This is a genomic window from Allobosea sp. 05L423 (assembly GCF_056397745.1).
The window spans coordinates 109412-165237 of the sequence record NZ_JBFTOA010000008.1 but is presented as its reverse complement, the minus strand read 5'-3'; the positions used below and the strand labels follow the sequence as shown (position 1 = coordinate 165237).

The 55826-nt window shown below is 66.4% G+C and carries 55 protein-coding genes (2 of these 55 running past the window's edge); 22 read left to right on the top strand and 33 right to left on the bottom strand.

The features are described 5' to 3' along the window. Both ubiB and ubiE read right to left on the bottom strand, forming a co-directional pair. A protein-coding gene (gene ubiB / locus AC1DNE_RS18940; RefSeq protein WP_441471324.1) for a 2-polyprenylphenol 6-hydroxylase crosses the window boundary here: on the bottom strand, positions 1-1491 show its 5' portion. It extends 66 nt beyond the left edge of the window; the window shows 1491 of its 1557 coding nt (coding positions 1-1491); the start codon lies at positions 1489-1491; its stop codon lies beyond the left edge, outside the window. 106 nt (positions 1492-1597) lie between these two features. Next, positions 1598-2359: a bifunctional demethylmenaquinone methyltransferase/2-methoxy-6-polyprenyl-1,4-benzoquinol methylase UbiE gene (ubiE, locus tag AC1DNE_RS18935; RefSeq protein WP_441471323.1), complete on the bottom strand. Its 762-nt coding sequence runs from the start codon at positions 2357-2359 to the stop codon at positions 1598-1600. Between the two features lie 114 nt (positions 2360-2473). Here ubiE and mutM point away from each other — a divergent pair, with 114 nt between their 5' ends. From mutM to gyrB, 11 genes are all read left to right on the top strand, one after another. Continuing rightward, the gene (mutM, locus tag AC1DNE_RS18930; protein ID WP_441471322.1) at positions 2474-3364 is read left to right on the top strand and encodes a bifunctional DNA-formamidopyrimidine glycosylase/DNA-(apurinic or apyrimidinic site) lyase; all 891 of its coding nucleotides are present in this window, start codon (positions 2474-2476) and stop codon (positions 3362-3364) included. A gap of 197 nt (positions 3365-3561) precedes the next feature. Then, a complete protein-coding gene (locus AC1DNE_RS18925) occupies positions 3562-4335 on the top strand; it encodes an enoyl-CoA hydratase (RefSeq protein WP_441471321.1) in 774 nt (257 codons plus the stop codon). A 269-nt stretch (positions 4336-4604) separates the two neighbouring features. Further along, positions 4605-5606, top strand: coding sequence for a threo-3-hydroxy-L-aspartate ammonia-lyase (locus tag AC1DNE_RS18920; protein ID WP_441471320.1), 1002 nt, complete (start codon positions 4605-4607; stop codon positions 5604-5606). 179 nt (positions 5607-5785) lie between these two features. Continuing rightward, on the top strand, positions 5786-6052 hold the full coding sequence (gene rpsT, locus AC1DNE_RS18915) for a 30S ribosomal protein S20 (RefSeq protein WP_149131629.1): 267 nt from the start codon (positions 5786-5788) through the stop codon (positions 6050-6052). Positions 6053-6833: 781 nt separating this feature from the next. Beyond that, positions 6834-8354 carry a chromosomal replication initiator protein DnaA gene (gene dnaA / locus AC1DNE_RS18910; RefSeq protein ID WP_441471319.1) on the top strand — a complete coding sequence of 507 codons (1521 nt, stop codon included), beginning with the start codon at positions 6834-6836 and terminating at the stop codon, positions 8352-8354. A 156-nt stretch (positions 8355-8510) separates the two neighbouring features. Continuing rightward, positions 8511-9626: a DNA polymerase III subunit beta gene (gene dnaN / locus AC1DNE_RS18905; protein WP_441471318.1), complete on the top strand. Its 1116-nt coding sequence runs from the start codon at positions 8511-8513 to the stop codon at positions 9624-9626. Positions 9627-9747: 121 nt separating this feature from the next. Beyond that, positions 9748-10875, top strand: a complete 1128-nt coding sequence (recF, locus tag AC1DNE_RS18900) for a DNA replication/repair protein RecF (RefSeq protein WP_441471317.1) — start codon at positions 9748-9750, stop codon at positions 10873-10875. A 75-nt stretch (positions 10876-10950) separates the two neighbouring features. Beyond that, positions 10951-11565 (top strand): LysE family translocator, encoded by a 615-nt coding sequence (locus AC1DNE_RS18895; protein WP_441471316.1) that lies wholly within the window; start codon positions 10951-10953, stop codon positions 11563-11565. A 6-nt stretch (positions 11566-11571) separates the two neighbouring features. After that, positions 11572-11925 (top strand): hypothetical protein, encoded by a 354-nt coding sequence (locus AC1DNE_RS18890; protein ID WP_441471315.1) that lies wholly within the window; start codon positions 11572-11574, stop codon positions 11923-11925. Between the two features lie 59 nt (positions 11926-11984). Further along, positions 11985-13823 carry a DNA helicase RecQ gene (recQ, locus tag AC1DNE_RS18885; RefSeq protein ID WP_441471314.1) on the top strand — a complete coding sequence of 613 codons (1839 nt, stop codon included), beginning with the start codon at positions 11985-11987 and terminating at the stop codon, positions 13821-13823. A gap of 272 nt (positions 13824-14095) precedes the next feature. Then, complete coding sequence (gyrB, locus tag AC1DNE_RS18880; protein WP_441471313.1) at positions 14096-16534, top strand: DNA topoisomerase (ATP-hydrolyzing) subunit B; 2439 nt, start codon at positions 14096-14098, stop codon at positions 16532-16534. 69 nt (positions 16535-16603) lie between these two features. Here gyrB and AC1DNE_RS18875 read toward each other — a convergent pair whose 3' ends face one another. The 16 genes from AC1DNE_RS18875 to AC1DNE_RS18800 form a co-directional block, all read right to left on the bottom strand. After that, positions 16604-17005: a hypothetical protein gene (locus tag AC1DNE_RS18875; RefSeq protein ID WP_441471238.1), complete on the bottom strand. Its 402-nt coding sequence runs from the start codon at positions 17003-17005 to the stop codon at positions 16604-16606. Between the two features lie 60 nt (positions 17006-17065). After that, on the bottom strand, positions 17066-18007 hold the full coding sequence (locus AC1DNE_RS18870; RefSeq protein WP_441471237.1) for an HlyD family secretion protein: 942 nt from the start codon (positions 18005-18007) through the stop codon (positions 17066-17068). After that, positions 18004-18264, bottom strand: a complete 261-nt coding sequence (locus AC1DNE_RS18865; protein ID WP_476766732.1) for a DUF3302 domain-containing protein — start codon at positions 18262-18264, stop codon at positions 18004-18006. The genes AC1DNE_RS18870 and AC1DNE_RS18865 overlap by 4 nt, the downstream gene beginning before the upstream one ends. Before the next feature lie 15 nt (positions 18265-18279). Further along, a complete protein-coding gene (locus AC1DNE_RS18860) occupies positions 18280-19560 on the bottom strand; it encodes a BatD family protein (protein ID WP_441471235.1) in 1281 nt (426 codons plus the stop codon). Next, a complete protein-coding gene (locus tag AC1DNE_RS18855) occupies positions 19557-20198 on the bottom strand; it encodes a tetratricopeptide repeat protein (protein WP_441471234.1) in 642 nt (213 codons plus the stop codon). The genes AC1DNE_RS18860 and AC1DNE_RS18855 overlap by 4 nt, the downstream gene beginning before the upstream one ends. Continuing rightward, on the bottom strand, positions 20195-21112 hold the full coding sequence (locus tag AC1DNE_RS18850) for a VWA domain-containing protein (protein ID WP_441471233.1): 918 nt from the start codon (positions 21110-21112) through the stop codon (positions 20195-20197). Before AC1DNE_RS18850 ends, AC1DNE_RS18855 begins: the two co-directional genes overlap by 4 nt. Next, a complete protein-coding gene (locus AC1DNE_RS18845) occupies positions 21109-22125 on the bottom strand; it encodes a VWA domain-containing protein (RefSeq protein ID WP_476841150.1) in 1017 nt (338 codons plus the stop codon). The genes AC1DNE_RS18850 and AC1DNE_RS18845 overlap by 4 nt, the downstream gene beginning before the upstream one ends. 2 nt (positions 22126-22127) lie before the next feature. After that, positions 22128-22610: a DUF4381 domain-containing protein gene (locus tag AC1DNE_RS18840; RefSeq protein WP_476766730.1), complete on the bottom strand. Its 483-nt coding sequence runs from the start codon at positions 22608-22610 to the stop codon at positions 22128-22130. Next, positions 22607-23608, bottom strand: a complete 1002-nt coding sequence (locus AC1DNE_RS18835) for a DUF58 domain-containing protein (RefSeq protein ID WP_476766729.1) — start codon at positions 23606-23608, stop codon at positions 22607-22609. The genes AC1DNE_RS18840 and AC1DNE_RS18835 overlap by 4 nt, the downstream gene beginning before the upstream one ends. Positions 23609-23619: 11 nt before the next feature. Beyond that, positions 23620-24603: an AAA family ATPase gene (locus AC1DNE_RS18830; RefSeq protein WP_476810532.1), complete on the bottom strand. Its 984-nt coding sequence runs from the start codon at positions 24601-24603 to the stop codon at positions 23620-23622. A gap of 202 nt (positions 24604-24805) precedes the next feature. Next, the gene (locus tag AC1DNE_RS18825; protein ID WP_441471227.1) at positions 24806-25072 is read right to left on the bottom strand and encodes a hypothetical protein; all 267 of its coding nucleotides are present in this window, start codon (positions 25070-25072) and stop codon (positions 24806-24808) included. Positions 25073-25131: 59 nt separating this feature from the next. Then, a complete protein-coding gene (locus tag AC1DNE_RS18820) occupies positions 25132-26091 on the bottom strand; it encodes a formylglycine-generating enzyme family protein (RefSeq protein ID WP_476766727.1) in 960 nt (319 codons plus the stop codon). Then, positions 26084-27001, bottom strand: a complete 918-nt coding sequence (locus AC1DNE_RS18815; protein ID WP_476766726.1) for a PPK2 family polyphosphate kinase — start codon at positions 26999-27001, stop codon at positions 26084-26086. Before AC1DNE_RS18815 ends, AC1DNE_RS18820 begins: the two co-directional genes overlap by 8 nt. 171 nt (positions 27002-27172) lie before the next feature. Next, a complete protein-coding gene (locus AC1DNE_RS18810) occupies positions 27173-28768 on the bottom strand; it encodes an arylsulfatase (protein WP_441471224.1) in 1596 nt (531 codons plus the stop codon). A gap of 112 nt (positions 28769-28880) precedes the next feature. Beyond that, positions 28881-29651 (bottom strand): hypothetical protein, encoded by a 771-nt coding sequence (locus AC1DNE_RS18805; RefSeq protein ID WP_476766725.1) that lies wholly within the window; start codon positions 29649-29651, stop codon positions 28881-28883. Positions 29652-29839: 188 nt separating this feature from the next. Further along, entirely contained in the window at positions 29840-30151 is a 312-nt protein-coding gene (locus tag AC1DNE_RS18800) for a hypothetical protein (RefSeq protein ID WP_476766724.1), read from the bottom strand. Positions 30152-30261: 110 nt separating this feature from the next. Between AC1DNE_RS18800 and AC1DNE_RS18795 the strand changes: the two genes are divergently transcribed. The 3 genes from AC1DNE_RS18795 to AC1DNE_RS18785 all read left to right on the top strand — a co-directional run bounded on the left by AC1DNE_RS18795 (position 30262) and on the right by AC1DNE_RS18785 (position 33602). Beyond that, entirely contained in the window at positions 30262-31284 is a 1023-nt protein-coding gene (locus tag AC1DNE_RS18795; RefSeq protein ID WP_476766723.1) for a SphA family protein, read from the top strand. A gap of 141 nt (positions 31285-31425) precedes the next feature. Continuing rightward, positions 31426-31899 carry a Cys-tRNA(Pro) deacylase gene (gene ybaK, locus AC1DNE_RS18790; protein ID WP_476766722.1) on the top strand — a complete coding sequence of 158 codons (474 nt, stop codon included), beginning with the start codon at positions 31426-31428 and terminating at the stop codon, positions 31897-31899. Positions 31900-31979: 80 nt separating this feature from the next. Next, positions 31980-33602: an ABC-F family ATP-binding cassette domain-containing protein gene (locus AC1DNE_RS18785; protein WP_476841149.1), complete on the top strand. Its 1623-nt coding sequence runs from the start codon at positions 31980-31982 to the stop codon at positions 33600-33602. A 128-nt stretch (positions 33603-33730) separates the two neighbouring features. Here AC1DNE_RS18785 and AC1DNE_RS18780 read toward each other — a convergent pair whose 3' ends face one another. The 4 genes from AC1DNE_RS18780 to AC1DNE_RS18765 all read right to left on the bottom strand — a co-directional run bounded on the left by AC1DNE_RS18780 (position 33731) and on the right by AC1DNE_RS18765 (position 37744). Further along, on the bottom strand, positions 33731-34660 hold the full coding sequence (locus tag AC1DNE_RS18780; RefSeq protein ID WP_476766720.1) for a glutaminase: 930 nt from the start codon (positions 34658-34660) through the stop codon (positions 33731-33733). A gap of 81 nt (positions 34661-34741) precedes the next feature. Beyond that, on the bottom strand, positions 34742-35932 hold the full coding sequence (locus AC1DNE_RS18775; protein WP_441471218.1) for a GGDEF domain-containing protein: 1191 nt from the start codon (positions 35930-35932) through the stop codon (positions 34742-34744). Positions 35933-36076: 144 nt separating this feature from the next. Further along, a complete protein-coding gene (locus AC1DNE_RS18770) occupies positions 36077-36802 on the bottom strand; it encodes a class I SAM-dependent methyltransferase (RefSeq protein WP_441471217.1) in 726 nt (241 codons plus the stop codon). Between the two features lie 186 nt (positions 36803-36988). Continuing rightward, positions 36989-37744: a Crp/Fnr family transcriptional regulator gene (locus AC1DNE_RS18765; RefSeq protein WP_476766719.1), complete on the bottom strand. Its 756-nt coding sequence runs from the start codon at positions 37742-37744 to the stop codon at positions 36989-36991. Between the two features lie 163 nt (positions 37745-37907). On the opposite strand from AC1DNE_RS18765, the gene AC1DNE_RS18760 reads away from it, so the two are divergent. Together AC1DNE_RS18760 and AC1DNE_RS18755 are read left to right on the top strand one after the other, a co-directional pair. Then, positions 37908-38189, top strand: coding sequence for a hypothetical protein (locus AC1DNE_RS18760; RefSeq protein WP_441471215.1), 282 nt, complete (start codon positions 37908-37910; stop codon positions 38187-38189). Between the two features lie 114 nt (positions 38190-38303). Continuing rightward, a complete protein-coding gene (locus AC1DNE_RS18755) occupies positions 38304-39176 on the top strand; it encodes a transglutaminase family protein (RefSeq protein ID WP_441471214.1) in 873 nt (290 codons plus the stop codon). Positions 39177-39184: 8 nt separating this feature from the next. Here AC1DNE_RS18755 and AC1DNE_RS18750 read toward each other — a convergent pair whose 3' ends face one another. From AC1DNE_RS18750 to AC1DNE_RS18740, 3 genes are read right to left on the bottom strand one after another with little or no spacing between them, the layout of a single operon-like run. Then, positions 39185-40837, bottom strand: a complete 1653-nt coding sequence (locus AC1DNE_RS18750) for a histidine kinase dimerization/phosphoacceptor domain -containing protein (protein WP_476841148.1) — start codon at positions 40835-40837, stop codon at positions 39185-39187. Then, positions 40837-41427, bottom strand: a complete 591-nt coding sequence (locus AC1DNE_RS18745; RefSeq protein ID WP_441471212.1) for a sigma-70 family RNA polymerase sigma factor — start codon at positions 41425-41427, stop codon at positions 40837-40839. Before AC1DNE_RS18745 ends, AC1DNE_RS18750 begins: the two co-directional genes overlap by 1 nt. Next, complete coding sequence (locus AC1DNE_RS18740; protein WP_441471211.1) at positions 41414-41617, bottom strand: NepR family anti-sigma factor; 204 nt, start codon at positions 41615-41617, stop codon at positions 41414-41416. The genes AC1DNE_RS18745 and AC1DNE_RS18740 overlap by 14 nt, the downstream gene beginning before the upstream one ends. A gap of 233 nt (positions 41618-41850) precedes the next feature. Between AC1DNE_RS18740 and AC1DNE_RS18735 the strand changes: the two genes are divergently transcribed. The 3 genes from AC1DNE_RS18735 (at position 41851) to AC1DNE_RS18725 (ending at position 43762) form a co-directional block, all read left to right on the top strand. Beyond that, complete coding sequence (locus AC1DNE_RS18735) at positions 41851-42645, top strand: response regulator (protein ID WP_441471210.1); 795 nt, start codon at positions 41851-41853, stop codon at positions 42643-42645. Positions 42646-42779: 134 nt separating this feature from the next. Then, positions 42780-42944, top strand: coding sequence for a hypothetical protein (locus AC1DNE_RS18730; protein WP_441471351.1), 165 nt, complete (start codon positions 42780-42782; stop codon positions 42942-42944). Positions 42945-43069: 125 nt separating this feature from the next. After that, complete coding sequence (locus AC1DNE_RS18725) at positions 43070-43762, top strand: extensin-like domain-containing protein (RefSeq protein ID WP_441471348.1); 693 nt, start codon at positions 43070-43072, stop codon at positions 43760-43762. A 13-nt stretch (positions 43763-43775) separates the two neighbouring features. Here the strand turns inward: AC1DNE_RS18725 and AC1DNE_RS18720 are convergent, their stop codons facing one another. Then, entirely contained in the window at positions 43776-44015 is a 240-nt protein-coding gene (locus AC1DNE_RS18720; protein ID WP_441471209.1) for a hypothetical protein, read from the bottom strand. Between the two features lie 110 nt (positions 44016-44125). On the opposite strand from AC1DNE_RS18720, the gene AC1DNE_RS18715 reads away from it, so the two are divergent. Then, positions 44126-44617: a DUF992 domain-containing protein gene (locus AC1DNE_RS18715; RefSeq protein WP_441471208.1), complete on the top strand. Its 492-nt coding sequence runs from the start codon at positions 44126-44128 to the stop codon at positions 44615-44617. A gap of 203 nt (positions 44618-44820) precedes the next feature. Beyond that, the gene (locus AC1DNE_RS18710; RefSeq protein WP_441471207.1) at positions 44821-45198 is read left to right on the top strand and encodes a response regulator; all 378 of its coding nucleotides are present in this window, start codon (positions 44821-44823) and stop codon (positions 45196-45198) included. An 89-nt stretch (positions 45199-45287) separates the two neighbouring features. Here AC1DNE_RS18710 and AC1DNE_RS18705 read toward each other — a convergent pair whose 3' ends face one another. From AC1DNE_RS18705 to AC1DNE_RS18680, 6 genes are all read right to left on the bottom strand, one after another. Beyond that, positions 45288-46676, bottom strand: coding sequence for a sensor histidine kinase (locus tag AC1DNE_RS18705; RefSeq protein ID WP_476766716.1), 1389 nt, complete (start codon positions 46674-46676; stop codon positions 45288-45290). 90 nt (positions 46677-46766) lie between these two features. Beyond that, a complete protein-coding gene (locus AC1DNE_RS18700; protein WP_476766715.1) occupies positions 46767-47192 on the bottom strand; it encodes a hypothetical protein in 426 nt (141 codons plus the stop codon). A gap of 2 nt (positions 47193-47194) precedes the next feature. Next, the gene (locus AC1DNE_RS18695; RefSeq protein ID WP_441471204.1) at positions 47195-47554 is read right to left on the bottom strand and encodes a glycine zipper domain-containing protein; all 360 of its coding nucleotides are present in this window, start codon (positions 47552-47554) and stop codon (positions 47195-47197) included. Positions 47555-47679: 125 nt separating this feature from the next. Next, positions 47680-48813 carry an AI-2E family transporter gene (locus AC1DNE_RS18690; RefSeq protein WP_441471203.1) on the bottom strand — a complete coding sequence of 378 codons (1134 nt, stop codon included), beginning with the start codon at positions 48811-48813 and terminating at the stop codon, positions 47680-47682. Positions 48814-48887: 74 nt separating this feature from the next. Beyond that, positions 48888-51929, bottom strand: coding sequence for a DNA polymerase I (polA, locus tag AC1DNE_RS18685; RefSeq protein WP_441471202.1), 3042 nt, complete (start codon positions 51927-51929; stop codon positions 48888-48890). Between the two features lie 188 nt (positions 51930-52117). Beyond that, positions 52118-53056 (bottom strand): aldo/keto reductase, encoded by a 939-nt coding sequence (locus AC1DNE_RS18680; protein ID WP_476841147.1) that lies wholly within the window; start codon positions 53054-53056, stop codon positions 52118-52120. A gap of 200 nt (positions 53057-53256) precedes the next feature. Here AC1DNE_RS18680 and AC1DNE_RS18675 point away from each other — a divergent pair, with 200 nt between their 5' ends. Then, on the top strand, positions 53257-54096 hold the full coding sequence (locus AC1DNE_RS18675) for a universal stress protein (protein ID WP_441471200.1): 840 nt from the start codon (positions 53257-53259) through the stop codon (positions 54094-54096). A 54-nt stretch (positions 54097-54150) separates the two neighbouring features. On the opposite strand, the gene typA is transcribed toward AC1DNE_RS18675, so the two are convergent. Next, positions 54151-55826, bottom strand: the 3' portion of a protein-coding gene (typA, locus tag AC1DNE_RS18670) for a translational GTPase TypA (protein WP_441471199.1). The gene runs 148 nt beyond the window's last position; 1676 of the gene's 1824 nt are visible here — the last part of the coding sequence; its start codon lies beyond the right edge, outside the window — the gene reads right to left on this strand; the stop codon is at positions 54151-54153.

The following is a 55826-nucleotide window of genomic DNA, read 5'->3' as shown; positions in this document are numbered from 1 at the left end:
GCGCTGCGCCTCGGCGCGCCCGATCGCCTCGATGCTGCGCTCGTCGAGGACGAAGCCGTTGCGCGAGGCGTCCTCCAGCTGGCCGAGCACACGCTCGGCGCGGACGACCGTGTCCGGGAGCGCGGCCAGCGAACCGAGCAGCGAGCGGGCACCGCGCCCGGCCTCCTCCAGCTTGCCGATCGGCCCGAGATTATGCGTGATCCAGCTGCGGACGACCGGATCGGCCGTGCCCCACATGTCGAGATGCGGATCGAGCGAGCGCGCCACGCCCTCGACCACCACCATGGTCTTCTGCAGCATGACGAGCTCGGTGCGGGTCGCCATGTCGAACATGCCGGTGATCTCGAAAAGCAGCGTCAGCACCTTGGCCATCGAGATCTGGTCGGCACGCTTGTCGTGGATCGGCTCGCCGACGGCACGGATCGCCTGGGCGAAATCCTCGACGTCGTGATGGGAGGGAACGTAGCCGGCTTCGAAATGAACCTCCGCCACGCGGCGATAGTCGCGCGTGATGAAGCCGAGCAGGATCTCGGCCAGAAAGCGCCGCTCCTTCAAGCCCAGCCGGCCCATGATGCCGCCATCGACCGCGACGAGCCGCCCCTCGACATCGACGAAGAGGTTTCCGGGATGCATGTCGGCATGGAAGAAGCCGTCACGGATCGCATGCTTCAGGAAGGACTGGATGATGTTGCGCGCGAGCTCCGGCAGGTCGTGGCCGGCAGCGCGCAGGCCGTCGACATCGGAGAGGCGCACGCCGTCGATCCATTCGTCGACCAGCATCTCGCGCGCCGTCAGCTGCCAGTCCGGCTCCGGCACGCGGAAATCGGCGTCCTCCTTGGTATTCTCGGCGAATTCGGACAGGGCGGCCGCTTCCAGCCGCAAATCCATCTCCATCGTGACCGAGCGCGCCAGCGTCTCGACCACGCCGGTGAAGCGCAGGCGGCGCGCCTCGGCCGAACGCGCCTCGGCCTGTTCGGCGCCGAAGCGCATCGCCGCGAGGTCGCGGTTGAAGCGATCACGGATACCGGGGCGCAGGATCTTGACCGCGACCTCGCGCCCGTCCTTCAGCCGGGCGCGGTGGACCTGTGCGATCGAGGCGGCGGCGACCGGCTCGCTGAACTCGACGAAGATCTCTTCCAGCTTCTCGTCATGCGCGGCTTCGACGATGGCGCGCGCCTCCGCCATCGGGAAGGCCGGCATGCGATCCTGCAGGGCCGAGAGATCCTCCGCGATCTTCATGCCGACGACATCAGGCCGCGTCGCCAGGAACTGGCCGAACTTGACATAGGACGGGCCGAGCCGGGTCAGAGCCGCCGCGAGCCTCGTCGCCGAGGACCCGGCACCGCGTCGCTCGATCAGCCGACCGACGCGGATCAGACCCCGCGCCAGCGGCGGCAGCACCGAGGGGTCGACCAGCGCGAGCGCGCCCTCGCGGGCCAGCACGAAGCCGACGCGCGCGCCGCGCAGGAGGTGGAAGGAGGAAGAGATCATGCGGTTCCAGCCGTCATGCTCGGGCCTGACCCGAGCATCTCAGGAAGGGTGCCTTTTCCGGCACGAGATGCCCGGGTCAAGCCCGGGCATGACGCAAAACAATCCATCACAGCTTCCAGCCGGAATGCAGCGCCACGACCCCGCCCGTCATCGGCGTGAACTTCGCCCGACGGAAGCCGGCGTCCTCGATCATGTTCGCGAAGGCCTGCGGCTTCGGGAACTTGCGGATGGATTCGACGAGATACTGGTAGGGCTCGGCTTCGCCGGTGACCATACGGCCCATCGGCGGAATGACCTTGAAGGAATAGGTCTCGTAGATCTTGTCGAGCAGCGGCACGTCGACATGGCTGAATTCGAGGCAGAGGAAGCGCCCGCCGCGCTTCAGCACGCGATAGGCCTCGGCCAGTGCCTTGTCGATGCGCGGCACGTTACGGATGCCGAAGGCGATGGTGTAGCAGTCGAAATGGTTGTCCGGCAGACCGAGCTCCTCGGCATTGCCCTGGACGAAGCGAATGCGGTCGTCATCCGGGAAGCGCTTGTCGGCCCGCTCGCGCCCGACACGCAGCATGTCGGCATTGATGTCGAGCACGGTGACGTCGGTCTGCGGGCCGCCGGCCTCCAGCACGGAAAAGGCGACGTCGCCCGTCCCGCCCGCCACGTCGAGATGGTGGAAAGGCCGGTCCTTGGCCGGATTGATCGCGGTCAGCAGGGCGCTTTTCCAGGCCCGGTGCAACCCGCCCGACATCAGGTCGTTCATCAGGTCGTAGCGATTGGCGACCTTGTGGAAGACGTCGTCGACTTTCGCCTGCTTCTCGGTGAGCTTCACCGTCTCGAAGCCGAAATGGGTGGTGTCGGAGGCTGCTGTCACGTTCGGGCGGACCTTTTGCGGGCGGACCTTGTATTCGGCTGAGGCGATGAATAGCCAAAGGCAGCGGGCTTGTCGCGGCCCGTCTCGACGCAGGCTTTACGAAGGTCTTGATCCATGCCCGAGCTACCCGAGGTCGAAACCGTCCGGCGCGGGCTGGAGCCCGCCATGCTGGGCGAACGCTTCGCGCGCGTCGAGCAGCGCCGGCCCGATCTGCGCTTTCCGTTGCCTGACGGCTTTTCCGAGCGGCTGACCGGCCGACGCATCGAGGCGCTGTCGCGCCGGGCAAAATATCTGATCGCCGATCTCGACGATGGCGAGGCCCTGATCATGCATCTGGGCATGAGCGGGCGCTTCATCGTCGAGGCTCCCGGCACACCGCCGACCGAGCCCGGCGCCTACTATAATGAGATCGGCCGGCATCTGATCCACGACCATGTCGTGTTCGAGATGGGGTCGGGCGCGCGCGTCACCTATAACGACGTGCGCCGCTTCGGCTTCATGGACCTCGTGCCGCGCGCCGAGCTCGCCGCCTCCAGGCATTTCGCCGGGATGGGCATCGAACCGCTCGGCAACGAACTCTCCGGCGAGACGCTGGCGAAGCTGTTCACGGGCAAGATCGCCCCGCTCAAGGCTGCACTGCTCGACCAGCGGCTCGTGGCGGGTCTCGGCAATATCTATGTCTGCGAGGCGCTGTTCCGTGCCGGGCTACATCCGGAAGCCGAGGCAGGCACGATCGCGACGCCGACCGGCCGGCCACGGCAGACAGCGCATGAACTGGCGCGCATCATCCGCGAGGTGCTGGAGGAGGCGGTCGCGGCCGGCGGCTCGACCTTGCGCGACTTCGCCCATGCCGACGGCTCGCTCGGCTATTTCCAGCATCGTTTCCGCGTCTACGACCGCGAGGGCGACGTCTGCGTCACACCGGGCTGCGGCGGGCTGGTGAAGCGGCTGGTCCAGTCGGGCCGCTCGACCTTCTATTGCGAGAGCTGCCAGCCACGGCGGTAGGGACACGCGTCATTCTCGGGCTGGACCCGAGAATCTCTAGACGGAGGTGACACCGGAGCCTCTCCTGCATGAGATGCTCGGGTCAGGCCTGAGCATGACGTGCCTTTGGTCCCAGGCGCGGATGCGCGCAACGCGCATGGACTTGAACCTTCCCGGCCCGCTAAAGCTGCACCGACAGCATCATCGGGGAGGCCGCCATGGCTTATGAGACCATTCTCGTCGAGACGAAGGGCAAGGTCGGGCAGATCACCCTCAACCGGCCGCAGGCTCTGAACGCCCTCAACGGCCAGCTCATCGGCGAGATCAATCAAGCGCTCGACGGCTTCGAGAAGGACGCCGGCATCGGCTGCATCGTCATCACCGGTTCGGAGAAGGCTTTTGCGGCCGGCGCCGACATCAAGGAAATGCAGAGCCGCACCTTCCCCGCCACCTATCTCGACGACAAATTCGAGGATTGGGACCGGATCGGCCAGCGCCGCAAGCCGATCATCGCCGCGGTGGCAGGCTTCGCGCTCGGCGGCGGCTGCGAGCTCGCCATGATGTGCGACTTCATCATCGCAGCCGACAACGCGAAATTCGGCCAGCCCGAAATCAATCTCGGCGTCATCCCGGGTGCGGGCGGCACGCAGCGCCTGACCAAGGCAGTCGGCAAGGCAAAGGCCATGGACCTGATCCTCACCGGCCGGATGATGGACGCGCAGGAGGCAGAGCGCTCCGGCCTCGTCGCCCGCATCGTGCCGCTCGCCGATCTGCAGGCGGAGGCGCTGAAGGCGGCCGAGGCGATCGCGGCGAAGTCGCTGCCGTCCGTGCTGATGGCGAAGGAATCGGTCAATCGCGCCTTCGAGGTGACGCTTCAGGAAGGACTGCGCTTCGAGCGCCGCGTCTTCTCCTCGCTCTTCGCCACCGCCGACCAGCAGGAAGGCATGTCCGCCTTCGCCGAGAAGCGCAAGCCGGACTTCAAGAACGCCTGACGCCGGCGCCTCGACCGCGCGGGTCCTCATCCTGAGGAGCCGCGTGAGCGGCGTCTCGAAGCATGCTCGTCGCGCCTTCCGGAACCATATGAGACATCCCGAGGCGCCATTTCCGATGAAATGGCGCCTCGGGATGAGGGCTCGGACAAGGCGGAAGGCTTGCGGCGATGCGACCGATCACTCCCGCGCATGGCCGGGACGTCGATCTTTGACTTGAACCCGGCCCCGCCCTGCTGACACGATGCGCCATCATCAGCAGGACGAAGACCATGAACGCCACAGCCCGCATCGCCGCCCCCGAGGGTCTGACGCTTCCGACCTATGCCGATGTCGAGCGCGCCGCCGAGCGCCTGAAAGGTGTCGCGCATCATACGCCCGCGATGAGCTCGGCGACGGCCAATCGGCGCACCGGGGCGAGCCTCGTCTTCAAGCCGGAGAACCTGCAGCGCATGGGCGCCTTCAAGTTCCGCGGCGGCTACAACGCCATTTCCGCGCTCTCCCCCGAGCAGAAGAAGGCGGGCGTGCTCACCTTCTCCTCAGGCAACCACGCCCAGGCCATCGCCTATGCAGGCAAGTTGCTGGGCGTCCCGACCACCATCATCATGCCGGAAGACGCGCCGAAGGCTAAGGTCGAGGCGACGCAGGGCTATGGCGGCGAGGTCGTCCGCTACGACCGCTACACCCAGGACCGGCTGGAGATCGGCAACCGCATCGCCACCGAGCGCGGGCTGACGCTGATCCCGCCTTATGACCATGCCGATGTCATCGCCGGCCAGGGCACGGCGACCAAGGAGCTGATCGAGGATGCCGGCCCGTTCGACATCCTGATCGTGCCACTCGGCGGCGGCGGGCTTCTCGCCGGGGCAGCCCTGGCGGCCAAGGCGCTCAATCCCAATTGCCGCATCTTCGGCGTCGAGCCCGAGGCCGGCAATGACGGCCAGCAGTCGCTGCGCTCCGGCAAGATCGTCAAGATCGGTGTGCCGAAGACCATCGCCGACGGCGCGCAGACCGCATTCCTGGGCGATCTCACCTTCCCGATCATCCAGGCGCTGGTCGAGGACATAGTCACCGTCGGCGACGCCGAGCTCATCGAGACCATGCGCTTCTTCGCCGAGCGGATGAAGCTCGTGGTCGAGCCGACCGGCTGTCTCGCCGCAGCGGCGGCGCTGACCGGCAAGATACCGGTCGAGGGCCAGCGCGTCGGCGTCATCATCAGCGGCGGCAACGTCGATCTGGCGAGCTTCGCCCGCTTCATCGCCCCGTCCGCGTGAGGATAGCGGCGCGAAATCGATTCCGGCGTTGACGGCGGGGTCGCAAGCGATTATAGCCCCACCACTCGCGGCGGCCCGCGCATGCTCGGCCGCCGCTCACGTTTTTCCACCAAGGGTGCGGCCAGACCCGCCGGCAATAATGCCAGGCGCCTGACCGCGATGAAGACGAGGACGTTTCGATGGCCAATACGACGTCGGCCAAGAAGGCTACGCGCAAGATCGCGCGGCGCACCGAGGTCAACAAGACTCGCCGCTCGCGGATGCGCACCTTCCTGCGCAAGGTCGAGGAGGCGATCGCCTCTGGCGACAAGTCTGCCGCGGCCGAGGCCCTGAAGGCCGCCCAGCCCGAGATCATGCGCGCTGCGCAGAAGGGCGTGGTTCACAAGAACACCGCCTCGCGCAAGGTTTCCCGCCTCGCTCACCGCATCGGCGCGCTGGCTTCCTGAGCCTGAAGATCCGTCCGTTTCGACGGCGAAAAGCCCGGCCTCGCGGCCGGGCTTTTTCGTTGGCTAAGGCCCCTCCTGTGGCGACTCGGCCACAGGCTCCAACGGAACAAAAAAAGCCTGCCCGCAAGGCATTTCCGCAGGCTTTCCACGGGTTTGCAGACTTGACTCTGAAGCGCGCTTCAGGGCGAAAAACCGACCCTCGCAGCTGACTCCGTCGCTCACAAAAAGACCTGCATTATCATCATCTTAGTGGGCAAAGGATTTTGGCGAGCGGAATCACGGCGACTCTGCGGCAGCCTTTTCGAAAGCCGTGAAAAAAAGATTCGCGGCGCGCAGGGGGGCCGGGCATCAAGAAAATCTTAAGTTCCCCAACCAATTGCAGGGCGCAGCCTCGCTTTGGCGGGGCCACCTCGCAGGCCAAGTCTTCGAAGCCGGCTGAAAGGGATGTTGCAGCCCGTCGAGAGCGCCTTGTAAGGTCCCTTCATCGCCCGGCGGACAGCAATGACCGCCAGGCGCTTTCCAGAGATGATAAGCGTTTTGGCTCGCGACCACGGAGGTTGGAGGATGTAGCTCCTTTGTCTTTTAGTGTTGAGATAAAGGGCGGCATCGTCCCTCGACGAGCCTTCCAAGCGTAATCGACAAAGCATGGATCGGAACCTGCGGGCGACAAAGCGCCCGACAGGACGGGATCCTTTTTTAACCCGGACAACAGTGCCAAGAACGCGGCCGCCCTGCGGCCGCCGTTCCGAAGGCGCGTGCATTTTAAAGATTGGGGCCATTGATGTTCGAGCGACAGGAACTCGGTGATACGGTCGATACAGCGTCTGTGGTGGTGATCGCGGCTGAGGACACCGCTGGGGTTCAGCTGGAAGAGGTTTCGGTCCAGGAGGCCTGGGAGCGCGTCCGCAGGCGCCTGCGCGCCGAACTTGGCGAAGACGTCTTCTCCAGCTGGTTCGGCCGGCTCGAGCTCGCCGGCATTGTCGAGGGCGTGGCCTATCTCACGGTCCCGACCCGCTTCCTGAAGAGCTGGCTCGAGGCGCATTATGCCGAGCGCCTGCGGGTGAACTGCATGGCGGAGCTGCCGGCACCGGCCGGCGTGCTGCTCTCGGTCCGCACCGTCTCGCGCGAAACCACGGTTGCACCGCGCGTCGAGGCCGCCCTGCGCGCCCGGCCTGCCGCGACGCCCGCCCCCGTCGCGACTGAAGCCGCCCGGCCGGCTGTCGCAGGCGGCGCCCAGCCTTGCGAATCCGATCTGGTCGACGCCTGCGGCACGGCGCTCGACAAGCGCATGAGCTTCCAGAGCTTCGTTGTCGGCAAGTCGAACCAGCTCGCCTTCGCGGCGGCGGAGCGCATCGCCGGAGCGCCGGCGGGCCAGAGCCCCTATAACCCGCTGTATCTCCATGCCGGCGTCGGCCTCGGCAAGACGCATCTGCTGCAGGCAGTCGCTCAGGAAGCGCGCCGCCAGGGCAAGCGCGTCGCCTATTTCACCGCCGACCGCTTCATGTACGGCTTCGTCGCGGCGCTGAAGTCGCAGACCGCTCTCGCCTTCAAGGAGAAGCTGCGCGGCATCGATCTGCTCATCGTCGACGACGTGCAGTTCATCCAGGGCAAGTCGATCCAGCAGGAGTTCGGCCACACGATCAACGCGCTGCTCGACGCCGGCAAGCAGATCGTCGTCGCCGGCGACCGGCTCGCCGGCGAGCTGGAGGCGCTCGACGAGCGCATCCGCTCCCGGCTCGGCGGCGGCCTCGTCGTCGAGGTCGGCGAGCTCGACGAGGCGCTGCGCGTCAAGATCCTGGCGACCCGCATGGACGCGCTGCAGGGCGCCCATCCGAACTTCCAGGTCGGCCCGGACGTCGTCGCCTATGTCGCCCGCGTCGTCGCGACCAATGGCCGTGACCTCGACGGCGCGGCCAACCGGCTGCTCGCTCATGCGACGCTGTCGGGCCAGCTCGTGACGCTGGAGACGGCCGAGTCCGCGATCCGCGACCTCGTGCGGACGCGCGAGCCGCGCCGCGTCAAGATCGAGGACATCCAGAAGCTCGTCGCGACACGCTACAATGTCAGCCGCGCGGATATCCTTTCGGAGCGCCGCACCGCGGCGGTGGTGAAGCCGCGCCAGATCGCGATGTATCTGTCGAAGGCGCTGACGCCGCGCTCGCTGCCCGAGATCGGCCGCCGTTTCGGCGGGCGCGATCACACCACCGTGCTGCACGCGGTGCGCAAGATCGAGAAGGCGATCAGCGAGGACCGCTCGCTGCATGACGAGGTCGATCTCCTGAAGCGCATGCTGCAGGAGTGAGCCCGGCGCGATCGCTCGCACCTGCTCTGCCAAATGGTTGTGGTTCCCGGCGCGCGCGGCCCTTGCGCGCGTCGCTGCCGTCCTGCAATGTCGCTGGCCATTCATTCGGCCCTTGCATCCGTGCGAGGGCAGCAAGCGTCAGAAGACTAGACAATCATGAAGGTCACGGTCGAACGTTCCACGCTGCTCAAGTCGCTAGGCCACGTTCATCGGGTGGTGGAGCGCCGCAATACGATCCCGATCCTGTCGAACCTGCTGCTCAGCGCCTCCGAGAACGGCCTGCGGCTCAAGGCGACCGATCTCGACATCGAGGTGGTGGAGACGATTCCGGCTGACGCGGCCGAGCCCGGCGCCACGACCGTTCCCGCCCACACCCTCTACGACATCGTCCGCAAGCTGCCCGACGGCGCGCAGGTTTCGCTCGAGACGACCGGCGACAGCGGCCTCGTGCTGCGCTCGGGCCGCTCGCGCTTCCAGCTCCAGACGCTTCCGGAGAGCGACTTCCCGGACATCACCGCCGGCGAGATGGCGCATCGCTTCGTGCTGCCGGCCGGTGAGTTGAAGCGCCTGATCGACAAGACCCAGTTCGCGATCTCGACCGAGGAGACGCGCTACTATCTCAACGGCATCTATCTCCACACCATCGATGTCGAGGGCCGCCCCGTGCTGCGCGCGGTCGCGACCGACGGGCACCGGCTCGCCCGCGTCGACACCGCAGCCCCGCAGGGCTCGGTCGGCATGCCCGGCGTCATCGTGCCGCGCAAGGCCGTCGCCGAGATCCAGAAGCTGCTGGAGGATGGCGAGAGCGAGGTCGCGGTCGAGCTTTCCGGCTCGAAGATCCGCGTCGCCACCGCCAATGTCGTGCTGACCTCCAAGCTGATCGACGGCACCTTCCCCGACTATCAGCGCGTCATTCCCGCCGGCAACGACAAGCTTCTCACCGTCGACAAGGGCGATTTCGCCGCTTCCGTCGATCGCGTCTCGACGATCTCGTCGGAGCGCGGCCGCGCCGTGAAGCTGTCGATGGCCGACGGGCGCATGACGCTCTCCGTGACCAATCCGGATTCGGGCTCCGCGACCGAGGAGATCGAGGTCGATTACGAGGCGAGCCCGCTCGATATCGGCTTCAACGCCCGCTACCTGATGGACATCGCGGCGCAGCTCGATGGCGACACCGCCGTGCTCAAGCTCGCCGACCCGGGTTCGCCGACCGTGATCCAGGATCGCGAAGGGGCCTCCGCCCTCTATGTGCTGATGCCGATGCGCGTGTGAAGTATTGCGCGAAAAAGTGGACACCGGTTTTGCGCTAGAGCAATGCGCGAGCATTGCGAGCCGATCGCTCTCGTCCGCGTTCGGACGCTCGCGTCCGAACGCGGCGTGATCGGGCGCGGCCATGGCCGCCGTCGCGCGCCTGATCCTCCAGGATTTCCGTTCCTACGAGGCCCTCGATCTCCCGGTCGAGGGTCAAATCGTTGCGCTGATCGGCGAGAACGGAGCCGGCAAGACCAATATCCTCGAAGCGCTCTCGCTGTTCACACCGGGACGAGGCTTACGCCGCACCGAGCTTTCGGTCATGGCGCGGCAGGGCGGCGACGGCTCCTTCGCCGCCTCGGTGACGCTCGCCGACGAGGCGGGCCGGCTCGGCATCGGCCTCGGTCCCCTCGACCCTGAGGGCCGCCGTCCGCGGCTCGCCCGCATCGATGGCGCCGCGGTCGGTTCGGCCCTCGCCTTCAGCGACTATCTGCGCGTGGTCTGGCTCACGCCCGATCTCGACGGGCTGTTCCGGGGCGCCGCCGGCGACCGCCGCCGCTTCCTCGACCGGCTGGTGCTGGCGATCGACCCGGGCCACGCCACGCGCTCGAATGCGCTGGAGCGGGCGCTGCGCTCGCGCAACCGCATCCTCGAGGAAAGCCCGGGACAGACGCAGTGGCTCGACGCGGTCGAGCGTGAGGTCGCCGAGCTCGGCGTCGCGGTCGCTGCCGCGCGTGCCGAGACGGTGGCGCGGCTGTCCGCGATCATCGCAGACACGCGCGATGAAGCCTCGCCCTTCCCCGATGCCGATATCGCGCTTTCGGGCGAGATCGACGAACTCGTCGCGCGCCTGCCGGCCGTGGATGCGGAGGACACCTATCGCGACCTGCTGCGCCAGGGCCGCAACCGAGACCGCGCCGCCGGGCGGACGCTCGCCGGCCCCCAGGCTTCGGATCTGGAGGTCCGGCACGGGCCGAAGGACATCCCGGCCGGCCAGGGCTCCACCGGCGAGCAGAAAGCGCTGCTGATCGGACTCGTGCTGGCCCATGCAAGGCTGGTCGCGGCGATGAGCGGCATCGCCCCGCTCGTCCTGCTCGACGAGATCGCCGCCCATCTCGACCCGCGCCGGCGCGCGGCGCTTTACGAGGGCCTCACCGATCTCGGCTGTCAGGTTTGGATGACCGGCGCCGATGCCGCCTTGTTCGGCGATCTGCCGGGCGGCGCGCAGCGTTTCGCGATCACGCCTGGCCGGGCCGATCCGATCGATTGATCGGTCGGACCACGTCTTGCGATGGGACGGAACCGGCGCGTTGCTGCTAGCATCGCGAAAAATCGGAGCCTCCCAATGGAAGTCGCCAGCCTCGCCCTGTTCGCCGGCGTCTATTTCCTCGCCGTCGCCTCGCCCGGGCCGGCGATCGCGGCTCTGGTCGCACGCTCCCTCTCCACCGGCTTTCGGCGATCGCTACCCTTCCTCGCCGGCATCGTCGCAGGTGACCTCGTCTGGTTCACGCTCTCGGCGCTGGGTCTCAGCGTCCTCATGCAGAGCTTCCACGGCGTCTTCGTCGCGATCAAATATGCCGGCTGCGCCTATCTGCTCTATCTCGCCTACAAGGCCTGGACGGCGCCCGCCGAAGCGCCGAAGCCTTCCGCCGCCGCGCGCGGAGAGGGTGCCCGCCTGTTCCTCGGGGGCCTGGCACTGACGCTCGGCAATCCGAAGGTGATGGTGTTCTTCCTGTCCATCCTGCCGCTCGTCATCGATCTCAACGCGCTGACCCCGCTCGCCTATCTGGAAGTCATGGCCCTGATCGCGCCGATCATCAGCGGAACCTTGCTGGCCTATGCCTATGCGGCCGACCGGGCGCGTCGCCTTGTCGCCAGCCCGCGCGCCATGCGCTGGATCAACCGGACGACCGGCGGCGTGATGGCGGGCGCGGCTGCCGCGATCGCCGCGCGGAGCTGAGCGGCCTTGGTTCTGGCGGCGGGCCTCATCGATCTCGGCTTCGCGCTGTTCCACGCCGCGTTCCGGCGCCTGTTCGGCTGGCCGGAGCGGCTCGTCCCCTCCGGCAGTCTGAACACCGCGATCACGCAGACGCTCAACGCGATGCTGATCTTCGTCTTCCTCGCCTATGGCGCGACCTTGATCTGGCTGGCCGGGCAAGGAAACGTCCATCCCGCGCTGCCACTTGCGGGCGCTGCCTTCTGGGGCCTGCCGCTCATGCTGCAATTCATCTGGTTCGATCTCAAGCCCTGGCCCTCGAAACTGATCACCGCGATTTTCGCGCTGACCACGGTGGTTCATCTGCTGGCCGGACGGGTCTAGGCACAGGATATCCCGCGAAAGGCTGGCCAAGCGCGCCCGGCTGCGGCACACCCCTTCCCATGTCGCCATCCCGCGAATCAGAAGCCCGCGCGATCCTGAAATCGGTGTGGGGCTATGACGACTTCCGCCCCGGCCAGTGGGAGGTGATCGAAGCCGCGCTCACCGGACGCGACGTCTTCGCGGTGATGCCGACCGGCTCGGGCAAGTCGATGTGCTACCAGCTCCCGGCGCTGGTCACGGGCGGCCTCACCCTCGTCGTTTCGCCATTGATCGCGCTGATGCGCGACCAGGTCGGACAGCTCGTCCGGGCCGGCGTTTCCGCGGCCTCGCTGAACTCGATGAACAGCGAGGAGGAGGCGGCTCAGGCCTGGGACAGGCTCAATGCCGGCGATCTGAGGCTGCTCTTCGTCTCGCCGGAGCGATTGGCCGGCGAAGGATTGGTCGGCCGCCTGAAGCGTCTTGGGGTGACGCGGCTCGCCATCGACGAGGCGCATTGCGTCTCGCAATGGGGCCACGACTTCCGCCCGGAATACCGGCTTCTCGCCAAAACGCGCGAGGCGCTGGGCGGCGTGCCGGTGACGGCGCTGACCGCCACCGCCGATCGGCAGACCCAGGCCGATATCGCGAGTCAGCTCTTCCGGCAGCCGCCGCAGATGGTGGTGCATTCCTTCGACAGGCCGAATCTGAAGCTCGCCTTCGCACCGAAGGAGCAGCCGCGCCGGCAGATCGACGATTTCCTGCGCCGCCACCGCAACGGCTCGGGCATCATCTATTGCTCTTCCCGGAGCAAGACCGAAAGGCTTGCCGAAGGGCTGCGGGAAAAGGGCTGGAATGCGCTCGCCTATCACGCCGGGCTGGAGCAGGCGGAACGCAACCGCAACCAGGACATCTTCCTGCAGGAGGACGGGGTGGTCGTCTGCGCCACCATCGCCTTCGGCATGGGCATCAACAAGCCGGATGTGCGCTTCGTCGTCCATGCCGATATGCCCGGCTCGATCGAGGGCTATTACCAGGAGATCGGCCGCGCGGGGCGCGACGGGCTGCCCGCGGATACGCTGACCCTCTACGGCGTCGACGACATGTCCTTGAGACGGCGCCAGATCGACGAGAAGCCCGTCGACGACGAGCGCAAGCGCATCGAGCACAAGCGCCTGAATGCGATGATCGATCTCTGCGAGAACGCCCTGTGCCGGCGCAGCGCGCTCCTCGCCTATTTCGGCGAGGAGACGCCACCGTGCCGGCATGGCAGCGCGCCGTTCCGCTGCGATCTCTGTAGCGCTGAAGCCCCGGCCCTGCAGGACGCCACGCTCGACGCGCGCAAGCTGCTCTCGGCGGTGATCCGTTCCGGCGAGCGCTTCGGTGCCGGCCATCTCGCCGATATCCTCACGGGGACGACCACCGAGGCGATCCGTCGCCAGAACCATGACGGGCTGAAGACCTTCGGCGTCGGTGCCGACAGGCCCAAGGCGGCCTGGATGGGGCTGACGCGCAAGCTTTTCGCCGCCGGGGCTCTGGCCGAAGCCAGCGCCGAACATGGCGGTTTCCGCCTCACGCCGAAGGGTGAGGACATCCTGTTCGGTCGCGAGGCGATCGCGCTCAGGGCCGACCCCTTCGCCGAGCGGCGTTCCCGCCGCGGCGAACGCGAGGCGGCACGCGCCGACGGCCTGGACGAAGGCACGGCCGCCCTGTTCGAGCACCTGCGCAAGCTCAGGCTGCAACTCGCCCGGGAAGAGGGTGTCGCGGCCTACATCATCTTCACCGACCGCACCCTGATCGCGATGGCGCGCGAGCGTCCGCTCGGCCTCGACGAGATGCGCGCGATCGAAGGCGTCGGTGAGCGCAAGCTCACGCAGTATGGCGAGGCCTTTGTCGAGGCGATCGCGGAGTTTCCGGGGTAGGCGCTCCGGCCTGGGCAGCCGTCATTCTCGGGCGGAGCGAAGCGTAGACCCGAGAATCTCCGGCATGCGGTAACGCCGGAGCCTCCATCGGCATGAGATGCTCGGGTCAAGCCCGAGCATGACGCTCTGTTCCGACGCCGAAGACACCGGCATCAACGCGCCGACTCGCACACGCGCGCCTATGCGCGTGAAAAAGCCATCGTCTGCCCCTATATTGTCGTTTCGAATCAGGATCATCGCGGGCGCTCGCTCGCCCGTGCAAGGACGACTTCATGACCGACGCTGCGCTCAGCGCCCAGCCCGATGATTACGGCGCCGATTCCATCAAGGTTCTCAAGGGTCTGGATGCCGTCCGCAAGCGGCCGGGCATGTATATCGGCGACACCGACGACGGCTCCGGCCTGCATCACATGGTCTACGAGGTCGTCGACAACGCGATCGACGAGGCGCTGGCAGGCCATGCCGACCTCGTCACGGTGACGCTGAACGCCGACGGATCGGTCACGGTCAGCGACAACGGCCGCGGGATCCCCACCGATATCCACAGCGAGGAAGGCATCTCGGCGGCCGAGGTCATCATGACCCAGCTCCACGCCGGCGGTAAGTTCGACCAGAATTCCTACAAGGTCTCGGGCGGCCTGCACGGCGTCGGCGTCTCCGTCGTCAACGCGCTCTCGGTTTCGCTCAAGTTGCGCATCTGGCGCGGCGGGCACGAGCATTTCATGGAATTCCGCCATGGCGACGCGGTTGCCCCGCTCGCTGTGGTCGGCCCGCAGGGTGACCGGCGCGGCACCGAGGTCACCTTCCTGCCGTCGCAGGAAACCTTCACCATGGTGGAGTTCGACTACAAGACGCTGGAGCACCGGCTGCGGGAGCTCGCCTTCCTGAACTCGGGCGTGCGCATCGTCCTCACCGATGCCCGCCATGCCGAGGTCATCCGCGAAGAGCTGATGTACGATGGCGGCGTCGAGGCCTTCGTGCGCTATCTCGACCGCGCCAAGACCCCGGTGATCGAGAAGCCGATCATGCTGACCTCGGAGAAGGACGGCATCACCGTCGACGTCGCGTTGTGGTGGAACGACAGCTACCACGAGAACGTGCTCTGCTTCACCAACAACATCCCGCAGCGCGACGGCGGCACGCACCTCGCCGGCTTCCGCGCCGCGCTGACCCGCCAGATCACTGGCTACGCCGAAAGCTCGGGCATCTCGAAGAAGGAGAAGGTCTCGCTCACCGGCGACGACTGCCGCGAGGGCCTGACCGCGATCGTCTCGGTCAAGGTGCCCGATCCGAAGTTCTCCTCGCAGACCAAGGACAAGCTGGTCTCCTCGGAAGTCCGTCCGGTTGTCGAGAACGTCGTCAACCAGGCGCTGTCCGAGTGGCTGGAGGAGCATCCGAACGAGGCCAAGACCATCGTCGGCAAGGTGGCGGAAGCCGCTGCCGCGCGCGAGGCCGCCCGCAAGGCGCGCGACCTCACCCGCCGCAAAGGCGCGCTCGATATCGCCTCGCTCCCCGGCAAACTGGCTGATTGCCAGGAGCGCGATCCGGCCAAGTCCGAACTCTTCATCGTCGAGGGCGACTCGGCCGGCGGCTCGGCCAAGCAGGGCCGCGCCCGCGAATACCAGGCCGTGCTGCCGCTGCGCGGCAAGATCCTGAACGTCGAGCGGGCGCGCTTCGACAAGATGCTCTCCTCCGACCAGGTCGGCACGCTGATCACGGCGCTCGGCGCCGGCATCGGCCGGGCCGAGGCCGATCAGGGCGGCTTCAACCTGGCGAAGCTGCGCTACCACAAGATCATCATCATGACCGACGCCGACGTCGACGGCGCCCATATCCGCACGCTGCTGCTGACCTTCTTCTACCGGCAGATGCCGGAGCTGATAGATGCCGGCCATCTCTTCATCGCCCAACCGCCGCTCTACAAGGCGGCGCGCGGCAAGAGCCATGTCTATCTCAAGGATGAGCGGGCGCTGGAACAGTACCTGATCGACTCGACGCTGGACGGGGCGACCTTCCGCACCAGCGAGGGCGTCGAGCGCGGCGGCGCCGATCTGCGGGTCCTGATCGAGGAGGCCCGCAACGTCCGCAACGCGCTGTCGCAGCTGCATTCGCGCTATGACCGGCGCGTCGTCGAGCAGATGGCGATCGCCGGCGTTCTGCATCCGATCGGCGAGGACAACGAGGCCCAGGCGAACGAGGCGGCGGCCCGTGTCGCGCAACGGCTCGATGCGATCTCGGACGAGCTGGAGCGCGGCTGGGAAGGCAAGGTCAGCGAGGGCGGCTTCATCTTCTCCCGCATGGTCCGCGGCGTGAAGCAGGCGGCGACGATCGACGCCGGCCTGCTCGCCAGCGCCGAGGCCCGGAAACTCGATGCGGCGGCGGTTTCCCTGCAGGAGGCCTATTCCAAGCCGGCGGTGCTCGGCCGCAAGGGCGATTCCTTCACGATCAACGGCCCGACCGACCTGTTCGACGCGGTCTCGACCATCGGCAAGAAGGGCGTTGCGCTACAGCGCTACAAAGGGTTGGGCGAGATGAACCCCGACCAGCTCTGGGAGACGACGCTCGACCGCGACGTCCGGACCCTCCTGCGCGTCAAGAACGACCAGAACGACGAGGCCGACGATCTCTTCGTCAAGCTGATGGGCGACGTCGTCGAGCCGCGGCGCGAGTTCATCCAGACGAACGCGCTCAACGCGACGGTCGATATCTAATTCCGGCTCCGAAGCCGGCTCATCTGTTCAAAAAAGCCCGCGCAGATCGCGATCCGCGCGGGCTTTGCTTTACTTGAAGCCGATCAGAACGCCGTCCGCGCCGAGCGAAAGCTGCAGCCCCTTGCGGCGCGTGGCCAGCTTGAGGGTCACGCCTTTGTCGTTGCGCAGCCAGAGCGTGCCGCGCCCTTGGTCGCCAAGCGCCCAGCCTTCGCGCAGCTGAAGATAGGCGCCGGGGAAATCGTCGAGCCGGGTCAGCCCGTAGACGGTGCCGTTCGCCGTCAGCTTCGACGCGCCGATGCCCCCGATGCCGAGCCCGCCAGCCGTAATCGCATGATTTCGGCCGCGGAAGCTGAGCGTGCCGCCGCCCACCTGGCCTGACCCGATGAAGGCGACCTGGATTTGCTCGATGCGAACCTTGCCCGTCGCCGGGCCGAGATTGCGCTGCTGCGCGCTGGCCGGCACCGCCAGCATCAAGACCGCTACGAGCAGGGAAAGAGCCTTTGCAATGTGCTTCATCATGGTCTCCTCGCTTCAGAAGGGATTGACGTAGTTGGTGATCGCGATCTGCCGCAGCAGGACCTTGCGGATCACATGGGCCGCCTCCACGCGATCGGTAAAGATCGCCGCCGTACCGATACTGCCCGCGGGCAGGGAACGGGCGAAAGCCTCGTCGTCGAGCCTCACGCGCACCACGAAGGGAGCCGCCTTGATCGCGGTCGGCGTGACGGCCGCGCCCGAAGTCTGGACCTGCCCGGTCGAAACCGCCTGCAGGATGCTTTCGACCTTGCCCGTCTGCACCGTTCCCGGCGTCATCTTGAAGGTGAACTCGACCGGCTGCCCCGCAGCGAGATAGCGCGCATCGATCTGGTTGATCTCGATGCCGACGATCGTGTCCGCCGTATCGATGAAGGCCATGACCGGCGAGAGCGGCAGGCTGGACACGCGGGCGCCCTTGCGCAGCGCGACATTCGTGACATAGCCGTCGGCCGGTGCGCGGACCGTCGTCTTCTCCAGATTCCATTGCGCTCCGACGAGCTGGGCCCGCAATTGATCAACCGAGGCCTGCCGCTCCTCGACGTCGAAAGCGCGGCCGGTGCCCTGGGTCTGCAGCTGGGTCATCTGGGAGAGACGGGTCTCCTGAAGCTTGAGCTGCGCCTGGATCGCATCGAGCTGGGCCTGAAACGGCGTCGGATCGATCCGGAAGAGCACATCCCCGGCCTTCAATGGCTGGTTGGCCTGGACGGGAACCTCGATCACTTCGCCGGCGACGTCGGGAACGATCGCGACCGAATTGCGCACTACCAGCACGCTGCCCTGAGGGGCGCCCCAGTTCATCGGGATGAACAGGCCAATGAGCAGCAGCAGGAGGACGAGGATCGGCGAAACCTTCCAGAACAGGTTGAACGGCACGACCCTGAGCTTCACCAGGATGAAGAGCAGGGCGAGATAGGTGTTGAGAAGGACGACAATCATCGCGCCGCCTCCGCCTCGGAGGACGGATGGCCTCGCTTCGCCGGCACGTCGACATAAGCCCAGATCAGCACGACCGGCCAGAGGACGAAGCCGAGGAAGAGGGTGATCCAGCCGCCGATCGAGACCGCCTCGGCCCAGGGGTGGTTGCGCCGGCGGGCAACCATGCCCGGCCACATCGCCATGAAGACGATGACGAAGACCGTGCTGGCGACCAGCACCACCAGAACGAGCCAGGCAAAGAGATCAAGGCCGGACATTGTTGCTTCCTTCGTTCATGCGCACCCTCGAGTCGTTGGATTGAGCGGCGGCAGCGCGTTCCCCGAGCCTCGCCGTGAGGCGTCGCTCTCCTTGCGAAAGGCGATTGCAGCTCCCGCCAGCCGTGCACCCGCCTCGCGATCCCAGGTCTGACCGGCGCCGAAGAGGCTTCGCTCAAGCAGCACGATGGCCGAGCCCAGTTCGCCGGTCGAACGCGCCTGCACTTGCTGGTCGCCCGGCAGGCGCTGGAGCCATTGGATGAGCGCCCGGTAGGTTGCCGAAGCGTCTCCCGCTTTGGCCGTCCGCGCTAGCTCCTGTCGCGCCGCGGCTTCCGACGAGCGATGGCGCTGCTCGGCCCGCTGCCAGAGACCAGTCAATCTGGCGCGAAGCAGGATCAGGCCAAGAGCCAGCGCGGCGAGAACGAAGCCGGCTGCGAGCCAGAGGGGGCTCAACGTCCAACCCATCCGAGCTTCCGAACGCCCGGCGGCTGCCGCCGCGACGGTGACCGTGACGCCGGGCAGCGTTTCCGTGCGCGCCTGCTTGCCCGAGAGGCTCCACCAGGGCTGTACCAGCGCCGGCAGATCATAGGCCCCGGCCTTCTCGAAGACATAGGTGACCTTGTCGGTGCGGTGGCCTTCGACGGCACCGCGGTTGCTGCGATCCTCGACGACCGGCGGATCGGCATAGACGCGCACGCCCTCCGGCGCCGCGAATTTGAACTCGGCCATGCCGAGCGCCGGCACGCCATCCGCCTGCCGCCGGATCAGCCGGACGAGCGCGTCGCCAGGCTTGAGCTGCGCGGTCCCGGGATCAGGCGACCAGCTCTGCTCGACCCTGACGCCATCGGCAGCGAGCACCGGGCCGGATGGATCGATGCCGGGCGGCACCGTTACCGCGATCCGCATCGGCTCGCCCTTCGCCGAACCCGTCGCCTCGCCGCCCCGGTCAAGGAACGTCACGCTCGGTGCCGGAACGGCAATCTCGCCACCGCGGCGCGGGAAGAGGACGAATTCGAAGCTCTGGCCGACATAGTCCTGATCGCCGATCCGCTCCCGCATCGTCGTCGCCTGCGTCTCGAAGCGCAGAATCTGCGCACCGGGCGCCTCGAGGATGCCGACCCGCGGCGGATGAACCATCTCGCCCGGAAACAGAACCTCGACGTCGAGCCGCACCGGCTGGCCGATGACGATGCCCTGTGTAGGGTCGATCTTCGTGCGGATCACGGGCTTGCCCGCTGGCTCCTGTGCCCAGGCGAGGCCCGCAACAAGCGTGCAGATAAGGACCGCGGCGAGCCTCATGGCGCCGCTCCGCTCGGCGCTGCCTGGAGTTGATAGGCGAACTTGGCGCGCAGGAAATCGGCCGGCTGCGTCTGGACACGCTTCAGCCAGAGCGCGCGGACCTGCTCATCCGACATCGGCTTCTCGCCCTCCACCGTCGAATCCTCGCCGCCCTTCTTCGTCTTGTCGAAGACGATCTCGTCGGGCTTGTCGTCGGTGTTGCCGGTCTCGCCGCCTTCCGTCTTCTTCCGCTCGCCGCGAATCCGGGCGATCTCGCGATTCTTGAGTGCCTCCGGCCAAGCTGGGCGCAGCGCGAGCGCACGGTCATAGCGCTTCAGCGCGTCGTCATACTGGCCCAGCATCACCAGAGCGTCGCCTTGATTGAAAGCACCTTCGGCCGTGTCACGGGCAGCGAAGGCCTGGGCCGCCTCCTTGAACTCCCCGGCCCGGAACAGCGCAACGCCGCGCCAGAGCGGATCACGAAAAGCCGTTGCGGCATCCGCCGGACGATTCTGGCTCATCAACAGGCGACCACGCTGATCCGGCGTCAGCCAGAGATCGCGCCAGCCGATCCGATATCCCGCAGCCAGCAGCGCCAGGATCGCGGCAAGCGCGATGGCCGCATAGGGAGAGGACAACAGCGAGCGGGTACGTTTCATGTCAGCACCCAACCGCGGCGGAACCAGAACAGGGCCAACAGGGCGAGCAGCGGAACCAGCCAATAGCCGGCTTCGCGCCAATGCTCGCCTTCCCCCGCCACGCTGGCCGCGGCATCGCTGCTGTCGAGCCGGCGCAGGACGGCGGTGACATCGACCTGATCCGGCGTCGTCGGGATCGTCGTGGCACCCATGGCACGCGCCGCGTCGGCCACGCCGCTCGTATCGGTGTCCGGCGGCACCAGCGCGAGCAGCGTCACGGCCGGTCCCTTGTTCCCCGCCAGATCGGCCGCCGCCTCCGGCGCTATCGTATCCGCCATGACCAGGATCGAGCCGCCATCGGCGCTGCTGGCGAGCGCGCGTCTGGCCAGCGTCAGCGCCCCGGCGAGATCGTCTCCCTCCTTCGGCATGATCCGCGGCGAGAGTGCCTTGGCGAGATCGAGCACCACGCCACTGTCCGGCGTCGCCGGCAGCACGAGGTGCGCCGAACCGGCATAGGCGACGAGTGCGGTCGACGCCCCCTCTCGCGCCGCGAGAATATCGGCGAGCTTCTGCCGGGCGCGGTCGAGCCGCGTCGGCGCGAGATCCTGCGTCAGCATGGACGGAGTGACCTTGAGTACGACTGCGACGGCAGGCTTGGCCTGCGCGAAGGGCGAGGGCTCGCGCTGCCAGGCAGGGCCGGCTACGGCGAGCGTCGCGATGATCCAGGCCAGGAAGAGCCAATCCGACGGAGCGATGCGCTTGTGCCTGTCTGCCCCGACGAGGAGATAAGGCAGCAGTGCCGGATCGATGACGCCGCGCCATTGCTGCAACGCGTCCGAGCTGCGGCGCTCGATCAGCCAGAGCGCAGCCGCCGGGAGCAACGCCAGCAGCCAGAGCGGCCGCAGGAAATGGAAGGCGGCGAGCGCGTCCATCATCGCAACGCTCCCGCTATCGTTGCGGGTTCGGAAGGCTCCCGGCGCCGGTGGCGGCGCAGCAGGAACAGCGCCTGCGCAAGCAGGCTCAGCACCAGCATGGCCGCCACCGGAACCCAGTAGACGTCGAGGCGCGGGCGGAAGCTCACCGTATCGATATGGCGAGTCTCGATCTCGTCGAGCCGGCGGTAGATGTCGGAAAGCTGCGTCCGGTCGAGCGCACGGAAAAAGCCGCCGCCGGTCGCATCAGCGACCTCCTTCAGCGCGGCTTCGTCGAGCTTGTCCTCCCCCGCTGCCTGCGGATCGCCGACGGCGACCGTGTGGATGACGATGCCCTTGTCCCTGGCGACACGCGCGGCCTCGGCGGGCGGGACCTTGCTCATGGTGTCGTTGCCGTCGGTCAGCGCGATGATCGTCTTGGCCTTCACGGTGCTCTTTGCGAACAGGCCGATACCGAGGCCGATGGCATCGCCGAACGCCGTGCGTGGGCCGGCCATGCCGACATCGGTGTCGCGCAGCATGGCGCGGCACAATTCCAGATCCGTGGTGAAGGGCACGAGCGCGAAGGGCGCATCGCCGAAGACGACCACGCCGACACGATCGCCCTTGCGGCGCGAAAGAAAATCGTCGAGCACCTGTTTCACCGCGGTGAGCCGATCGACGGTCTTGCCGGTAGCGTCGACGAAATCCCTGGTATCCATCGAACCGGAGAGATCGACCAGGACGAGCAGGTCGCGGGTCGGCACCTCGCGGTGCAGAGGCGGCTCGATCCATTGCGGCCGTGCGAGCGCGGCAAGCGTCAAAAGCCAGGCCAATGTCAGCAACAGCAGGCGCCCGAGATGGCGCCGCGCGACCACGCCCCCGGAATAGGGCCTTTCCCCGCTCAACCTGGCCAAGCGCTCGAAGAAGGGCACCCGCAGACCAGCGCGTCGCTCGGCATGGGCGGGCAGTGCGAACCAGACGAGCAGCGGCAGCGGCGCGAGCAATCCGACCCAGGGATAGGCGAAGGAGAGCATCGTCACCTCCGTCCTGAGACACGGCCGTGCTGGCCTTGCAACCAGGCCCTGGCTTCGGCGAGCAGCGCCGCGCGATCCTGCGCAGGCGCGCCTTCATTCGCTGCGAACACAGCGTCCGGACGGGCGGCCAACCGGTCAAGCGGCATGCCTGCCGGCGCCGTCTCCCGGAGGAAGGTCGCCCAGGACGAGCCGGTCAGGGAGGCCACGCGCTCCCGGCCATAGGCGACCATCGCCGCGCGCTTGAGCACGGCCGAAACAGCGCCGGCCGCATCGCCGCCTTGCGCCGCCGCATCGATTTCGGCGGCGGCGCGACGCAGATAGGCGTCGGCGCGATAGCGCCGCAGGGCACGCCAGCCAGCCACGGCCAGCGCCGCGACCACCGCACCTCCCACGATCCAGACGCCCGCGGCCGGCGGCCAGAAGGAGATCGCCGGCGGCAATGCCAGATCGGCCAGATTGGCGAGGTCGCCGGGATCGGCGCTCATGACGCCCTCCCGCCAGCATTGGCGGACTTCTGCGCCTGCCGCCGGCCGATCAGCTCGCGCATCTGCTCGGCCACGTCGCGATCAGGCGAGATCGGCAGCACCGGGATGGCGCGGCTGCGGGAGAGTTCGGCAAGACGCGCCCGCCACTCGACCCGCTCATCGCGGAATCGCCGGCGCAGGGCCCCTCCCGAGGCGTCGACCTCGATCTGCGCCTGTCCCGAGCTGAAGGTCGCACGCCCGACATCCGGAAGATCCTGCTCCAGCGGGTCCTGGATGAAGACGGCCAGGACATCGTTATGGGCACACAGGCGGGTCACCAGCCGCCGGGTTTCGTCGTTCTCGCCGTCGAGATCGGAGATGATGCAGATCAGCCCGTCATGCGCCGCCATGCGCGCCGCCGCAGCGAGGGCCTCGTTGAGCCGGCCAGGTCCTTGAGCGGAGAAAGACGCGTGTTCGAGCGCGGCGTTCTGCCGGCCAACCTCGCTGAGGACACGTACGGCACCCAGGTCACGGGCCCGGGGTTTCACGGTCACGACCTCGTCGTCACCGAAGACGACAGCCCCGACGCGGTCGCCGAGGGAGGTGACACGCCAGGCCGCGAGCGCCGCGGCCTCGGCGGCGGCAACCGACTTCATCGCACGCCTGCTGCCGAAGAACATCGTGCTGCGCTGGTCGACAAGCAGGATGACCGGGCGGTCGCGCTCCTCGGAATAGACCCGCACATGCGGGCTGCCGAGCCGCGCGGTGGCGAGCCAGTCGATGGTGCGGGTGTCGTCGCCCTCGCAATAGTGCCGCAGTTCCTCGAAATTCAGGCCCCGCCCGCGCAGGCGCGAGGCATGGCGCCCAGCGAGCAGGCTATGCACGGGCTGGCGCGGCAGGAAGCTGAAACCACGCGCGCGGTGCTTGAGGCGCAGCAGGTCGTCGAGCGTGGCGAAGGCGCGGGCTCCCGCGGCCGGAGCCGGCCCTCCCGTCCTCGCCCTCTCCCGCATCAACGCCATGACGCGCCTCGCTACGCCGCAACAGCGACCTGTTTGACCACCTCGTCCAACACCGCATCGGGGCTGACGCCTTCCGCACCCGCCTCGTAGCCGAGCGAAATCCGGTGCCGCAGGCAGTCATGCGCCACGGCCTGCACATCCTCCGGCGTGACGTAGTCGCGCCCCCGCAGCCAGGCAAAGGTCCGCGAGCACTTGTCGAGCGCGAGCGTGCCGCGCGGACTGGCGCCGACCGCGATCCAGTTCTTGAGGTGGTCGCCATATTCGGCGGGCCGCCGCGTCGCTGCGATGAGCGCGACCATATAGGCCTCCACGACATCCTTCGTCGTCACCCTGTCGATCTCGGCGCGGGCATCGAAGATCGCCTGCTGCGGGATCGACGCGGGCGTCACCGGCGGCTTCGCGTTCGCGGCGGCGTTCTCGGAACGCACGAGCCGCATCACCTTCACCTCGTCCGCATCGGAGGGGTAGTCGATGCGGACATGCATCAGGAAGCGGTCCATCTGCGCCTCGGGCAGCGGATAGGTGCCCTCCTGCTCGATCGGATTCTGTGTGGCGAGAACCATGAAGAGCGGCGGCAGATCGTAGCGCTTGCCGGCCACGGTAACGTGGCGCTCCTCCATCGCCTCGAGCAAGGCCGACTGCACCTTGGGCGGGGCGCGGTTGATCTCGTCGGCCAGGACGAGATTGCCGAAGACCGGGCCCTTGCGGAATTCGAACTGTCCATCGGCACGCAGGATCTCGCCGCCGGTCACGTCGGAGGGTAGCAGATCCGGTGTGAACTGGATGCGGCTGAAGTCGGATTCGAGATTCGCCGAGAGACTCTTGATCGCCCGCGTCTTGGCGAGGCCCGGCAGCCCTTCGAGCAGGACATTGCCATTGGCCAACAGCGCGACGACGATGCGCTCGACCACCCGCTCCTGCCCGATGATGTCCGCATTCATACGGCTCTGCAGGTCATTCACGGCATCGCGCGCGGTCCGCCCGGCTCCATCCATGCCCGATCCCTCAGCTGCACCCTGGATCGGACTGTGGCGAAAGCCGAGCCCAAGTCAGCTGCGTAACCGTTACGGCGGCAGGATGGCGATCACGCCCGCGATATGACGCGGAGAGGCCCTGCGCGGCCTCATCCGGCGCCGTCAAGCGTGTAACCGTAAATGCCGGCTCGGGACGCAAGGTCCGAGCCGGCATTTGTTGATCTCACGGAATCTTGGGAACGAGATCGTTGCCGAAGCTGTCCGTCTGGCGCGCGAAGCTGTTGCTGCCGGCCTGGATATAGGCAGGTCCGCCAGAGCGCGCCGGGACCGGACCGGGATCAAGATAGCTGCGCTGCGGAGGCACCGACGTCACACTGATCTGCGGCTCCGGCGACGAAGCAGCCTCCTGGGTCGTGCAGGCACCCAGCATGGCGGCGGGGATCATGAGCGTAAGCAAGGCGGCGAAGCGGATTCTGCTGGTGTCGATCATTCGGATCCTCGGCCTCAGCCGTCCTTATGTTGCGTAGTTGCAGTGCATCTCTAGAGGGATCAGCGCTCGCGGACAACGCAACGAAAGCCGACATGGCTGGTGGACGTATCGATCGGCTCGGCGTGACGAGCCGCCGGCCGATAGCGCCGGCAATAATTCGGCGCGCAGAGATGCGAGCCGCCCTTCAGGACCTTGCGCGGGATGCGGACGGCGGGCTGGCGCGGATCGTAGCTTTCGGCTTCCGGGCCGCCGCGCGGGTTCTGCGGCACGCAGCAGGCCTTCGGCGCGTCTCCCTGGTGACGCACAGACCAGAAATCGGCTGTCCACTCCCAGACATTGCCGATCATGTCGTAGAGACCATAGCCGTTCGGCGGGAAGGCTCCGACCGGCGAGGTACGAGCCCAGCCGTCCTCCTTGGTGTTCTCGAACGGGAAGTTCCCCTGCCAGACATTGGCCATGTGCCGGCCATCCGGCATGAGCTCGTCGCCCCAGGCGAATTCAGAGTCCTCGCGGCCGCCCCAGGCGGCGAACTCCCATTCCGCCTCGGTCGGCAGCGCCTTGCCGGCCCAGGCCGCATAGGCCTCGGCATCGCGATAGGCGACATGGACGACGGGGTGATCGTCCAGCCCCTTGAGCGACGAGCCGGCGCCATAGGGCTTGCGCCAGGTCGCACCGAACTTGAAGGTCCACCATTGCGACCAGTCACGCAGATCGACGGGATGCGAAGGCGGGTCGAACATCAGCGACCCCGCCCGCAGCATATGCGGCAAGGCGCCGGGGTAATCCTTCGGATCCGGCGCGATCTCGGCAAAGGTGACATGGCCCGTCGCCGCGACGAACGCCCGGAACTGCCGGTTCGTCACCGGCGTCGCATCGATCCAGAAGGGCGCGACGCCGGCCCGGTGGCTCGGCGCCTCCTCGGCATAGTGATCGTCCGAGCCCATCCGGAACAGGCCGCCGGGGAGATGCACCATTCCATCCGTCCCGGCGCGGGCTTCGATATCCGCGGCATCAGCCATGGTCCCGGTCTCCCTTGCCGTTCTTGCGCTCGCCATCGTCGACAAGCTGCTTGCGCGCCTTCGCCATCGCCTTTAGCAGATCGTCATCGACGGGTGGAAAGCGCGGATCGAGCCGCTCGAGGGCTTCCACGATCGTCGCCGCCACGACGAGCCGCGTGAACCATTTATTGTCGGCCGGCACGACATGCCAGGGTGCCGACTTTGTCGCGGTGGCGGCGATCGCAGCCTGATAGGCTCGCTGGTAATCGTCCCAATGCTCGCGCTCGACGATATCGTTCAGATCGAACTTCCAGTGCTTGTCGGGCTCGTCGATGCGCGCGAGCAACCGACGTTTCTGCTCCTCCCGGGAGAGGTTCAGGAAGAACTTCAGCACCACGGTGCCGTTACGCCCGAGATGTTTCTCGAAGTCGCGAATGCTCTCGAAGCGCTTCGTCCAGAGCTCTTCGCCGACAGGCTCGGGCGGCAGATTCTGCTTGCGCAGCAGTTCCTCATGGACGCGCACGACCAGAACCTCCTCGTAATAGGAGCGGTTGAAGATGACGATTTCGCCACGCTCCGGCAGCTTGCAGTTCGCCGGCCACAGGAAGTCGTGGCGAAGCTCCGCCAGGCTCGGAGCCTTGAAGGAATGCACGATGCAACCCTGCGGGTTCACACCGGACATGACATGCTTGATCGTGCTGTCCTTGCCTGCGGTGTCGATCGCCTGCAGGACGATCAGGATCGACCAGCGTCGCTCGGCGTAGAGGCGCTCCTGGAGGTCGTGCAGGCGCTTGACGCCGGCCTGAAGCAGCTCCCTCGCCTCTTGTTTCTCGATGTCGAGACCGCAGGTTTCGGCCGGATCGAACTGCTTGAGCCGGAAGCTGTCGCCATCGGCGACCCGGAAACGCGCGATGATGTCATCCGGCCGCATCGCCAACCCTTTCTCGCGAAGATCGGCCGCGCAGGCAGCACCGCGGCATTCTACTACACTTCTCCTGCTTGGATCGCATGGCGCCCCAAGAAGGCGCAATCGCCATTTGCGACGACGGCGCCTCCTGTTCCGGCTGGGGAGCCCGCTTTCGCGGACTCCCTCGTTCGGCCGCTACTTGGAGGCGCCAGCCCGGTCCAGATTGCGCATGAGAGAATCGATCATCTGGTCGACGCTGAAGCTCGCCGGACGCTGGCTCGGCGGATACTCCTTGAAGGTCTGCAGGAACGGCGCAACCTTCCAGACGCCGTACTGGACCAGATAGGCGTTCTTGGCGAGCCAGTCGTAATACTGATCCGAGACGCTATCCGCCCGCTCCATCGGGTCCATGCGCAAATTGAAGATCTTCGGCACACGCAGGCAGGTGAAGGGATTCGCCCAGACCAGCAGTCCGCCGGGAGCACGCTGTTCGCAGAACACGATCTTCCAGTCGTTGTAACGATAGGAGACGAGCTCGCCGTCGTCGTTGAAGTAGAAGAACTCGTTGCGGGCCGATTTTGGCTGCTGGCCGGTCAGGTATGGCAGCTGGTTGTAGCCATCGAGATGCACCTTGGCCTGCTGGTTGCCCAGCGTCGTGCCCTTGGCGAGCTTGTCCTTGATATCGGCATCGCCGGCGGCGGCGACCAGCGTCGGGAACCAGTCAAGGCCGGAGACCATCTCGTTCGAGACCTCGCCCGCCTTGATCTTGCCGGGCCAGCGGATCATTGCCGGCACGCGGAAGGCTCCTTCCCAGTTCGTGTCCTTCTCCGAACGGAACTGCGTGGTCGCCGCGTCGGGCCACGACCATTGGTTCGGGCCGTTGTCGGTGGTGTAGATCACGATGGTGTTGTTCGCGATGCCGAGATCGTCGAGCGATTTCAGGAGCTTGCCGACATCCTCGTCATGCTCGAGCATGCCATCGGCGTAATCGTTGCCCGGCATGCCGCTGCGGCCCTTCATCGACTCGCGGACATGGGTAAAGGCATGCATCCGCGTCGTGTTCATCCAGGTGAAGAAGGGCTTCTGCGCCTTCACCTGCCGCTGCATGAAGTCGATCGCGGCCGCGGTGGTCTCGTCGTCGATCGTCTCCATCCGTTTGGCGGTCAGCGGCCCGGTGTCTTCGATCTTGCCGTCGGCCGAGGTCTTGAGCACGCCGCGCGGTGAATTGGATTTGACGAAGTTGGTGTCGTTCTTCGGATAATAGGGACGTTCCGGCTCTTCCTCGGCATTGAGATGGTAGAGATTGCCGAAGAATTCGTCGAAACCGTGCCGGGTCGGCAGATATTCGTCGCGATCGCCGAGATGATTCTTGCCGAACTGGCCGGTAGCATAGCCGAGAGGCTTCAGCGCCTGGGCTATGGTGACATCACGGTCCTGCAACCCGACAGCCGCGCCGGGGATGCCGACCTTGCAAAGCCCGGTCCGCAGGCAGACCTGCCCGGTGATGAAAGTGGAACGGCCGGCCGTGCAGCTGTTCTCGGCGTAGTAGTCGGTGAACATCGTGCCTTCTTTGGCGATGCGATCGATGTTCGGTGTCCGATAGCCAACGAGCCCGTGGGAATAGGCGCTGATATTGCTCTGCCCGACATCGTCGCCGAAGATGACGAGAATGTTGGGCCGGGCCGGCGCCGAGGCGGGGGCAGGCTGCTGGGCCTTTACCGGCCCGGAAAAGCCCAGCACAGCGGCAAGCGCCGCCGCTGCCGCTGCGGCCAGGAATTTTTGGCGTTCCATGAAATGCTCCTGGTTTGGCATCGCAACCGTGGAGACATCGCTGACTCAGCGTTCGTCGCGCACGCGGCAGGAAGCATCGCATGAGGCAATTTCGCGCTTAAGCTTGTAACGGTTACGGCCTCGCGCCGGCGCGAGCGCGCCGACGCAGGCCGATGGCGGCAGAGATCGCGCTCGTCGCATCGGCGGCCAGATCGTCGATGCGCTCATAGCCGCCCGTGTTCGCGACCATGTAGTCCCGGAAGCTGGTGGCCAGGATTTCGCCCGTGCTGAGATCACCCAGGCGCCACGCGTAGCGCATCGCGGCATCGACGGGACGGACGGCGATATCGAGCGAGAACGCCTCGTGCGGCTTGCAGTAGATGGCCTTGATCGCATCGGCCGCCGCCCGGCGCTCATATGGCGGCACGATCCGGATGATGAAAGACGCCCTCTGCAGCATCACGGCGAGCCCATCGACGAAGAGCTCGGCGCGCGCCGCCATGTCTTCGTTCCCACGCCCGGTATGATCTTGCAGGATCACCTGCGCCGCGAATGAAGAGGGGTCGGCCATGCTCTCGCCGAGGCCATCAGCCGCTTCCGCGCCACAGGCGTGGGAAACCCAGGCGAAAGCCGGGACATAGCTGCCCTTGGGAAGCGAAATCCTGACCGTCGCATCAGACCCCGCCTGCTCATAGTAGGATGCCAGGGCCGCTCTCAAGCGGGTCGCCTCGATCCTGACGATCGGATCCGTCGTCGGATCAAAGGCTTCGTCGCGGCCGAAAACATCGACGCCGATCGTATAGGCCTTGATGCGATCCGCCGAGCCTTTGACGGCCTGTGTCACGACGAATGACAGGAAACGTCGGTTGCGTTCGGAGAGACGCAGCTCGTCGGAGGTCAGCAATCGTTCGAGAGCTCCGATAACCTGATCGGAACCCGGCGGATCCCGCCCATCTTTCAAGCTTTCGCCCATCGCTTCGTCCCCGCCACTGGACTGAAACCACGCCGATATTTGCCGCGTGCAGTATGGCGCGCAGTCAATCCCGTCAGCAAGCCTGAATCCGCATGGCGCGCCAGCGATTATTCGAGACCTTAAGAAATCCGGTTCAAGATATCTTGCTCTGTCGCGATCATCAAAGAACGATATTCCTGGGCTCGTTCCAAGGCGGCGGGCGATGAGGACTTGTCCCAATAGGAAGCAGCGTCGCAGGCAACCTCATACGCCTCGCATAGTTCTGCGAACCGCGCATCGCTGTCGAACCGTGTCTTCAGCGCCGTGCGGTTCTGTGGCCACCGGAGCATCAGGCGAGCCAAACCGCGTCTTTGCGCCTTTTCCATCGGCCGCGCTTTCATCAGTCGAAAGGGCACCCGGCCATTGTGGCTCCGTTCATCGCTTTCTGACATCGTGTAACCGTAACAATGCCGGCCTTTGCAGCCAGCAACGGAAAGCCGCGCTCCTTGACGACACAAGCAAATCGGTCCAGCGTCGACGTCAAAGGGCAGGGAAATCGATCATGCGGCGCATTGGGACGGCCGTCTTCGCAGCAACGGCCTGCGTCGTCGCCAGTGCAATTCCCGATACGGCGTTTGCCACCGAAGGCGGCACAAGCCTTTACGTCCCCGGTCTTCGTGGCCCGGGCGCCGGCATCGTGCCGCCGCCCGGATTCTACTTCGAGAACGATGTCTATTCGTATTCGGGGCGCCTCTCGGCGGGCCGGCAGACGCAGATCGGCGGCGCCGTCCTCGCCAATGTGAAGGTTGAGGCGCGGGTCGACTTCGCCACGCCGACCTGGGTGACGCCGCTCGAAATTCTCGGCGGCAATCTGGGCTTCGCCCTGACGCTGCCTTTCGGCCAGCCGCGCGTCAGTGCGGGCGCGCTGATCGCCGCGCCCCGCTCCGGCCGCGCCTTTGGTGCAAAACTGCGGGATTCGGCCTTCCTGTTCGGCGACCCCGTCGTCACCAGCTTCGTCGGCTGGCACGCCGGCAACTTCCATTGGCAGGTCGGCGGCGCGGTCAACATTCCATCGGGCACCTATCGCGCCGACTCGCTGTCCAACCTGTCGTTCAACCGCTGGATCGGCGATCTCTACGCCGCCGCGACCTGGCTCGATCCGAAGATCGGCCTCGACATCTCCGGTGCGGTCGGCTTCGAGATCAACGGCAAGAACGACGCTACCGACTACACGAGCGGCAATGCCGTGCATGTCGACGTCGCCGTCAGCCAATATCTCAGCAAGGAAATCTCGGTCGGAGCGCTGTTCGCTCACTATCAGCAGATCACCGGGGACAGCGGCTCGGGTGCCGTGCTCGGCCCCTACAAGGGCCGGGTCACCGCTGTCGGCGGAACGATCGGCTATTCCTTCGTCGTCGCCGGAACACCGGTCACGACCCGCCTCAAGATCCTGCGCGAGGTGAACGTCGAGAACCGGCCGCAGGGGACGATAGGCCTCCTGAGCGTCGCCTTCCCGCTCGGCCCTGTCGCGCAGGCGGCAGCACCTCCGGAGCCCGTGCCCGGCGCCCGCGTGGTGAAGTACTGACCCGTCTCCGCCTGTCGATCTGCCGGAGACCGGCGTCCTGCCGCGCTTTTCAGGCGATCGGTAAGGAGTTACTGGGCTTTCACGGCGAGAGGGTTCACGCTCCGCGCCGTTCTTGCCGACAGCCCCAGTATTCTCCGGACCATGGCCCAGACAACCCCAGCCACTCAGGCGTTGAAACGCCTCGGCATCGGCTTCCAACTGCGCGGTTACACCTATGATCCGAATGCCGAGCGTGTCGGACTGCAGGCGGCCGAGGCGCTGGGCGAACCGGCAAGCCGCGTGCTCAAGACGCTGATCGCGCAGGTCGACGGCAAACCCGTCTGCATCGTGCTCGCCTCCGATCGCGAAGCCAGCATGAAGAAGGTCGCGGCGGCCTTCGGCGGCAAGTCGGCGGCAATGATGCCGGTGCCCGACGCCGAGCGGCTGACCGGCTACAAGGTCGGCGGTGTCAGCCCCTTCGGCCAGAAGCGCAAGCTACCGACGATCATCGACGAAGCGGCGTCGGGCGAGGCGCTTGTTTACGTCAATGGCGGGCAACGCGGCCTGCAGATCGCGCTGGCGCCGGCAGATCTGCTCAGCGCCGCCGGCGCCCGCAGCGCCCCGCTCTCAGCCTGATCGCGGCCTCACGCCGCCTTTCCCGCCGGCTCCCGATGGCTTAGTGGCACGGGGCGCCGCTTCCCAAGGTTTCCAAACGCATGATTCGTCTCGAAAACATCAGCAAGCAAAACGGAAAGCAGATCGTCTTCATCGAGGCGTCTGCCGGGCTCTTGAAGGGCGAGAAGGTCGGGCTCGTCGGTCCCAACGGCGCCGGCAAGACCACGCTGTTCCGAATGATCACCGGTGAGGAGGCGCCCGACGAAGGCGTGGTCTCGACCGATCGCGGCATCACCGTCGGCTATTTCAGCCAGGATGTCGGTGAGATGGCCGGGCGCAGCGCCGTTGCTGAGGTTATGGATGGCGCAGGCCCCGTCAGCACGGTCGCGGCCGAGCTCGCCGAACTCGAAGCCGCCATGGTCGATCCCGAACGCGCCGACGAGATGGAGGATATCATCGCGCGCTACGGCGAGGTGCAGGGCCGCTTCGAGGAGCTCGACGGCTATGCGCTGGACGGCAGGGCGCGCGAGGTGCTCGCGGGCCTCGGCTTCAGCGAGGAGATGATGGAGGGCGATGTCGGCGGCCTCTCCGGCGGCTGGAAGATGCGCGTCGCGCTCGCCCGCATCCTGCTGATGCGCCCCGACGCGATGCTGCTCGACGAGCCCTCGAACCATCTCGATCTCGAAAGCCTGATCTGGCTGGAATCCTTCCTCAAGAACTATGACGGCGCCGTGCTGATGACCTCGCATGACCGCGAGTTCATGAACCGCATCGTCGGCAAGATCATCGAGATCGATGGCGGCGCGCTGACGAGCTATTCCGGCGATTACGAGTTCTACCAGCAGCAGCGCGCGCTGGCCGAAAAGCAGATGCAGGCGCAGTTCGAGCGCCAGCAGGCGATGCTCGCCAAGGAGATCGCCTTCATCGAGCGCTTCAAGGCTCGCGCCTCGCACGCGGCGCAGGTGCAGAGCCGGGTCAAGAAGCTGGACAAGATCGAGCGCGTCGAGCCGCCGCGGCGGCGCCAGAGCGTCGCCTTCGAGTTCCAGCCGGCGCCGCGCTCGGGCGACGACGTGGTCAGCATCAAGAACGTCAACAAGGCCTATGGCAGCCGCAGCATCTATGACGGGCTGAACTTCCAGATCCAGCGCAAGGAGCGCTGGTGCGTGCTCGGCGTCAACGGCGCCGGCAAGTCGACGCTGCTGAAGCTCGTCACCGGCACGACGGAGCCCGATGCAGGCACGGTCAATATCGGCGCCAGCGTCAAGCTCGGCTATTTCGCCCAGCACGCCATGGAGGTGCTCGACGGCGAGCGCACCGTGTTCGAGGCGCTGGAGGATCGCTTCCCGCAGGCCGGGCAAGGTTCGCTCCGCTCGCTCGCAGGCTGCTTCGGGTTTTCGGGCGACGATGTCGAGAAGCGCTGCCGCGTGCTCTCGGGCGGCGAGAAGGCGCGGCTGGTCATGGCGATGATGCTCTACGATCCGCCGAATTTCCTGGTGCTGGACGAGCCGACCAACCACTTGGACATCGCGACCAAGGAGATGCTGATCACGGCGCTCTCGCAATATGAGGGCACGATGCTCTTCGTCAGCCACGACCGGCATTTCCTCGCCGCGCTCTCCAACCGCCTGCTGGAGCTGACGCCCGAGGGCGTCCATGCCTATGGCGGCGGCTATACAGAATACGTCGCCCGCACCGGGCAGGAAGCGCCGGGGCTGCGGAGCTAGGCGCGGGAAGCACACCGTCATTCTCGGGCGGAGCGAAGCGCAGACCCGAGAATCTCTGGCAGGAAGAGGCTCCCGAGCCTCCACGTCCTGAGATGCTCGGGTCAAGCCCGAGCATGACGAGCCTTCCCTCAACGCGCGAAAACCGACCAGCCGGTCGCCTCGGCCAGGCGCTCCAGCGCCAGCGTGCCGAGCAGCGAGTTGCCGTTGGCGTTGAGACCGGGCGACCAGACCGCGATCGCGGCCTTGCCCGGCGCGACGGCGAGGATGCCGCCGCCGACGCCCGACTTGCCGGGCAGGCCGACGCGGAACGCGAAATCACCCGAAGCATCGTAGTGGCCGCAGGTCAGCATCAGCGCGTTGATGCGCCGCGCCCGCTGGGCCGAGACGACGCGCGGCCCGCCGGGCTCGTAGAGCCCGCCATGCATCAGGAAGCGCCCGGCCATGGCGAGCTGACGGCAGCTCATGGCAATGGCGCATTGATGGAAATAGACGCCGAGCGTCAGCTCCGGCGCATGGGTTACGTTGCCGAAGGCCTTCATGTAGTTGGCTAGCGCGATGTTGCGGAAGCCGGTCGCCTGCTCGGCCCGCGCCACCGCGTCGTCGATGACGATGGTATCGTCATCGGCCAGGTAGCGCACGAAGCGCAACAATTCGCCGATCGCGACACGGGGCTCGTGGCCGGCGAGATTGACGTCGGCGACGACAAGCGCGCCGGCGTTGATGAAGGGGTTCCGCGGCACGCCCTGCTCGCGCTCGAGCTGCACGATCGAGTTGAAGGGCGTGCCGGACGGCTCGCGCCCGACCCTGCGCCAGAGCGTGTCGCCGACCTTGCCGAGCGCCTGGGTCAGGGCGAAGACCTTGGAAACGCTCTGGATCGAGAAGGGCTCTTCGCTGTCGCCGGCGACGTGGGTCTGCCCATCCGCGGTCACGACGCAGAGCCCGAACTGACGCGGATCGATGCGGGCGAGCGGCGGGATATAGGTCGCGACCTCGCCGCGCTCGCTGGCGTCGCGCATCTCGTCGGCAATATCGCGGACGAGCCGCCCGATATCCGTCACGCCTGCAATCCCGGCTGTTGCGCGTGTCAGGCAAGCCCGAGCCGGGCCGGCGGGTCAAGCCCCGCCGGACCAGCAACCGGCCTATTGCAGCCGAAGCGTACCGCCGGACGAGGCGCCGCCGACCACCGGGCGCTGGGAGGCGATGATGCACAGCGACTTGCCGCGCGATTTCGCCTGGTACAGCGCTGCATCGGCCGCCGTCATCAGGCTGTTCATGTCGCGGCCATGCTCGGGAGCGAGCGCGATGCCCACCGAAGCACCGATATGGAGCTTGTGCCCGCTGTCGAGCTCGTAAGGCTCGGAGATCTCGCGCACAATCCGCTCGCCGAAGCGCTGGAGCTGAACCTGCTCGGTCTGCTCGGAGAGGACGACGAATTCGTCGCCGCCGATGCGCGCCGCGATGTCGGAAGCGCGGACGAGGCCACGCAGCCGCTCGGCTACGAGCTGGAGCAAGGCGTCTCCAGCCATATGGCCGTAGCTGTCATTGACGGCCTTGAAGCCATCGAGATCGAGATAGACCAGGGCAAGCCCCTTGGGAGGCGTCGCGTCGTCGAATCTCGCCGTAAAGGCCTTCGCCAGCCCGGCCCGGTTGGACAGCCCCGTCAGCATGTCGTGTCGCGCATGGAAGGCGTTCTCACGTTCCGCCCGCATGGTCGAGATCAGCATCCCGTTCAGCTTGTACGCGGCCATCGTCATGCTGAAGAGATAGAACGGGATCTGCATGAAGGTGATCAGCATCATCGGCTCGGACGCGAAAGGCGCTGCAAGCACGCAGGGCCCGAGCGTGAGCGCGATCATCACGCCGGCCATGCGCGGTGCGGCGAAATTCCGGAAGCAGATGCCGCCCACCATCGCAGCGGCCGAGAGGCAGGCGAGCGTCGCCGCAACCCAGTCACCGCTCATCAGGCTCAGAAATGTGCCGGCTCCGATACCGGCCGCCCAGGCAACGCCGAGCAGGAGATAGATGTCGGTAGGCGTCGATTGGCCGCGCGCCGCGCGTTTGCGCGCCGCAAGCAGGACGCAGAGCCGCACGAAGCAGCAAACGATCTCGAACGCGCACCAGAGCGTGAAGGGCAAGGTCGGGATGCGCCAGGCGATCAGGAAGGACACCGCCAGCGAATTCATGACGCCGCCGGCGAAGATCGGCAGCGTTCCGAAGAGGCTTGCCACCAGCGCGACCCGAATATCGGGGGGGACATCCGGGCCAGCATCCGCAAGCCAGCGCGTCACGCGCCAGCGCGGCAGGCTGAAACGGAGGACTGGGGCACTCATCGGCTGATCCGGCTCCTCTGGCGAGCAGGCCAGCGGAGCACCCGGTCGCCAAGGTTGCCTAGCAGCGAGGTGTTACGATTAGGTGAGAAAAGCCGCGAGAATCACGCAGTGCATGCAACGCAGGGCTGCGGAAAGCTCAGATCGTCACCGAATCTGGCGGTAGACCCAGACCCGCGCCGGCGGGATGTTCCGCAGCACCCAGTCAGAAACGAAGGCCTTGAGGCCGGAACCTTTCCGCGGGATCGGCGAGATCACCGAATAGGTGAACTGGATGAAGGGCGCGCCCTCGACCAACAGCGGGAACGCCTCGCGCGCCAACGCCGTGCGGGTGGCCGGCGGCCGGTTGAACAGGGGCAGGCTGGAGACCAGAGCGATCGCCTTCTCGTGCAGATGGCCGGCGAGCGTCTTGGACAACGCATACGCATCGCCCTGCACCACCGTCGCGCGCGGAAAGCGCCGGCGCAGGAGTTCGCAGAACTCCGGGCTGTATTCGACGAGGATCAGGCGGCTCTCGTCGATGCCACGCTCGATCAGCGCTTCGGTGACCGGGCCGGTTCCGGGGCCGATCTCGATGACCGGGCCTGGCTGCTCGGGATCGACAAAGGAGGCCATCCGGCGCGCGAGCGCCGGGCTCGACGGCGTCACCGAGCCGGTGCGCAGCGGGTCGTCGATCCAGGACTTGATGAAGCGGGCCTCGTCGCCGAGCTTCGCCTTGGCTTCGCTGACGCGACTCCTGAACTTCTCGGCGGTGTTGCGAACTTCGCTTTCGACCTTGTAGCGGACGGCAGCCACCTTGAGCTTGGCTTCCGCGACGCTGTCGACAAGGTCGGCCGCCGTCACCCGCACCTCGCCCTCGATCCGTGACGCCACGCGGGATTGCCCGAGGCGAGCGGCAAGCGACGTTGCGCGCGGACGATGACGGATCGTCGAAGACATGGCACCCCTTGATCGCCGCAAAGACGACGCGTCTGACGCAGCTGAACGTTACCTGCGCGGCATATGGGGTCAAGAGCGGCCGCCCGCCAAGTTCTTTTCCGCGGCTCTGGCAAAAAGCCGTCAGATCAATGGTCTCGGCGGTGGTGCCTGCTCGTAGATCGAGGCCATATGTGCCGTCAGGCGCGGGTTGAGCAGCGTCAGCCGCCCGCCCGAGAGTGAAAATAGCCCGGCCTTGCGCAGACGCGACCAGGTCTTGCTGGTGTGGACCAGCGACAGGCCCAGCGCGTCGGCAAGCTGCTGCTGCGTGAGCGGAAAGGCGAAGCTGCCGCTGCTGACGAGGCCCAGCGTGTCGGCGCGATGGTAGAGCGAGATCACCAGCGCGGCGATGCGCTCGCCAGCGCTGCGCTGACCGACCGAGGTCAGATTGTCGTCGATCAGGGATTCCTCGCGCGAGCCGAGCCAGGCCAGTTCATAGGCCAGCGCCGGCATCTTGACGAACAGATCCCAGATCCGCTTGCGCGGGAAGACGCAGAGCTCGACATCGGTGAGCGCCTCGATGCCATGCTCGGCGGCGCTGAGCAGCGAGGCCTGCAGGCCGACGAGATCACCGGGCAGCAGGAAATTGAGAATCTGGCGGCGCCCGTCCGGCAGGGACTTGTAGCGGAAGGCCCAGCCCGAATAGAGCGTGTAGAGTTCCGCATCCTCCTGGCCGGGGTGGATGATGTCGGCGCCGGCCGGAAAGCTGCGATGGTCGACCTTCATCGCCTGGATGAAGCGGATCTCGTCGTCGGTCTTGTCCTTGAAAGCGGGCTTGAGCCGCAACGGGCAGGCGAGGCAGGGCGTTCCCAATCGTACCTGCTTGCTGATGATGTTCATGAGCCGATCGATCCCCCGAAACCGATGCGAAAGGCCTCGGCATTCGACCAACTCGCAAGAGCGTTGGCGCGTTCCCCGCCGGCACCAAAGGAACCAACAAGCATTCCGTTGCGTTTTCCTGTCGAAACCGACCGTTTCTGGTCGAGAGCGTTGGGAGACGGATATGCTTAAAGCCAGCCTTGCCCCCGCTGTTCGCGCCCTGTTCTTCTTCGGCTTCATGGGGGCAGCCGTCACGGGCCTGACCATCGGAGCGCAGTTGCAAGTCCCGACCGACCAGAGCTCGACGAGCGTCGCGCAAGCCAGGGGCGAGCGTGACCCGGCAGCGGATCTGCGCTTTGCGGCCGTGGATCGTGCGGATCGTGCTCAGAGCACTGCGAAGCGTGCGATCGCCTCGCCCTCGCAGCAGGCTCTGGCTGGTGGGCCTGTCACGCATGTCGTGCGCTAGGACTTCTGACGGAACCTGACGCGATTTCTCGCGTTACACGCGCGGCGCATCCTCGCGTCGCACTTCAAAGCCGCCTCTGGCGGCTTATTTTTTTCAGTCTTGCGGACACAAGCCATGCTGCTGCGCATCCGGCACGCAACCACCTATCGCTACGCCCAGCCCGTCGCCTTCGGGCCGCATCGGCTGATGCTCCGGCCACGCGACAGCTTCGACCTGCGTGTCGTCGACACCGCTCTCTCGATCTCGCCCGCGGCCAGCCTGAACTGGATGCATGACGCCTACGGCAATCCCGTCGCCATCGCGAATTTCGAGGCCGAGGCGGATACGCTCGATATCGTGAGCGTCCTGATGCTCCAGCGCTTCGGCCCCGCCGTCCCGCGCACCGAGATGGGGCCCGGCGCCGCGCTGACGGGCGTGGTCTACAGCGAGAACGAGCGATCGGTGCTCCAGCCGTTTCTCGCGCTCGCCTGCGCCGACCCCGACAAGAAGCTCGATCGCTGGCTCGCGGATTTCAGGGCCCGGATCGGCCAGGGTTCCGGCCACCTCCTGCGCGATCTCGCCCATGCGCTCCATGGCGCGCTGACCTACACCGTCCGGTTCGACGAGGGCACGCAGCACCCCGTCGACACGCTGGAGAGCGGCGGCGGCACCTGCCGCGACTATGCCTGGCTGTTCATTGAGCTCGCGCGGCGCATGGGTTTCGCTGCACGCTTCGTCACAGGCTACATCCATGACAGAAGCCCGGAAGACGCCTTGCTGACCGCCGTCGGATTGACCCATGCCTGGGCGGACGTCTTCATTCCCGGCGATGGCTGGGTCGAGTTCGACCCGACCAATGATCTCGTCGCCGACCGCCAGCTCCTGCGTGTCGCGGTTGCACGAGTGCCGGAGGACGCCTCCCCCATCGCCGGCAGCTTCATCGGCCCGGCCGGCTCCTTCCTGGGACTGAGCGTCGGCGTATCGATAGAACCGGTCCGCGAGCCCTGATCTCGCGTTCAGGATGCGTGCCTGACACGCCAGCGGCCGAGCGAGCGACCCTGCGGTTCGGCCGTTTGTACGGCCTCGATCTGGGCGAGCAGGCCGGCAAAGATGCGGGGCGGCGCGCCGTGGCTGATCTCGCGATCCGCGTCGAGCCCGACCTCGATCGTGGTGTCGTCGATATCGACGACACTGACCGTGATCCGCACGCCCGGCGTGGCGCGCAGCGCGCGCGAGGCGACATCCGCGACCAGAAATCCAAGCGGAATGATGCGATCCACAGAGAGCGTCGCCGCCGTATCGATCCGACTCGCGACCCATTGGTCGCGGCTGCGGATCAGATTCGAGATCATGGTGACGACGTCGTCGAGGAAGAGATCGACGCGGACCGGCTGCATCTCTCCGTCAGCCAGCGTGAAGCGATAAGCGGCCGAAAGGACATGGACGCGACATTCGGCGTCGGCGAGAGCCAACCGGGCCTCGTTGCGGTAATCGCGCTTGCTCAGACCGATATAACTCTGGACGACCTGCAGGCTGTTCTTCACCCGATGATGCAGCTCACGCACGAGGAAGCGGTTGTCGTCCAGCGCGGTCTGCAGGCGGCGCTGGCGCACCTCCTGCTCATCGACCATGGCATTGAAGGCTTCGGCCACGCTGCGGATATCGCTCGGCATGTCATCCGCAATCGCAGCCCTCGTCCGCCCGGACGAGGCCCGCGCACGGGCCGCCGCTTCGATGCCGCGCAGCCAGCGGGCGCAATGCTTGTCGATCGCACGCAGGTAGACGATGCAAAGCAGGGCAAGCGTGATCAACGGCGCCAGGAGGAGAACGAAGAACTGCATGCGCGCGGCTTGGGCTGGCCCATCGTCGAAACTGGCGATGACGTAGAAGTCCGGCTCAGCGACCATCCGGGCGGCGTAGAGACGATCCTGCCCGCCGCGGCTGGGCGCCGTCCAGCGCTCGCGACCGGCCGGAACGCGATCCTGCTGCGGCAGCCACGTCAATACGGGATCGTCACCCCGGCTGGCGACAACGCTGCTGCCCCGGCCGATCAGCGCGATATCCATGTCCGAGCGGCCATCGCCAAGGTCGAAGGCGTTTTCGAGCAGTTCCGGGGTGGTCAGAAGGAGGGCCTGCTGCAGCTGCCCGTTCGCGGCCTGGGCATCGGCCATCACGATAGCGAGGTAGCGCTGGCCCTCGAGCGTGACCTGGTCATAGCGGATCCTCCCGAGATCGGCCCCGTTCCAGTTCGCCACGGAAGGAAGCCCCGCGAGCTGCCGGGCGACATCGTCCAGCGTCTCCTTCGAAAGATGGGCATCGAGAGATCCCGCGCAGATGCGCCCGTTTGCGCTGCGCAGGAAGAAGGCGCGGAAACCGCTCGCCCGCCGCATCGCCTCCAGACCCGCCTCTTCGCAAGCCTCGGGAGCGACCCGCGGATCGTTTGCCACCGTTCCGAAGGCGAGCAGCGCGCGCGACGCCCCGCGGAACCAAACGCGGGTGCGCACGGCGAAATCTTCCACCGCGCGCACCTGCGCTGCCTCGATCGTCGCGGTTGCAGCCTGATAAGTGGCATAGGCAGCGAAGGCCGTGGCGCATCCCACCGGCACCGCGATAGCGATCAGCAGGGCCAGGAGACGCCCTCTAACCGTGCTGAATCGCGCCAAACGCATCAGGAGCCGACGGGTTCGGAACCGACCCTTTGCATCGCGGCCGCGCTGGTGCGGTCCGGCCCGAGATCGTCGACGCTACCGATGGAGAGCAGCTCGGCGAGCTTCGTCCGCGCGCGGTTGACCCGGCTCTTGATCGTGCCGATCGCCACACCGCAGATGCCGGCCGCCTCCTCATAGGACAGACCTGTCGCCCCAACCATGATCAGGACTTCGCGCTGCTCCTCCGGAAGCTTGGCCAGCGCCTTGCGGAAATCGGCGAGGTCGAGGTGGCTCTCCTGATTGCCATAGGTGGCCATGCGCTCGGCATAGATGCCTTCGCTGTCCTGCACCTCGCGCCCGCGCTTGCGGTAGAGCGAGTAGTATGTGTTGCGCAGGATCGTGAACAACCAGGCGCGGAGGCTCGTGCCCGGCTCGAACTTGTCGGAATTGCCCCACGCCTTGAGAAGCGTGTCCTGGACGAGATCGTCCGCCAGCTGCATCGAGCCCGACAACGAAGCCGCGAAGGCGCGCAAATTCGGGATTTCGCGGATCAGGCCTTCCTTGAACTCGTTCGCGGCGCAGGAAGCCTGATTGGAATCACTTGCACTCATCGGACGACGCTCCGGCTGCGCGCTGTTCGGTAGCTTCCAGCTGCGCAAGCAGCACGAGGAATTTGTCCGGGACAGGTGCGTTCACGATGTCGTCGTAGTGGGCCTTCAGCGACCGACCGATGGATTCCTGCACCTTGGGATCCAGAACCAGCTCGAAGTCGTCATTGTCACCTTCGTCGGGTTCGGACATCGCTGTATCCAGATTGCTCATTTCGGCCCTCGCGCCACAACCGGGCCTGCTTTTCCAGCAAGTCCCGTACTTCGTTTCTCGGCCGGCGAAACCAGAGCCCAATGGCGGTGGCGACACCAATGCGCCCTAATAACAGGCTCGTTTCCAGAATGTTCCGCGTTCCGCAAAAAATAAATCGCTTGTCAGAGGCCGATCCTAAGCCATTATTTCGGCACGATAAAAGGGACGCGTTCATGTCTATCGCAAAAGAAATTGCGCCTCATCTTCCTTACCTGCGCCGGTTCGCGCGCGCTCTCAGCGGCACCCAGGCCAGCGGCGACGCCTATGTCGTGGCGATGCTGGAAGCGCTCGTTGCGGATCCTTCCGACTTTCCCCAGGGGATCGACCCGCGCGTCGGCCTCTATCAATCCTTCCTGAAGCTGTGGTCCTCGGCCAGTGTCGATACCGGCGAGCCCGTCGTCGAACTCTCCCGGGCTCCGGCCGAACGCAATCTCGAAGCGCTGACGCCACGGCCGCGGCAAGCCTTCCTGCTGCGAACCGTCGAAGGCTTCTCGATCGAGGAGGTCGCGACGATCATGCGCGTCGGCACGGCCGAGGCGGCCGCGCTGGTCCAGACCGCCGGCCAGGAGATCGCCGAGCAGGTCGCGACCGACGTGCTGATCATCGAGGACGAGCCGATCATCGCGCTCGACATCGAGACGATGGTCGAGGAACTCGGCCACAGCGTCACCGGCGTAGCACGCACGCAGCGCGAGGCGATCGCCCTCGTCGCCAAGAAGCGCCCGGGTCTGGTGCTGGCCGATATCCAGCTGGCCGATGGCAGCTCCGGCCTTGATGCCGTCAACGAGATCCTGATGTCGATCGACGTGCCCGTGATCTTCATCACGGCCTACCCAGAACGGCTGCTCACCGGTGATCGCCCGGAGCCCGCCTTCCTGATCACCAAGCCGTTCCAGCCGGAGGCGGTGAAGGCCGCGATCAGCCAGGCGCTGTTCTTCGATCGGCGAGCAGGTCGCAAGGCTGCCTGAATCCGGCTTTCTTGCGCTGCTCCAAAGCCCGCGGTTTCGCGGGCTTTTTTTGTTGCGATCCTTGGAACAGGCGGCGCCGCCGCGCGTTCGCAAGCCAATGTCGGTTTTGTTTCCGGTGCGGGAGGGCGTGGACGATGGCGGTGATCTGCTCGTCGGCAGCAATCGCAGCGACGTCGATCGCTGCAGCGCTGTTTTCCGGAGCCGTGGCTCCGGGAGCCTGGAGCGGAGAGATTCTGTCTCTGGTACTGGCCGCATCGACGAGCCTGGCTGTTGCCGGCGCCGCCGCTCTCGACAGCTGAATACGGCGCGTCACCTGGGCTCCGTCGCCGCACGAATCGCTTTCCTGGCAGCCGTCTGCCTCGTCCCCGCGTCAGTTCGGGCGGAGACCGCTGCGCCTGGCACCCAGCCGCTGCCCGCGCAGAGATTGCCGCCACCCCGGCCCGCGGAGCTTCCTCCGCGCGCGCCAGCTCCTCCGGAAGAAGCCAATTCCCCGCAGCCCTCGCCCTCGCAATCCCTGCCTCCGACGACAAGCGGGCAAGCTCAGGCTTGCCTGTCCAGATTGGCCTCCATTCCCGGAAATCGGGTGGAGCCTGCCGTTTCGGAGGTTTCCAAGGCCGACCCTGCCTGCCGCGTGGACGATCCGGTTCGGCTCCACAGCCTCGCACTCCCCGGCAGCGCATCGGGACAGACGGTCAGCTTCGAACCGGCGCCGCTGGTCAGCTGTGCGATGGCATCGGCCATCGCCGATTGGCTCGACACGAGCGTTCAGCCTCTGGCGCGGGGGTATTTCGCGAGCAGTCTGACCGGGATGCGGGTCGGCGGAGGGCAGGAATGCCGGCGGCGCAATCGAGCTTCAGCCGGCCCGATCAGCGAGCACGCCACCGGGCAGGCCCTGGACATCTTCGCCTTCAAACTCGCGGAAGGCGGCAAGTCGGAGATGATCCTGGTGGAGAAGCCCTCGGGCCTTGTCCAGAACCGCTTCCTCGATGCGGTGCGCCAATCGGCTTGCGGAGCCTTCATGACGGTGCTGGGGCCCGGCTCTGACGCCGCCCACGCCAACCACCTTCACGTCGACATCCAGGCGCGGCGCTCGCACACATCGCGCTTCTGCCAATGAAGGAAATGGAAATCTAGTCGGCGGCGTCGAACCGCAGCAGGAAGGATTGGCGTTCCGGCGATTCATCAAATCCGCCGCCATCGACGAGCCTGGGAGCCGCGCGCCGCGCGGCCATTACCGCAAGCGCCTCATCGCAATCGAGCCCCGTAGCCAGCAAATCCTCCAGCTCCCAGAACGGCGGAAGCACCGCTTCCGGGGCCGGGTCGTGGATTGTTGGGATTTCTCCCCGCAGGCGACTCACGGACATCGACATTCCCATGCCAAGATAACGAGTCAACGCAACAAGCTTGCTTTGGTTCCCTTACGGCGGAACTGTGGGTTTCTTGGGGCGTTTCGACCGGTCCACCGCCAGGAGCATATGCGATGAATACTGGGTATTCCCGATCCAGCCTCGCCCTCACCGCCTTCGCCGGCCTGGCAAGCCTGACCAGCCCCGCATTGGCCCAGCCGAGTGGGCCACCGACCGGGCGGCTATCCTGCACGCTCAGCAGCCCACCCGCCGCAGTCGTGACCTCGCAGAAGCCGATGGAGTGCCGTTTCCGCCCCCGCCGCGGGCCGCTGCAGCAATATACCGGTGTCGTGCGCGGCTTCAGCCTCGACCTCGGGTCGATCCGCAGCGCGGCGATGGCGTGGCGTGTCTTCGGCCCCTATGCACGCGCGTCGCTCGGAGCGCTCACGGGCCAGTACAACGCGTCAGGGACAGGCGCCGGAACAGGCGGGCATATGCTGACCGGCGGGGAGAAAAACGAAGTGACGCTGCAGCCGCTCCCCTTCCAGGGCCATCGCGGCATCAACGTCGCGACCGGCGTGACCGCCCTGGAACTGACGCTCGTCCCTCCCAGCAAGCGCCGCTGACAGGCGCGCTCCATCGATCAGCTAGGGATGCGTTCACCAACCTGATCGAACCGTCGAAGAAATTACCGTTTGCTAACCTTGACCCGGCAAAATTGACTCAAAGTCGACGCTTCTTCCCGCATATATGGCTAGAAGCAGGAACATCGCCAATCCCATGACGTTGTCGATACATCGTAGGATTGCAGTGAGTGAGAAGCCGGTCGATGGCTGATATTCGCGTTCTGATCGTCGAAGATGACCCGTTCATCGCCATGGACATCGAAAGTGCCGTGGCGGAGCAGCTCGGCGACGCGGCTGAGCTGATCGTAGTCGAATCCGTTGCGGAGGCGCGCCGCGCCGCGGCACGCAAGCTGTCCTGCGCGCTGCTCGACATCGACGTCGTCGGTGGGAAGACCTTCGACGTCGCGAGCGCACTTCAGAAGACCGGAACGCCCTTCGCTTTCGTCTCTGGATCGGCTCCGAGCGATGTTCCCGCGCCCCTGCGCAGCGCCCGTTTCCTGCGCAAGCCGTTCTCGATCCGAGAAGTGGCCAGTTTCGTCATGAATGCGATCGGCGCTCGGGACGGCGCCGTGCAGGGCTAGAACCGGCATCTGCCTCGCTCGAAGATGCTCTCGAGCAGGCGCTGACCAGGCTCTATCGGAGAAGCTAGCCGCAGCTCGAACTCGAGACCTCAAGCAGAGGCCGGTGAATTCTCCCGCTTCGGAAACGTCAGCATCACGCGCGTCCCGGGACGTTCGGTCCCCGGGCGCAACGGCTCGGTCGTCATGGTGGCCCGCATGCTGCGCAGCAGGCTCGCAATCACCGTCTGTCCCAAGCCCTTATTCTCGACGCCGGCGGGCAGACCGACGCCGTCATCCTCAATCGCCATGGTGAGGGCCGGCGCGTCCTCGGCGTCCGCGCGCGCGAACCGGATGGTGACACGCCCGGGCATGCCGTCCGGGAAAGCGTGCTTGATCGCATTGGTGACGAGCTCATTGACGATGACGACAAAGGAGACGGCGTCCCGCCCCGGCAGCCGGATCGAATCCATATCGAGATCAATGGTGATCGGGCGACCTTCCGCCGCCTTGCCGATCTCGGCGAGCAGATCCTCCATATAGGGGCGCGCGTCGATCTCGTCCGTCTCGATGTCGAGGCGCAGCCGCCTTTGGCCGGCCGCAATCGCCTGGATGCGCGATTGTGCCTGGGCCAGCGCTGCCTTCACGGCCGGCTCCCGCGTCTGGCGGCTCTGGACGTTGAGCAACGCCGAGACCATGGCGAGGTTGTTGCCGACACGATGATTGACGTCGCGCAGCAGCGCCTCGATCCGCAGGTGTTCGTTCTCGAGCTGCCTGGTCCGTTCGCTGACGATCCTTTCAAGTTCGGCATTGCTGACCGCCAGCGCCACGCTGCGGCGCTGGCGCCGGCGCAATTGCTGCCAGGCCGCGAAGGCCAGCCCCGCCAGCGCGATGACGATACCCGTGCTCGCCCAGAGCCGGCGACGCTCCTCGCGGCGATAGAGAGTCAGCAGGCGGGCGTTCTCCGTCTGCTGGATCTCCCGCACGGTGTCGCGCAGGCGATCCATCGCATCGATACCGCTGGAGTCACGCACGAGGGCCAGAGCCTGATCGCGGCGCCCCGTCCCCTCGAGCGCGATCGTACGGTCGAGCTCCTCGAATTTGAGGCGCATGTCGTCGCGCAGCTTGGCCACCTGCGCCTTCTGGATGGGATCGGCATCGACAAGAGCGGCGAGGATATCGAGCTCGGGCCCGGCCGCCGCCCGGCCCTCCGTGAACGGTTCGAGATAGCTCGCCCGCCCTGTGAGGAGATAGCCCCGCTGCCCGGTCTCGGCATCGCGGAGCCGGCCGAGGAAGCGTTCCGCCCGCTCGCGGATCTCGATGGCATGCGCAGCCGAATCGGCCGCCTGGCGCGCCTGCTGGTTGATCCACGCAGCCACGACGATCGCCACGGCAACCACCCCGATCGCAATGATCGTGGTCGTCGCCGAGCGAAGCCGCGTGCCGAAGGCCGGAAGGGCCGGAAGCGAAAGTCGACTGCGGGGTCTCACTTGGGCAGGCATGCCAGCCTTGTTAAAGGACGCATGCCGACATCCCTATGTAAAATGACACAGGCCGTCCATCATCACGGCCGCCGAGCAGAGCCGCGAGGATCACGCCTCGCCCTTTTCCTTGTCGCCGCCGGCAACGATCTGGCGGCCGAGAATGGCGCCGAGCACGACGACACCTCCAGCGACCACAATGCGCCAGTTCAGTCGCGGGCCGATCAGCTTCGCGGCCAATGGCGCTGCGGCGAGCGCCGCCGCTGCGGTCGGGCGTGGCGGCCGGCGCCTGCTCTTGACGAAAAGTCCGATGCAGACGGCCAGCAGAGCCGCCGCGAACAGGCCTCCCGCGATCCACAGGCTCGCAGCTATCGCGCCGTAGCGAAGCGCCAGCAGCGTGTGCAGGGCGTTCAGCGCGTAGCCGGCCGCGCAGAGCGACAGCAAGGCGGCGAGACCGAACAGGCCGTAGACGGTGACGTTGCGCTTCACCGCTCCGGAAATCTCCGAAGCGATGAAGGATCCGAGCCCCCCCAGCATGGTCAGCGCGCCGACAGATAGCCGACGAACAGCCCCACCGCGGCCGCCAGCCCGAGGGCACGCAGCGGCCGCTCGCGGATTTCATCCTCGATCAGCCTTTGCAACTCCGTGGCCTGTTCCTTGGCGACATCGACCATCTTGTCGGTATCGACGCCGACAGCGCGCAAGCGATCCGTCACAGTCGCCGCGATCTCCTCCGCGCTACGGGTCAGAGTGTCTTCCAGGGCGCTCGCCTGGCGCTTGGCGCGTGCGCCGGCCTGGTGAACCTCGGCCGAAACGTCCTCGGCGCCGGCTTCGACCTCGGCTTTCGCCCGTCTGGCTGCGGCGGCTGCCTGACGTTTCGCGGATGTCGTGGTTACCATGTCGATCGGTTCCTGTGGTGGGAGCAGAATGGTGCCGGGGCGGCGGCAGCGCTGCAAGTGGCTCTGCGCAGATGCCCCGCAGCTGTCGCAACGTCCCGGCTGCGGATTCTGTTCCGCGGCGCGGCTCAGGCGGGCTTGGCTTCGCGCGTTTCCGCGGCTTCAGCCTCCGCCTTCTCGCGCCGATAGCGCGCGAATTCCTCCTGCGCCACCATGGCGACGATGACGATCGGCGTCGAGAGCACGGCGCCGATCGGTCCCCAGAGCCAGAGCCAGAAGATGAAGCCGATGAAGACGAGGAAAGGCGAGATCGTCAGCCGGTTGCCGACGAAGACCGGAGTGACCGCATTGCCCTCGACGAGATGCAGCACGTAATAGGCCGCAGCCGGCCAGAGCGCGGCGAGGATCGACGGCGCATCCAGCAGCGCGCCCGCCAGCAGCAGCACGGCGACGATGACCGGCCCGATGAAGGCGAGATAGTTGAGCAGGAAACCGAGCGCACCCCAGAAAACCGGAAAGGGCAACCCTGCGAGCCAGGCAATGGTCATGGTCAGCAGCCCCATGCCGAGATTGATCACCGTCACCAGAGCGAAGTAGCGCGCCACCCGCGCCTCGATCTCCTCGAAGAAGGAGCCGGCGGAACGGCGCGCGCCGCGGCCGAGGCAGAGCCGGAGTATACGGGCCTTGAGATGGCGCCGTGTCGCCAGCCAGAAATAGACGGTGGCGACGAAGATCAGCATGCCGCCCGCCGCCGTCGAGGACGTCAAGGCTATATCGAAGAGCGGGTTTCCCTGGGATACGCTGAGCTCGGCGCCCTTTCCGGTCATCGAGGCGATGCCGCGCTTGAAATCGTCCATGAAGGCGAAGACGCCGGCGAGCTTGGTCTGGAGCGCCGTCATCATCGCCGGCGCCTGATCGCTCCAGCCAGCGACCGGAACCGCCAGGATCGCGACCGCTCCGAGCAACAGACCGATGAAAAGCAGGACGACGAGCGCCGAAGCCGCATGCTGCGGCACGCCGTAGCGGACGAGCCAGTCGACGAGCGGGCCGAGCACGAGCCCGAAGATGACGCCCGCCATGACCGGCATGGCGATGACCTTGGTCAGCGCCAACGATGCCGTGGCCAGGATGACGAAAATGCCGACGATCGCATAGCGGAGGATGAGATCATGCTCGTAGGGCGTGACCTCCTGTATCTCCTCCACCGGTTCCGGCTCCGCCATGTAACGCGGAAACGGCCGCCAGGTCGATGAGCTGAGCATGTTCTTGCTTCCAACCGCGCCCCCTGGCGCGACGGAGCGTCAACGCGGGAAGGATCGGCGGGGTTCCGGCAGGCTCAATGCGCCTCGTCCCAGTTGCCGGCGGCGCGGGCCTCGACCGCGAGCGGCACCCTGAGCTGCACGGCCGGATGCGGGGCATCGACCATCACCTTCTCGATGATCGGCAGGGTCTTGGCGACCTCCTCCTCCGGCACCTCGAAGACGAGTTCGTCATGCACCTGCAGCAGCATGCGGGCATTGAGCCGGTTCGCGGTCAGAGCGGCATCCATCCGGGTCATCGCCCGGCGGATGATGTCGGAGGCCGAGCCCTGGATCGGAGCGTTGATCGCCTGGCGCTCGACGAAGGCGCGCTCCGACGGGTTCTTCGAGGAAACCGCCGGGAAATGACAGACGCGGCCGAAGATCGTGGTGACCTGACCATGGGCGCGCACATGGGTCTTGGTCTGGTCCATGTAGTCGCGGATGCCGGGGAAGCGCTCGAAATATTTGCGGATATAGGCGCTCGCCTCCTCGCGGCCGATGCCGAGCTGGTTGGCGAGGCCAAAGGCCGAGATGCCATATATGATGCCGAAATTGATCGCCTTGGCGCGACGGCGCACCTCGCTGGGCATGCCCTCGACGGGAACGCCGAACATCTCGGAAGCCGTCATCGCGTGGATGTCGATGCCATCGGCGAAAGCCTGCCGGAGCTGGGGTATCTCCGCGATATGGGCGAGCAGGCGCAGTTCGATCTGGCTGTAGTCGGCCGAGACCAGCTTGAAGCCCCTCTCCGGGACAAAGGCCGTCCTGATCTTGCGGCCGGCCTCGGTGCGGATCGGGATGTTCTGGAGATTGGGTTCGGACGAGGAGAGCCGGCCCGTCGTGGTCGCCGCCAGCGCATAGGAGGTGTGGACCCGGTTGGTCTGCGGGTTCACATAGCCCGGCAGCGAATCCGTATAGGTCGATTTCAACTTGGCGAGCTGGCGCCACTCCAGGATCTTGGAGGGCAGCGGATGGCCCTGCTCGGCGAGATCCTCCAGCACGCCCGCGCCCGTCGCCCATTGGCCGGTCGCGGTCTTCTTGGCGCCTGCAAGCCCCATCTTGCCGAACAGGATGTCGCCGAGCTGCTTCGGGCTGCCGATGGTGAACTTCTCGCCGGCGACCTCGTAGATCTCGTCCTCCAGCCGCGCCAGCCCCTGCGCGAAGTCGCCGGAGAGGCGTGAGAGGATCTGCCGGTCGATGGCGATGCCGCGCGACTCCATGGCGGCGAGTACGGCGACCATCGGCCGCTCCAGCACCTCGTAGACGGCGGTCTTCTTTTCCGCAGCCAGGCGCGGCTTCAGCGCAAGCCAGAGGCGGAGCGTAACGTCGGCATCCTCGGCGGCATAGTCGGTCGCCTTGTCGAGCGGCACCTTGTCGAAGGTGATCTGCGACTTTCCGCTTCCAGCGACCTGCGCATAGGGGATCGTCTCGTGGCCGAGATGCAGCTCCGAAAGCTTGTCCATGCCGTGGCTGTTGGTACCGGCATCGAGCGCATAGGAGATCAGCATCGTATCCTCGATCGGGGACACGGTGAGGCCATGGCGTTCCAGAACCAGCAGATCGTATTTGATGTTCTGGCCGATCTTGAGCACGCTCTTATCGGCAAGCAGGGGCTTCAGCGCCGCGACGGCCTGCGCAAGCGGAACCTGCTCGGGCAGCAGCCCCTCGTCGAAGAGCCCGCCATCACCGGCACGGTGCTGGAGCGGGATATAGCAGGCGCGGCCGGGCGCGACGGCGAGCGAGATGCCGACGAGATCGGCCTGCATCGCATCGAGCGAGTTCGTCTCGGTGTCGAGAGCGACATGGCCGGCCTCATAGGCCCAGCCGATCCAGCGTTCGAGATCGGCCAGCGTGCGCACGCATTCGTATTTGGAGCGGTCGATCTTGGCCGCGATCGCCTCGTTCTTGCGGGACGCGGCAAGATCGGCCGGCTTCATCCAGCCGGCTTCGCCTCCGGTCGCCTCCGGCAGGGTGGCGGTCGGAGAAGGCGCGACGGGCGTGGTGGCCGAAACCGCGTCCTCGATGGCGTCGGCGCCGGCATAGAGCGCCTTGAGCTCGGCCGCGCGCGAGCCGCCCGGGGCCAATGCCGGATCGGCGTCGATGGCGCCGATATCGGCCTCATAGGCCTCAGCGACGCGCTTGGTGATGGTGGTGAACTCCATCGCCTTGAGGAAGGCGACGAGCTTGGCCGGATCGGGCTGCTCTAGCGTCAGATGCTCTAGCGGCGTCTCGACTTTGACGTCGTCGACGAGGCTGACGAGCTTGTGCGAGATGCGGACCTTCTCGATCACCTCGGGATTGGTCAGCGTCTCCCGGCGCTTCGGCTGCTTGATCTCGCCGGCGCGCGCAAGCAGGGTTTCGAGATCGCCATATTCGCCGATGAGCTGTGCCGCGGTCTTGATGCCGATGCCGGGCGCGCCCGGCACATTGTCGGTGGCATCGCCCGCGAGCGCCTGCACATCCGTGACCTTGTCAGGCGTGACGCCGAAATACTCGACGACCTCGGGCTCGCCGATGCGGCGCTCGGCGCGGAAGCCCGCGCCCTTCTTCTGATCGCCCGAGGCGGGGTCGTACATCGCGACGCCCGGCCGCACGAGCTGCATCAGGTCCTTGTCGGCCGAGACGATGAGGACTTCTGCGCCGGCCTCACGGGCCTGCTTGGCATAGGTCGCGATCAGGTCGTCGGCCTCGTAGACGTCCTGCTCGACCGGGATCAGCCCGAAGGCGCGCACCGCCTCGCGCATCAGCGGGAACTGGGGAATGAGATCAGCAGGAGGCTCGGAGCGATTGCCCTTGTAGGCCGGGTAGATCGCCTTGCGGAAGGAGTTCTCCGACTTGTCGAAGACGATGGCGAGATGGGTCGGCCTGACCCCGAGCACGCCCTCGCGCACGAACTGGAACAGCTTCGTCGCAAAGAGCCGGACCGCACCGGAGGGCAGCCCGTCCGAGCGGGCATTGTATTTCCGGTCCTGATTGATCGACTGGAAATAGGCGCGGAAAATGAAGTTCGAGCCATCGACCAGGAAGAGGTGGTCGCCGGGCTTCAGGGCGGGGGCGGTCGTGGCTGCATCGCTCATGGCGCGGACCATAAGCGGGCGGGCGCGGCCGGTCCATGGCGATGGCGCCCCGGTGTGCACGAAGCTGTCAGGAATGGCGGCGCCCAAACCGTCATGCTCGGGCTTGACCCGAGCATCTCTTTGACCAGTGCACGCTTGTCCCGAGATTCTCGGGTCCGCGCGACGCGCGGCCCGAGAATGACCGCAAGTTACTTCACGATCGCGTCGATCTCCGCCAATTCCTCGGCGCTCAGCGCCCAGTCGGCTGCCTTGACGTTCGCCGCGACCTGCTCCGGCTTGGTCGCGCCGGCGATGACGCTGGAGACGACCGGCTGCGCCGCCAGCCATGAGAAGGCGAGCTCGACGAGGGTATGACCCCGCGCCTCGGCGAAGGTCGTCAGCCCCTCGATCCTGCGCCAGTTATCCTCGCTGAAGATTTCATCGGCGCGCTGCGGCAGCTTGGTCAGGCGGGCACCTTCCGGCATCGCCGCGCCACGCTTGTACTTGCCGGTCAGCGCGCCGTTGGCGAGCGGAAAATAGGGCAGCAGGCCCATGCCGTAATGGGCGATGGCCGGGATCAGGTCCTTCTCGGCGCCGCGCTTCAGCAGGCTGTATTCGTCCTGCGCCGAAGCGAAGCCGGGAATGCCGAGGTCGCGCGCCGTCCATTGCGCACCGGCAACCTGCCAGGCGACGACGTTCGAGCAGCCGACATAGCGGACCTTGCCCTGGCGGACGAGATCGTCGAGGGCGCGCAGCGTCTCCTCGATCGGAGTCAGCGGGTCAGGCCGATGAAGCTGGTAGAGGTCGAGCCAGTCGGTCTTCAGGCGCCGCAGCGAATCCTCGACCGCGTTCATGATGTAGCGGCGCGAACCACCCTTCTTCACGCCCTCGGCATCCATCTCCATGCCGAACTTGCTCGCCAGCACGATCTGCTTGCGTCGCGCGCCCAGCACCTCGCCAAGCGCGGTTTCGGAGCCGCCGCGCTCGCCATAGATATCGGCCGTGTCGAAGAGCGTGATGCCGTGCTCGATCGCGGCATCGACGACCTTCCGGGTCGCATCGAGATCAATACGGCCACCGAAATTGTTACAGCCGAGCCCGACGAGCGAGACGCGCAGGCCCGAGCGGCCGAGATTGCGGAATTGCATGGCAGTGATCCTCCTCCGGAAGCCGCACACAGGATCAGAGCCGGGACAGGCCGACAAGCGCAGCCTCCGTCATCCTCGCACTGCACCGGGCGCAGGGCGGAATCATCGGCCGCGGCAACGTATTTGACCCAGCGCAAGGCGCGGACACAATGATCGGGCGAGCCTATGTCCCAGCGACTGCGAACCAGCCGGAGATCCCAATGGCCCCGTCGATCAAGAGTATCTTCACCGCCTATACCGAGGAAGGCCAAGGCGAGCAGGACTACGCGCTCGGCTACGCCCTGTCACTCGCTCAGCAGGCTAGCGCGCATCTGACAATCCAGGCTGCCGCGATGCGTTATGCCATACCGGCCTCCCTCGTCGGAGACTTCGGCGTGGCTTTCGTCACCGCCGAGAACCGCCGCATCGGCGTTCTGGCGGAGCGTTTTGCCGAACTCGCGCGGACCAGCGCCGGCCTTGCCGGGGTGACCAGCACGATCGAGACGCCGCAGCTCGTCTACGCCGAGCTCAGCGACCGGCTCGTCAGCCAGGCCCGCGTCCACGACCTCAGCGTGCTCGATCTGGAGAAGGATGCCGCCGAGCGCGACCGGGGCCTGATCGAAGCCGCGCTGTTCGACAGCGGCCGGCCGGTGATCATCGTGCCGCCGGGTTCCGAGACCTTCGCTGCCCGGCGCATCCTGATCGCCTGGGACGGCAGTGCGGGCGCGGCCCGCGCGGTTGCGGAAACCCGCCCGTTCCTGAAAGGCGCCGAGGTCGAGATTCTCTGCGTCACCGGCGAGAAGGATCTGTCGCGCTTGGTCGCCGGGGCGGAACTGGCGCCGCATCTGGCACGGCACGGCGCTTCCGTGACCGTTCGAAACGTCGCTGTGAGCGGAAACAATGACGTGGCCGAGACGATCCGGCAGGCAGCAACGGATTTCCGCGCCGATCTGATCGTCTGCGGCGCCTACAAGCACTCGCGGCTGCGCGAATGGCTGCTCGGCGGCGTCACGCAGTCGCTGCTGAAATCGACGCCACTGCCGCTGTTGATGAGCCGCTGAGGCAAGGTCGCCGGCAACCGCACTGGGTCAAGCGCAGGCTGCCGGCGATCCTGTTCAGGCCACTTCGGCCTTCTGCTTCTGCGAGCGCTTGCGGTCGTTCGGGTCGAGGATCGCCTTGCGCAGGCGGATCGACTTCGGGGTAACCTCGACGAGCTCGTCGTCGTCGATCCAGGCCAGCGAACGCTCCAGCGTCATCCGGATCGGCGGAGTCAGGCGAACCGCCTCGTCCTTCGACGTCGTGCGGATGTTGGTGAGCTTCTTGCCCTTCAGGACGTTCACCTCGAGATCGTTCTCGCGGGTGTGCTCGCCGACGATCATGCCCTGATAGACCTTCCAGCCGGGCTCGATCATCATCGGGCCGCGGTCCTCGAGGTTCCACAGCGCGTAGGCCACGGCCTCGCCGGTCTCCATCGCGATCAGCACGCCGTTGCGGCGCCCGCCGATCTCGCCCTTGTAGGGCAGGTAGTCATGGAACAGCCGGTTCATGATCGCGGTGCCGCGCGTGTCGGTCAGCAATTCGCCCTGATAGCCGATCAGGCCGCGGGTCGGGGCGTGGAAGACGAGACGCAGGCGATTGCCGCCGGAGGGACGCATCTCCAGCATGTCGGCCTTGCGCTCCGACATCTTCTGCACGACGACGCCGGAATGCTCCTCGTCGACGTCGATCACGACTTCCTCGATCGGCTCCAGGAGCTGGCCGTCCTCGCCGCGCTTCAGCACGACGCGGGGACGGGAGACGCCGAGCTCGAAGCCCTCGCGGCGCATGGTCTCGATCAGGATCGCGAGCTGCAATTCGCCGCGGCCGGAAACGATGTAGCTGTCCTTGTCGGAGGCTTCCTCGATCTTCAGCGCGACATTGCCCTCGGCCTCCTTGAACAGGCGGTCGCGGATGACGCGGGTGGTGACCTTGTCGCCCTCGGTGCCGGCGAGCGGGGAATCGTTGACCATGAAGGTCATCGACACCGTCGGCGGATCGATCGGCTGCGCCTTGATCGGAGTCTCGACGCTAGGGTCGCAGAAGGTGTCGGCGACGGAGCCCTTCACCAGGCCCGCGATCGAGACGATGTCGCCGGCGACGGCCTCCTCGATCGGCTGGCGCTCCAGCCCGCGGAAGGCGAGAATCTTCGAGATGCGGCCGGTCTCGACGGTCGAGCCGTCACCGGAGAGCACCTTCACGGTCTGGTTCGGCTTGGCCGTGCCCGAAGTGACGCGGCCGGTGATGATGCGGCCGAGATAGGGGTTGGCTTCCAGCAGCGTGCCGATCATGCGGAACGGGCCTTCCTCGACCGTCGGCTCCGGCACGTGCTTCAGGATGAGGTCGTACATCGGCGCCAGGCCCTGGTCCTGCGGGCCTTCCGGCGAATGAGCCATCCAGCCCTGCTTGCCCGAGCCGTAGAGGATCGGGAAGTCGAGCTGCTCGTCGGTTGCGTCGAGCGCGGCGAAGAGGTCGAAGACCTCGTTGATGACTTCGGTGGTGCGGGCGTCGGGCTTGTCGACCTTGTTGATCGCGACGATCGGGCGAAGGCCGAGCTTCAGCGCCTTGGAGACCACGAACTTGGTCTGCGGCATCGGGCCTTCGGCCGCATCGACCAGCACGATGGCCGAGTCGACCATATTCAGGATGCGCTCGACCTCGCCGCCGAAATCGGCGTGGCCGGGGGTGTCGACGATGTTGATGCGCGTATCCTTCCAGACGACCGAGGTCGCCTTGGCCAGGATGGTGATGCCGC

Excerpts from the sequence above, each read along its gene's own strand:
- mutM (WP_441471322.1), top strand. The coding sequence starts at position 2,474 with ATGCCCGAGCTACCCGAGGTCGAAACCGTCCGGCGCGGGCTGGAGCCC.
- AC1DNE_RS18925 (WP_441471321.1), top strand. The coding sequence starts at position 3,562 with ATGGCTTATGAGACCATTCTCGTCGAGACGAAGGGCAAGGTCGGGCAG.
- AC1DNE_RS18920 (WP_441471320.1), top strand. The coding sequence starts at position 4,605 with ATGAACGCCACAGCCCGCATCGCCGCCCCCGAGGGTCTGACGCTTCCG.
- rpsT (WP_149131629.1), top strand. The coding sequence starts at position 5,786 with ATGGCCAATACGACGTCGGCCAAGAAGGCTACGCGCAAGATCGCGCGG.
- dnaA (WP_441471319.1), top strand. The coding sequence starts at position 6,834 with ATGTTCGAGCGACAGGAACTCGGTGATACGGTCGATACAGCGTCTGTG.
- dnaN (WP_441471318.1), top strand. The coding sequence starts at position 8,511 with ATGAAGGTCACGGTCGAACGTTCCACGCTGCTCAAGTCGCTAGGCCAC.
- recF (WP_441471317.1), top strand. The coding sequence starts at position 9,748 with ATGGCCGCCGTCGCGCGCCTGATCCTCCAGGATTTCCGTTCCTACGAG.
- AC1DNE_RS18895 (WP_441471316.1), top strand. The coding sequence starts at position 10,951 with ATGGAAGTCGCCAGCCTCGCCCTGTTCGCCGGCGTCTATTTCCTCGCC.
- recQ (WP_441471314.1), top strand. The coding sequence starts at position 11,985 with ATGTCGCCATCCCGCGAATCAGAAGCCCGCGCGATCCTGAAATCGGTG.
- gyrB (WP_441471313.1), top strand. The coding sequence starts at position 14,096 with ATGACCGACGCTGCGCTCAGCGCCCAGCCCGATGATTACGGCGCCGAT.
- AC1DNE_RS18875 (WP_441471238.1), bottom strand. The coding sequence starts at position 17,005 with ATGCTGGCGGTGCCGGCCAGCGCGCAGCAGCGCAATCTCGGCCCGGCG.
- AC1DNE_RS18870 (WP_441471237.1), bottom strand. The coding sequence starts at position 18,007 with ATGATTGTCGTCCTTCTCAACACCTATCTCGCCCTGCTCTTCATCCTG.
- AC1DNE_RS18865 (WP_476766732.1), bottom strand. The coding sequence starts at position 18,264 with ATGTCCGGCCTTGATCTCTTTGCCTGGCTCGTTCTGGTGGTGCTGGTC.
- AC1DNE_RS18860 (WP_441471235.1), bottom strand. The coding sequence starts at position 19,560 with ATGAGGCTCGCCGCGGTCCTTATCTGCACGCTTGTTGCGGGCCTCGCC.
- AC1DNE_RS18855 (WP_441471234.1), bottom strand. The coding sequence starts at position 20,198 with ATGAAACGTACCCGCTCGCTGTTGTCCTCTCCCTATGCGGCCATCGCG.
- AC1DNE_RS18850 (WP_441471233.1), bottom strand. The coding sequence starts at position 21,112 with ATGATGGACGCGCTCGCCGCCTTCCATTTCCTGCGGCCGCTCTGGCTG.
- AC1DNE_RS18845 (WP_476841150.1), bottom strand. The coding sequence starts at position 22,125 with ATGCTCTCCTTCGCCTATCCCTGGGTCGGATTGCTCGCGCCGCTGCCG.
- AC1DNE_RS18840 (WP_476766730.1), bottom strand. The coding sequence starts at position 22,610 with ATGAGCGCCGATCCCGGCGACCTCGCCAATCTGGCCGATCTGGCATTG.
- AC1DNE_RS18835 (WP_476766729.1), bottom strand. The coding sequence starts at position 23,608 with ATGGCGTTGATGCGGGAGAGGGCGAGGACGGGAGGGCCGGCTCCGGCC.
- AC1DNE_RS18830 (WP_476810532.1), bottom strand. The coding sequence starts at position 24,603 with ATGGATGGAGCCGGGCGGACCGCGCGCGATGCCGTGAATGACCTGCAG.
- AC1DNE_RS18825 (WP_441471227.1), bottom strand. The coding sequence starts at position 25,072 with ATGATCGACACCAGCAGAATCCGCTTCGCCGCCTTGCTTACGCTCATG.
- AC1DNE_RS18820 (WP_476766727.1), bottom strand. The coding sequence starts at position 26,091 with ATGGCTGATGCCGCGGATATCGAAGCCCGCGCCGGGACGGATGGAATG.
- AC1DNE_RS18815 (WP_476766726.1), bottom strand. The coding sequence starts at position 27,001 with ATGCGGCCGGATGACATCATCGCGCGTTTCCGGGTCGCCGATGGCGAC.
- AC1DNE_RS18810 (WP_441471224.1), bottom strand. The coding sequence starts at position 28,768 with ATGGAACGCCAAAAATTCCTGGCCGCAGCGGCAGCGGCGGCGCTTGCC.
- AC1DNE_RS18800 (WP_476766724.1), bottom strand. The coding sequence starts at position 30,151 with ATGTCAGAAAGCGATGAACGGAGCCACAATGGCCGGGTGCCCTTTCGA.
- AC1DNE_RS18795 (WP_476766723.1), top strand. The coding sequence starts at position 30,262 with ATGCGGCGCATTGGGACGGCCGTCTTCGCAGCAACGGCCTGCGTCGTC.
- ybaK (WP_476766722.1), top strand. The coding sequence starts at position 31,426 with ATGGCCCAGACAACCCCAGCCACTCAGGCGTTGAAACGCCTCGGCATC.
- AC1DNE_RS18785 (WP_476841149.1), top strand. The coding sequence starts at position 31,980 with ATGATTCGTCTCGAAAACATCAGCAAGCAAAACGGAAAGCAGATCGTC.
- AC1DNE_RS18775 (WP_441471218.1), bottom strand. The coding sequence starts at position 35,932 with ATGAGTGCCCCAGTCCTCCGTTTCAGCCTGCCGCGCTGGCGCGTGACG.
- AC1DNE_RS18765 (WP_476766719.1), bottom strand. The coding sequence starts at position 37,744 with ATGAACATCATCAGCAAGCAGGTACGATTGGGAACGCCCTGCCTCGCC.
- AC1DNE_RS18760 (WP_441471215.1), top strand. The coding sequence starts at position 37,908 with ATGCTTAAAGCCAGCCTTGCCCCCGCTGTTCGCGCCCTGTTCTTCTTC.
- AC1DNE_RS18755 (WP_441471214.1), top strand. The coding sequence starts at position 38,304 with ATGCTGCTGCGCATCCGGCACGCAACCACCTATCGCTACGCCCAGCCC.
- AC1DNE_RS18750 (WP_476841148.1), bottom strand. The coding sequence starts at position 40,837 with ATGCGTTTGGCGCGATTCAGCACGGTTAGAGGGCGTCTCCTGGCCCTG.
- AC1DNE_RS18745 (WP_441471212.1), bottom strand. The coding sequence starts at position 41,427 with ATGAGTGCAAGTGATTCCAATCAGGCTTCCTGCGCCGCGAACGAGTTC.
- AC1DNE_RS18740 (WP_441471211.1), bottom strand. The coding sequence starts at position 41,617 with ATGTCCGAACCCGACGAAGGTGACAATGACGACTTCGAGCTGGTTCTG.
- AC1DNE_RS18735 (WP_441471210.1), top strand. The coding sequence starts at position 41,851 with ATGTCTATCGCAAAAGAAATTGCGCCTCATCTTCCTTACCTGCGCCGG.
- AC1DNE_RS18730 (WP_441471351.1), top strand. The coding sequence starts at position 42,780 with ATGGCGGTGATCTGCTCGTCGGCAGCAATCGCAGCGACGTCGATCGCT.
- AC1DNE_RS18720 (WP_441471209.1), bottom strand. The coding sequence starts at position 44,015 with ATGTCGATGTCCGTGAGTCGCCTGCGGGGAGAAATCCCAACAATCCAC.
- AC1DNE_RS18715 (WP_441471208.1), top strand. The coding sequence starts at position 44,126 with ATGAATACTGGGTATTCCCGATCCAGCCTCGCCCTCACCGCCTTCGCC.
- AC1DNE_RS18710 (WP_441471207.1), top strand. The coding sequence starts at position 44,821 with ATGGCTGATATTCGCGTTCTGATCGTCGAAGATGACCCGTTCATCGCC.
- AC1DNE_RS18705 (WP_476766716.1), bottom strand. The coding sequence starts at position 46,676 with ATGCCTGCCCAAGTGAGACCCCGCAGTCGACTTTCGCTTCCGGCCCTT.
- AC1DNE_RS18700 (WP_476766715.1), bottom strand. The coding sequence starts at position 47,192 with ATGCTGGGGGGGCTCGGATCCTTCATCGCTTCGGAGATTTCCGGAGCG.
- AC1DNE_RS18695 (WP_441471204.1), bottom strand. The coding sequence starts at position 47,554 with ATGGTAACCACGACATCCGCGAAACGTCAGGCAGCCGCCGCAGCCAGA.
- AC1DNE_RS18690 (WP_441471203.1), bottom strand. The coding sequence starts at position 48,813 with ATGCTCAGCTCATCGACCTGGCGGCCGTTTCCGCGTTACATGGCGGAG.
- polA (WP_441471202.1), bottom strand. The coding sequence starts at position 51,929 with ATGAGCGATGCAGCCACGACCGCCCCCGCCCTGAAGCCCGGCGACCAC.
- AC1DNE_RS18680 (WP_476841147.1), bottom strand. The coding sequence starts at position 53,056 with ATGCAATTCCGCAATCTCGGCCGCTCGGGCCTGCGCGTCTCGCTCGTC.
- AC1DNE_RS18675 (WP_441471200.1), top strand. The coding sequence starts at position 53,257 with ATGGCCCCGTCGATCAAGAGTATCTTCACCGCCTATACCGAGGAAGGC.